Genomic DNA, 50608 nt, shown 5'->3' on the forward strand with positions numbered 1-50608 from the left:
AATCCCCCTACACCCCCTCTTCACTTGATCCTACCCCCACGCAGGCCTACTCTAGACCTCGCGCAACCGTTTCACCCCTCCCCGCTGTCGCCATGCCGCTACTCCATTACAAGGAGGTTCCCGAATGTTCGATTTCCACCCCCAGCTCAAGCAGCGCTTTGCTGCCTTGCGCACGGGCGCTGAATTTTTTTCCCTGCGGTATGTGCGCGAGTCCGGGCAGTTTCTGTCGGTGCGCAAGAACGTCGCCGAACCGCCGAGCCTGAGCCGCGATGAAGGGGCGATGCTCACCGTGCGCGTGAATGGCGTCGAAGCCTACGCGGCGACCAATGACCTCTCGCAACAAGGCCTGCAAGCCGCCCTCGAGCGCGCCGAGCAACAGGCCCGCCGGCTCAAGCCGCACGCCTTGCTCGATCTGCGCGAGCAGCCGCTTTCCAGCGATCGCGCTGATTATTTTTCACCCAATCTCGAACAGCCCTTCCCGTCCCTGAGCGAATGCTTCGATCTGCTCGGCGCGGAATCCGCCTCGGTGCCCAAGGATGAACGCCTGGTCAATTGGCAGGTGAGCATCGGCATCACTAACGTCGAGCAGATCTACCTGAGCAGCGCCGGCGCCGAATTGCGCCAGGCCCAGCGCTTCGTCTATCCGAGCCTCGACGTCACCGCCTACGACGGCAACGACAGCCAGACCCGCAGCCTCGGCCGCGAGAACTTCGGCCAACAGGGTGGCGCCGACGTCATCAGCCGCTGCGGCCTGGTCGGTGCCGGTCCGCAAGTCGCCGACCAGGCCCTGCAACTGCTGCTCGCGCCGAACACCCCGCAAGGCCCGCGCGACCTGCTGCTGATGCCTGATCAGATGATGCTGCAGATCCATGAATCCATCGGTCACCCGCTGGAGCTCGACCGCATCCTCGGCGATGAGCGCAATTACGCCGGCACCAGTTTCGTCAAGACCAGCGATTTCGGCAGCCTGCAATACGGCTCGAACCTGCTCAACGTAACTTTCGATCCAGGCATTCCCGAAGAGCTGGCGAGCTACGGCCATGACGACGACGGCACCGCGGCGAGCAAACAATTCCTGATCCGCGACGGCCTGTTGCTGCGGCCATTGGGCGGGGCGCTGTCGCAATATCGCGCCGGCCTCGATGGCGTTGCCAACAGCCGCGCCTGCGGCTGGAACCGGCCACCGATCGACCGCATGGCCAACCTCAACATCGAGCCGGGCGATCAGACGCTGGAGCAGATGATCGGTGGTATCGAGCACGGCATCCTGATGAGCACCAACCGCTCGTGGTCGATCGACGATGCGCGCAACAAATTCCAGTTCGGCTGCGAATGGGGCCAGTTGATCGAGCATGGTGAACTTAAAGGCGTGGTGAAAAATCCCAACTACCGGGCCATTTCCGCGCACTTCTGGAAGAGCCTGCGCGCCGTCGGCGATGCCAACACCGTCAAGGTGCTGGGCACGCCGAACTGCGGCAAGGGCGAACCGAACCAGGTGATTCGCGTCGGCCACGCTTCGCCGGCCTGCGTATTCAGCAACATTGATGTGTTTGGGGGAGACGCCTGATGAGCATTTCGAAGCGTCAGTCCGACGCCTTCAAGGTCATGGTCAACTGGCTGCGCGACAGCGTGCGCGAGCCGGAACAGTTCACGCTCAGCTACGCCGCCGAAGCCTCGGCGTTCGTGCGCTTCAATCACGCCAAGGTGCGCCAGGCCGGGCAAGTGCAACAGGCCAACGTCGGCCTGAAACTGATCGACGACGGTCGCCACGCCGACCTGCAGATCACCTTGTCCGGGGATCAGGAAGCCGATCTGCAACGCCTCGCCGAAGGCTTGCAGCAACTGCGCGAAACCCTGCCGCTGCTGCCGCAGGATCCGTACCTGCTGCTCAATCACAACAGCTGGCAGAGCACGCACGTACAAGCGCATCCGCTGCCGGACACCGAAGATGTCGTCGGGCAAATCTGCGCTGCCGCTGAAGGTCTGGATTTGGTCGGTTTCTATGCTGCCGGCCCGATCAGCCGCGGTTTCGCCAGCTCCGCCGGCGCGTTCGGCTGGCATGAAGCCAACAGTTTCAACTTCGACTTCAGCCTGTTCCATGAAAACGGCGAAGCGGTGAAGGCCAGCTACGCCGGGCATGACTGGAGCGACGAGGGCTTCGCCCGGCGTTTCGCCCAGGCCCGCGAACAGCTGGAGTTTCTCGGCCGACCGTTACGCACTTTGGCACCGGGACAGTACCGCGCCTATCTGGCGCCGGCGGCACTGGAAGAAATCATGGGCATGCTCAGTTGGGGCGGTTTCTCGGCGCAATCGATCGCCAGCAAGAGCAGTCCGTTGCAGAAACTCTACGTCGGCGATCAGGCGTTCAGTCCGCTGGTGTCGCTGGATGAGAAAGTCAGCGAATCCCTGAGCCCGGCGTTTTCCGCCGAGGGATATCCGCGCAGCGATCTGCGTCTGATCATCGAAGGCCGGGCCGGTGATCAACTGGTCGGCTCGCGCAGCGCCGCCGAATATGGTCTGGCGGCGAACGGTGCGGGCGGCGGCGAAATGCCCAGTGCATTGAACATGGCCGCCGGTGATCTGTCGCAAGCAGAGATCCTCAAGCAGTTGGGCACCGGGCTGTACATCAGCAACCTGTGGTACCTGAACTACTCGGACCAACCGGCGGCGCGCATGACCGGCATGACCCGTTTCGCGACCTTCTGGGTCGAGAACGGCGAAATCCAGGCGCCGGTCAGCACCATGCGTTTCGACGACAGCGCCTACAACCTGCTCGGTTCGCAGTTGGAGGCACTGACCACCGAGCGTGAGCTGCTGCTCTCGGCGAGTACGTACAGCCAGCGCAATACCTCGTCATCGCTGTTGCCGGGGGCGCTGGTCAGCCGGTTGACCCTGACCCTCTGACAGCGATCGTTCCCACGCTCCGCGTGGGAATGCAGCCCGGGACGCTCCGCGTCCCAGCCAAAAGCGGACGCAGAGCGTCCGTTGAGGCATTCCCACGCAGAGCGTGGGAACGATCATCAAACAGACCACAAGAGGTTCCATGCCCAACCGCCCGCCTCTCGACGCCATCACCGCCCGCTGGTTGCCGTGGGTCGTCGCCATTGCGTTCTTCATGCAGTCCCTCGACGGGACCATCCTCAACACCGCGCTGCCGGCCATGGCCAGCGATCTGGCCGAAGACCCGTTGCGCATGCAGGGTGTGATCATCGCCTACATGCTCACCGTGGCCCTGCTGATCCCGGCCTCCGGATGGATCGCCGACCGCTTCGGCACCAAGAAAATCTTCTTCGGCGCGATTCTGCTGTTCAGTTTCGGCTCGTTGCTGTGCGCTTTGTCCAGCAGTCTGAGCATGCTCATCGGTGCGCGGGTGATTCAGGGCCTCGGCGGTGCGCTGATGCTGCCGGTCGGGCGGCTGGTGGTGCTGCGCGCCTATCCGCGCTCGGAACTGGTGCGGATCATGGGTTTCATCACCATTCCCGGCCTGCTCGGCCCGTTGATCGGCCCGACCATGGGCGGCTGGATGGTGGAATACGTGACGTGGCACTGGATCTTCCTGATCAATCTGCCGGTCGGGGTGATCGGCTGTTATGCGGTGTGGAAGTTCATTCCCGACCTGCGCGGCACGGAGCGCACGCGCTTCGATAGCCTCGGTTTTCTGCTGTTCGGCGCGGCGATGATCCTCATCACCATCGCCATGGAAGGCCTTGGCGAACTGCACCTGCCGCACCTGCGGGTGATGTTGCTGCTGTTCGCCGGCATGGCCTGTCTGGCGGCGTACTGGCTGCGCGCCGGGCACATCGAAAACCCGTTGTTCGCGCCGTCATTGTTCAAGACCCGCACGTTCGCCGTGGGCATTCTCGGCAACCTGTTCGCGCGACTGGGCAGCGGCGCCCTGCCGTTTCTGGTACCGCTACTGCTGCAAGTCGCGTTGGGTTACTCGCCGTCGCAAGCCGGGATGAGCATGTTGCCACTGGCCGCTGCGGCGATGATCGCCAAGTGGGTCGCGCGGCCGCTGATCGAACGCCTCGGCTATCGCATCGTGCTCACCGGCAACACGCTGGCGCTGGGGATCATGCTGGCGAGCATGGGTCTGGTCAGCGAGCAGACGCCGTACTGGCTGCTGCTGTGCCTGCTGGCGGTGCTCGGTGCGATCAACTCGCTGCAATTCACCGCGATGAATACGGTGACGCTGATCGACCTCGACGATGCCAGCGCCAGCAGCGGCAACAGTCTGCTGTCGGTGGTAGCGCAGTTGTCGCTGAGCCTCGGCGTGGCTTGCGCCGGTGCGCTGCTCGGCGGCTTCACTGCGAAGGTCGGCAACGATGGCGTGGAAACCGTACTCGGTGCGTTCCAGCTGACCTTCGTCACGGTCGGCGTGATGGCGATGCTGGCGGCGACGATTTTCTCGCAGCTGTCCAAGGAAGACGGGCGCCGGGCGAAACGGCCACAGGAGCACATCGAACACTGATTGTGCTGGAGGACATCTGTGGCTGCTGAAGGACTTCCGTGGCGAGGGGATTTATCCCCGCTGGGTTGCGCAGCAGCCCCAAAAAGGTTGGATGCGGTCAGCCTGATGAATTGAGGTGGCAGGTATTGGGGGTGCTGCGCACCCCATCGGGGATAAATCCCCTCGCCACAGATAAATCCCCTCGCCACAGGTAATCCCTGCCTCGGATTCAATCGCTGTTCGTCCAGAACTGTCGAGGAAACTGGCACGGGGCTGCTACACTGCGCGACATTTTGTTTTGCAGGCCAGTCCCGTGACCACCATCGCCACCGCTTTTAATACTCTGCCGCTGTCCGCCGCCATGCTGGCTAACCTCGAATCACTCGGTTATGCCCAGATGACGCCGATCCAGGCGCAGAGCTTGCCGGTGATCCTCAAGGGGATGGACCTGATCGCCCAGGCCAAGACCGGCAGCGGCAAGACCGCCGCGTTCGGCATCGGCTTGCTCAACCCGATCAACCCGCGCTACTTCGGGTGCCAGGCGCTGGTGATCTGCCCGACCCGCGAGCTGGCCGACCAGGTGGCCAAGGAAGTCCGTCGTCTGGCCCGCGCTGAAGACAACATCAAGGTCCTGACCCTGTGCGGTGGCGTGTCATTCGGCCCGCAGATCGCTTCGCTGGAGCACGGCGCGCACATCATCGTCGGCACTCCGGGGCGCATTCAGCAGCACCTGCGCAAGGGTTCGCTGGTGCTCGACGGCCTGAACACGCTGATCCTCGACGAAGCCGACCGCATGCTCGACATGGGTTTCTACGACGCCATCGAAGACATCATCATCAAGACCCCGGAGCGCCGGCAGACTCTGCTGTTCTCCGCGACCTACCCGGTGGGCATCAAGCAACTGGCCTCGAAATTCATGCGCGATCCGCAGACCGTCAAGGCTGAAGCCTTCCACGACGACACGCAGATCGAGCAGCGCTTCTACGAGATTTCCCCGGAAGAGCGCATGAGCGCGGTGACCAAAGTCCTGCACCACTTCCGTCCGGCGTCCTGCGTGGCGTTCTGCTTCACCAAGCAGCAGGTTCAGGAAACCGTCGATCACCTGACCGCCAAAGGTATTTCCGCCGTTGGCCTGCACGGCGATCTGGAACAGCGTGATCGTGATCAGGTACTGGCGATGTTCGCCAACCGCAGCACCTCGGTGCTGGTTGCCACCGACGTCGCCGCCCGTGGTCTGGACATCGATGCGCTGGACATGGTGATCAACGTCGAGCTGGCGCGCGATTCGGAAATCCACATCCACCGCGTCGGCCGTACCGGTCGCGCGGGCGAGAAAGGCATCGCCATCAGCCTGGTCGCGCCGTCCGAAGCTCATCGTGCGCAAGCCATCGAACAACTGCAGAAAGCGCCGCTGAACTGGGATCAGATCGACAACCTCAAGTCCCAGGGCCTGGCGCCGCTGCAACCACCGATGACCACCCTGTGCATCGGCGCTGGCCGTAAAGACAAAGTGCGCCCGGGCGACATTCTTGGCGCACTGACCGGCGAAGCGGGCATTCCCGGTGCGCAGGTCGGCAAGATCGCGATCTTCGATTTCCAGGCCTACGTCGCTGTCGAGCGCACCGTGGCCATGCAGGCCTTGCAGCGCCTGAACGACGGCAAGATCAAGGGCCGCTCGTTGCGCGTGCGTATTCTCTGACCTGATCGTTCCCACGCTCTGCGTGGGAATGCATCCCGTGACGCTCCGCGTCACATAACAACGGACGCAGAGCGTCCATGGCGGCATTCCCACGCAGAGCGTGGGAACGATCATTGTGTGAGGACACCGTTTTGCGCTCTACCGAAGTCGTGATCATTGGCGCTGGCGCGGCCGGCTTGATGTGTGCCCTGACCGCCGCCGGGCGCGGGCGTCAGGTGTTGCTGCTCGACCACGCGAACAAGGCCGGCAAGAAAATCCTCATGTCCGGCGGTGGCCGCTGCAATTTCACCAACATGTACACCGAACCGAGCAATTTCCTTTCGCAGAACCCGCATTTCTGCAAATCGGCGCTGGCGCGTTACACCCAGTGGGATTTCATCGGTCTGGTCGGCAAACATGGCGTGCCGTACCACGAGAAGAAACTCGGCCAGCTGTTCTGCGATAACAAATCCAGCGACATCCTCGGCATGCTCCTTGATGAGTGCGATCAGGCCGGCGTCGAGCTGCACCTGGACACCTCGATCCAGACCATCGAAAAAACCGACAGCGGTTATCTGCTCGACACCACCCTCGGCCAAATCCAGTGCCAGTCGCTGGTGATCGCCACCGGCGGGCTATCGATTCCGACCCTGGGCGCCACCGGTTTCGGTTATCAAGTCGCCAAACAGTTCGGCCATGAACTGCTGCCGACCCGCGCCGGGCTGGTACCGTTCACCATCACCGATCAGCTTAAGGAACTCTGCACCGAATTGTCCGGGACGTCGGTGGATTGTCTGGTCAGCTGCAATGATCAGAGCTTTCGCGAGAACATCCTCTTCACTCACCGTGGCCTCAGCGGCCCGGCGATTCTGCAGATTTCCTCGTTCTGGGAGTCTGGCGATACGGTAGAGATCAACCTGCTGCCGGATCACGACGCGGCGAGCTGGTTGCAAGAGCAAGTCGCCGAGCGTCCGAACAGCGAGCTGAAGACTTTGCTTGGCGAGATCTTCACCAAGAAGATGGCCAATCTGCTGGCGGACAACTGGTTTGTCTCCAAACCGATGAAGCAGTACACCCATGCTGAACTGGCGGAGATTGCCGAGAAACTCGGCAGCTGGAAGGTTGTGCCGGCGGGGACTGAAGGCTATCGCACGGCTGAGGTGACCCTGGGCGGCGTCGACACCCGCGAGGTGTCGTCGAAGACCATGGAGTCGCTGAAAAGCCCCGGCCTGTACTTCATTGGGGAAGTGCTCGACGTCACCGGGCATCTGGGTGGCTTCAACTTCCAGTGGGCCTGGGCCTCTGGTTACGCTGCTGCGCAGTTCGTCTGACCGGAACAACACTCCCCGTGTAGGGGCTGCCGAAGGCTGCGATCTTTTGATCTTGTTTTTACAGATCAAAGTCAAAAGATCGCAGCCTTCGGCAGCTCCTACAGGGGGGCGCGGGCGATCAAGGAACACTTTTTGCTGTCAGATGTGCTCGACGCCATTGCGTCGGCGTCATTACTGGCTCAATTTAGCGGCATCGCCTCGGAAGGCCTTCGCACTTCATGTCCTCGACCTCGTTTCGTCAGTCTTTGCGGCGCCTGTGGGCGCTGGATAAATTCAGCTACAGCGTGCGGGTATTCATCGCCCTGACCGGCAGCATGGCGCTGTGCTGGTATCAGGATGAAATGGGCCTGCTGATCCCGTTGTTCCTCGGCATCATCGCCAGCGCCCTGGCCGAGACCGACGACAGTTGGCAAGGTCGTCTCAACGCCCTCGCGGTGACACTGGTGTGTTTCAGCATCGCCGCGCTGTCGGTGGAATTGCTCTTCCCCTACCCGATCATTTTCGCCGTGGCCCTGGCGCTGGCCAGTTTCGGCCTGACCATGCTCGGCGCACTGGGCGAGCGTTACGGTGCGATCGCCTCGGCGACGCTGATTCTGTCGGTGTACACGATGATCGGCGTCGATCAGCGCGGCGGCGCGGTCACTGACTTCTGGCATGAGCCGATGCTGCTGGTCGCTGGCGCGGCGTGGTACGGCCTGCTCTCGGTGCTGTGGCAGGCACTGTTTTCCAATCAACCGGTGCAGCAAAGTCTGGCGCGCCTGTTCCGCGAGCTGGGCCTGTACCTGAAGCTGAAATCCTCGCTGTTCGAGCCGATCCGGCAGATGGACGTCGAAGCCCGCCGGCTCGAACTGGCGCAGCAGAATGGCCGGGTGGTCGCCGCCCTGAACACGGCCAAGGAAATCATCCTGCACCGGGTCGGCAACGGTCGACCGGGCTCGAAAGTCAGCCGTTATCTGAAGCTGTATTTCCTCGCGCAGGACATCCACGAACGCGCCAGCTCTTCGCACTACCCTTACAACGCGCTGGCCGAGGCGTTCTTCCACAGTGACGTGCTGTTCCGCTGCCAGCGCCTGCTGCGCCAGCAAGGCAAGGCCTGCCGGGCCTTGGCCGAATCCATCCAGATGCGCCAGCCGTTCATCTACGACGCCAGTTTCGCCGAAGCCCTGAACGACCTGCATGCCTCCCTCGAACACTTGCGCATCCAGAGCAATCCGGCATGGCGCGGCCTGCTGCGCTCGCTGCGCGCACTGGCGGCCAACCTCGGCACCCTCGATCGCTTGCTCAGCGATGCCAGCAACCCCGATGCCCTGGCGGACGCCACCGACAGCAGCCTGCTCGACCGCTCACCGCGCAATCTCAAGGACGTGTGGATTCGCCTGCGCACGCAACTGACGCCGACCTCGCTGCTGTTCCGCCATGCCCTGCGCCTGCCGCTGGCACTGAGCATCGGCTACGGCATGGTGCACCTGATCCACCCGTCCCAAGGCTACTGGATCATCCTCACCACGCTGTTCGTCTGCCAGCCGAACTACGGCGCCACCCGGCGTAAGCTCGGCCAGCGGATCATCGGCACGGCCATTGGCCTGACGGTGGCGTGGGCGCTGTTCGATCTGTTCCCCAACCCGGTGGTGCAATCGTGCTTCGCCATTGCTGCCGGCGTGGTGTTCTTCACCAATCGCACCACCCGCTACACCCTGGCGACGGCGGCGATCACGATTATGGTGCTGTTCTGCTTCAATCAGGTCGGCGATGGCTACGGGCTGTTCTTGCCACGGCTGTTCGATACCTTGCTCGGCAGTTTGATCGCGGGTCTGGCGGTGTTCCTGTTCCTGCCGGACTGGCAGGGTCGGCGCCTGAACAAAGTGCTGGCCAACACCCTGACCTGCAACAGCATCTACCTGCGCCAGATCATGCAGCAATACGCCGCCGGCAAGAGCGACGACCTCGCCTATCGCCTGGCCCGCCGCAACGCCCATAACGCCGACGCGGCGCTGTCGACCACACTGGCGAACATGCTCATGGAGCCGGGGCATTTCCGTAAGGAGGCGGATGTCGGCTTCCGTTTCCTAGTGCTGTCGCACACGTTGCTCAGCTATTTGTCAGGGCTCGGCGCACACCGTGAAACACAGTTGCCAGCGGAGGTGCGCGAGCATCTGATCGAAGGCGCCGGGGTGAAACTGGCGACCAGCATCGACGAAATCGCTCAAGGCCTTGCGAGCAAGCAGCCGATTGCAATTCAGAGTGATGAAGAAGAAGCGCTGGCCAATGAGCTGGAACAGATGCCGGATGAAATCGATGAAGGGCAGCGGTTGGTGCAGACGCAGCTGGCGCTGATTTGCCGGCAGTTGGGGCCGCTTCGGACATTGGCGGCGCATTTGATCAAGGACACTGCCGAAATCAGCGGCGCCTGAGACGACGCGTTCGCGAGCAGGCTCGCTCCCACAGGGTATGCATTTCAAATTGTGGGAGCGAGCCTGCTCGCGAAGAGGTCATCAGCCACAAAGAAAATGCCGGATCACCCTTCACATTCCATGCCGCCGCAATAACTTCTCATAAGTCCCGTCAGCCTTCATCGCTGCAATCGCCCGGTCAAACCCGGCGACGATCTGCTCATGCTGCGGATTCTTCAGGCTGACCAGAATATGCAGGCTGTTCTCACTCAACGGCTTGGATAGGAACTCCACCGAATTGCGCACCTTGGCCGATTCCCGCGCCAGGTAATACTTCGCTACGTACTCATCCTCAAGCGTCAGCTTGACCCGATCCGCCGCGAGCATGCGCACGCCCATGGCGAAGTTGTGCACGGGCACTTTCTGCATCGCCGTGTCGGCATCGAAAGGGGCGGAATAGGCATAGCCGCGCACCACCGCGATCGGATAGGTGTGCAGTTGCTCGAGGCTGTTGTATTCAATGGGTGCGTCTTTACGCTTGAGGAATCGGATGCGATTGATCAGGTACTCACCGGAAAACTGACCGATCTGCGTGCGTTCGTCGTTGTACCAGGCATTGACCAGCACGTCGTAACGCCCCTCGCCAATCCCCAGCAATGCTCGCGCCCACGGCACTTGTTCGTAACCGCTGGCATAACCGGCGCGAGCCAGTGCGGTGCTGACAATGTCGGTGGCCAGGCCACCGTTGACCAGTGCATCGTCGGTAAATGGCGGCCAATTATCGAACGCCAGCCGCAGCTTCTGCGCCGCAACATCCTGGCCGAGCACCAGCAGTCCGATCAAAGCAACGGCTTGAAGCAATCGCAGCATGCTTGAACATCCTCAGCGGGCAACCGCCCGACGTGGTTTCACGTCAAAACCCAAGGCCCCTTATCGGCAAAACCCAAGCATTGAACATTAGCTCATGGGAGGCAGTGGACAGTGCTCTTGAGCAGATTACACAAAGTCGCAGCCAGCGCGAGAAAGGAATAGTGGCATTTTGACCTTTATCACAGACTGTTGCGCCATACAGACATACGGCGCTGCTGCGCTTAGTATCGGGCGACATGGTCAAGGAATCGAAAAATGACAATCGAGTGGATCTGCAAACATCATCGCGATTTGGGCAAAGAGCAGTTGTACGCCTTGTTGAAGCTGCGCTCTGATGTATTCGTGGTCGAACAGAAATGTGCCTATCCGGACCTCGACGGCCAGGATCTGGAGGGCGATACCCATCACCTGATGGGTTGGGAGGATGATCAGCTGATGGCTTATCTGCGCCTGCTGGACCCGGAATCCCAGGGCGGCGACGTGGTGATTGGCCGCGTGGTGACCGCGCCCGCTGGCCGTGGCAAAGGGTTGGGCCACGCGATGATGGAACAGGCGCTGAAGCAGGCCGAAAAGCACTGGCCGCAGGTGCCGATCTATCTGTCGGCGCAGGCACACTTGCAGGGGTATTACGGCAGGTACGGGTTTGTCGCAGTCGGCGAGGAATATCTGGAGGATGACATTCCGCACATCGGCATGCGTCGGTCCTGAAGGCCCTTTCGCGAGCAGGCTCGCTCCCACAGGGAATGCATATCCATTGGGGGAGCGAGCCTGCTCGCGAAGGCGTCAGAACCGTCGGCGCAGGAATCAGGGGTATTCCAGCACCGCTTTTATTTGCCGCAAATTGCGCTCGATCCAGCCGCGATCAATCGCTCCCCACTCGCGAATCCGATAGCGCCCGGCATGATTGCGCGCGCCCTCTTCCTGTTCGAACTCACAGATGATGTCCAGATCGGCCAGCGCGGCAATCGTGTCCTGCGCCGTGCGTCGCGGCATGCCGGTGACTTCGGTCAGCGTCGGCACACTCGGCGCCAGGCCGCTATCGATCAGATAAGCCACGTACAAACGGCGATAGAAACTGCTCTTGGTCTTGCTGACGTCCATCCACACCTTCCTGATTGGTCAAGCCTGCATATCCCGCCACGTCAGGTACACACGCAGATCGAACTCGATCTGGTGATACCCCGGCAGCATGTGCTCGCACAGTTTATAGAACGCCTTGTTGTGATCCGATTCCTTGAAGTGCGCCAGCTCGTGCACCACGATCATCTTCAGAAAATCCGGCGCGGCGTCCTTGAACAGCGCGGCGATGCGGATTTCCTTGTTGGCCTTGAGCTTGCCGCCCTGCACCCGCGACACCGTGGTGTGCAGACCGAGCGCGCGGTGGGTCAGGTCGAGGCGGTTGTCGAACAGCACTTTGTCGATGGCCGGCGCATTGCGCATGTACTGCTGTTTGAGATCCAGCGCGTAGCTGTACAAGGCCTTGTCGCTCTGCACGTCGTGTCGCCCTGAATAGCGCTGATTCAGGTATTCACCCAGGCGCCCTTCGGCTATCAGTTGGCGCACCTGATCCTGCAATTGTGCGGGGTAGGCCTGGAGGTACTTCAACACAGTCATGGACGAGCGACGCGGTTCGAAAAAGGTCCGCCAGTGTAGCGAATTCAACCGGGCAACGCGCTCCAGTCAAACGGTTCGACGAAGCTGACCGCGTCTTCGGCGATCAACGGCCGCGCGACGAGGAAGCCCTGCACGTATTCGCAACCATGGGTTTGCAGCCACTGATATTGCTCGAGGGTTTCCACTCCTTCGGCAATCACCAGCAGACCGTATTGCTTGCACAGGTCGATGACCATGCGCACCAGCGCCGCATCCCGTGGCGAGTCCGGCAGGCGCGCGATCAAGTGGCGGTCGAGCTTCAGCGTATCCAGTTCGAGATCGCGCAGATGCGCCAGCGAGCACGGCCCCGAACCAAAATCATCCAGCGCCACGCGCACCCCGAGATGACGCAGCAGCCGCAGTTGCTTGCGGGTTTCGTCCGGGTTTTGCATCAACGCTTCTTCGGTGACCTCGACTTCCAGTTGCCGCGGTTGCAACGCATGGCGTTCCATGACCTGTCGCAGTTCGGTGACCAGATTCGGCAGGCCGAACTGGGTGTTGCTCAGGCTGACACCGAGCACCAGATCTTCGGCGAACAAGGTTTCCCAGGCTTTGCGCTGCCCGGCGCCACGGTGATAGATCCAGCTGCCGAGGCGACTGATCAAGCGCGCCTCTTCCAGCAACGGCAGAAACAACCCCGGCGGCACATCGCCGACGCTCGGATGCTGCCAGCGCAGCAACGCCTCGAACCCACGGATCTGCCCGCTGCCAATCGCCACCTGCGGTTGATAGACCAGATTGAAATCGCGGTTTTCGATGGCCTCGCGCACGCTGTCTTCAAGCATCAGACGCGAACGCGCGCGGCCGTTCATTTCATGATCATAGAAACGATATTGCTGACGCCCGGCACGCTTGGCTTCGTACATGGCAATGTCCGAAGCGCGCAGCAAACCGTCGAGATTGCGCCCACAGTCGGGATAAGTAGCAATGCCGATACTGGCGCCAAGAACGATATCCAGACCTTCGATCTGCTGACACACCGATACCCGTTCGATGAGTTTTTCGGCAATCTTCGCCGCTTGCTCGGGAAACTCCAGATCCAGCAGCGCGGTGAATTCATCGCCGCCCATGCGCGCGAGAATATCGAACGGCCGCAGGCACGCCTTCAGTTGCTCGGAAACCCAGCGCAACACGCGGTCGCCGGCGTCATGGCCGAGGGAATCATTGACCCGTTTGAAGCCATCGAGATCGAGGTAGAGCAACACCCAACTGCTGTCGCTGCGTTCGCCGCGCAACAACAGGTTTTCCACGGTCTGGTAGAACCCGCGCCGGTTGAGCAGCCCGGTCAGCGGATCGGTCACCGCCTGAAACTCCAGTTGCTGGTGCAAGTGACGCACCACCGACATGTCCAGCACCGTCACCACCATCGCGTGCTGCTCCGAGGGCAGCGGTGCGCAGGACAACGCCACCGGCACTTGCTGCCCCGGCGCCGTGCGCAGCAACGCATCATGCAGACGCAGGGTTTCACCGCGTTGGTAGCCGGCGTAGAACTCGGAATCGGCCCACAGGGGAATGTGTGGCTTCTGCAGGAAATCGAGAAACTCCTTGCCTTCCAGATCCTTCACCGGCGCATTGAGCAGTCGCGAAATCGCCGGGTTGGCGAAGCGGATCACGCCGTCCTCGCTCAACACCAGAATGCCTTCGGCGGCGTTGTCCAGCACCGAGGCATTGAAGGCGCGCGCCACTTCCAGGTCATGACTGAGGCGTTGCAGGGCACGGCGATTGCGCTGGTGCTCGAGCAGCGCCTGTACCTTGGGCTTGAGGATTTGCGGATCGAACGGCTTGAACAGGTAATCCACCGCGCCACTGGCATAGCCCTTGATCACGGCATCCTGGGATTGCTCGTTGGCGGTGAGGAAAATGATCGGTGTCAGCCGCGTACGCTGGCTGCCGCGCATCAACCGTGCGACCTCGAAACCGTCCATGCCGGGCATCTGCACATCAAGCAGGACCAGGTCGATGTCGTGTTCGAGCAAAAGGTTCAGCGCCTCGAAACCCGAGGCGGCGGTCATCACGTGCCAATCCTGACGCTGCAGCAACGCGCGCATGCTGATCAGATTTTCGGGGTAATCATCGACGATCAAAAGGACCGAGCTGCCTTCACCTGGCTGGGGTTGCGCGCATTCCATGCTGCTTCTCTTATCGGGACCGGTTGCCGGCAAAACCATAGACGTACTGAGCCTTCACTCTAGACGCGGATCGGTGAAAGCAGAAGCTGTCATCCCGCCATCATTTAAACAATGCTCAACCCAGCCGACTAACGGTCACCGCTACAGCCCCCGAAAACCGGGCGGGATGGCATTTCGACAGGACTTTGACGTCAAGTAATCGCCGGGCGGGCATTAACAAAAATTGCCGCTACGCTTATAAAGACGCCCGAAAACGCGCGGGCTAGAGCTTCTGGCACCGGCGTTCCGGATGAATTGATTGGAAGAACCGTCATGATCGATCTCGCAACCTGGAACCTCAGCGTTCCTGTTGGCAGCCCGCCGTACACCGTCGAAACCTCAAAACTGGTGGATGGCTTCAAGGATCAGTACTTCCATTCCGACACCGGCACCCTGTTCTTCTGGTCCCCGGTGACTGGCTCGAAAACCGAAAACGCCATCTACCCGCGTACAGAACTGCGCGAAACCTACAGCAACGGCACCCTGCGCAACTGGTACTACCCGGACGCCGACAACCTGCTGCGCGCCACCCTCGCGGTGAACAAGGTGCCGAGCTCGGGCAAGATCGTCATTGGCCAGATCCACGCGTACGAAAGCCAGCGGCCGATGGTCAAGCTCGAATATCAGTACAAGGAAAAAACCCAGACCGGCAATCTGGTGATCAAAGTGCGCATGCGCCCGGACGACGCCGAAAGCCGCGTCATCACCCTCGCCACCGGCGTCAAGCTTGATCGTGAATTCAACTACCTGATCCACCTGAGTCCCGGCGGCGCACTGGGCGTAAGTGCGGCGGGGTATCAATGGGACTCACAGATCAGCGCGACCTGGCGCGACAAGCCGCTGTATTTCAAGGCTGGGGTGTATGTGCAGGACAACACCGGGTATACCAGCGAAGGTGGGCAGGTGACGTTTACCAAACTGGATATTGATCACGACAAGTAACTAGCCGCCAAAAATGACAAACAACCCATAACTTGCAGACCACATTCGCTCCAATTGTAGGAGTGAGCCTGCAAGGGCTTCAGGGGTGGGCTGCGGACTGCGCCACCTCCACATGCGGGCCGCTGCCTTGGCGAAATGTCGCGTATACGCGACTTTGAGAAGCAAATGTCACGGTAGCGGTACACCGCTTATCATTTATCAGCCTTTTCCTTTCCACCGCTTGATAAATTACCGCCAATGACGGACAACAGGCGCATTTCATCCACTTGCATATGCTTGGCCATGCGCCGCTTGATTTGGTCGGCCAGATATCCCTCAGGCACATTCATATCGAAGATGGGCTGCAATAGGCTGCTCACCGACGGTGTCGGGTCATAGGGCATGACCAGGGAAACTTCCCTGAGTGGCGACGCTGACTGGTAAGCGAATGAAAACTGCGAACCTTTGGACAACTCGCCGGAATGGCCCTGAGGCGTCATGACATTCAGTCGTTTCACCTTACTCATCATGCTCCACCAATTCGGCGAGTGATTTGAGATCGATTCGGTTATCGACAATCTCCAACGCCATGCCTAACGCGGCAATGACTCTAAACACGGTATAAAAAGCGACGTTTTCGCCTGCTTCGAGATCGATGATGGTTTTGCGGCTGCAATGAGCCCTATGCGCAAGCAACGCCTGACTGTAGCCCTTGGCTTTGCGCAATTGGCGGATACGCTGGGCAAACGTTGCTGGATTATCGAGGAGCACAATGTCACCCATATCGGACTTTAAATAGATTATCGCCAGTAAAGTCCCCTTTAAGTGACATTTCAAGCAAAAGGATGCCGATGTCTTGTCACAACGTTTGCACCACAAAAAACCCGCCTCTCCAGACTGTGTGAAAACGCACTGACGGCGGTCCCAGCAAACGCCCCGACTTGTACGGGGCGTTTGCTTTTGTGCTCACAGCAGACGAAAAAAGGCGTTTCAGCCCATCAGCGCCATCATCTGGCGCACGCCCAACACGTTAATTGCTCTTTTCAGGTTGTAGGCGTTCACCGCCAAGGCCATTTCAGCTCTCGCGCCTTCAAGCTGTCGCAGCAAGAAGCGAGCGTTACCAAATAACCACTGTTTAAGGTTGCCGAAGGGATGTTCGACGATGGCTCGTCGACTGACCATCATTTCGGGATGTGCCTGCATTCGCTGCTCCATTCGCTCGAAAGCCTGTTCGTGCAGATGGCGCGAGATGTATCGGCGTTTGGCGTCGGTGCACTTCGCTTTAATCGTGCAGCTTGCGCAGTCGCTGACCTTCGCTTGGTAGATCCGGCCTTTGTTGCTGATCTGCTTAAAGATCAGCCATTTTCCGGCAGGGCATTGATATCGATCTTGCGACGCATCGTAGGCAAATGCTGTTCGATCGAAAAATATCTGCTCCTTGCCGCAGGAGTTGAGTGATCGCGCCACAGGCACATAAGCCGTGATGTTCTCATCCTCACATGCCTGGAACTGCTTGCCATTGGAGTAGCCCGCATCCGCGGTGACCGTCAGTTCATCTTGTGAAAGTTGTTCCTTGGCGGCCTTGGCCATCGGTTCAAGTTGCTTGCGATCATCGCTGTCCTGAGTCACTTCATGATGCACGATCATGCAGTTTTCAGCGTCCACGGCTGTCTGCACGTTGTACCCGACCCGAGGCCCTTTGTGCGTTCGCAGCATTCGCGCATCGCTTTCGTGGGTATTGAATTGCTCAAGCTCCATGGATTCATCAGCGCCTGGCACGTCAAGTTATTGGAATGCCTGACTTCAAGTTGCGCCAAAGTCGCCTTGATTGCATTGCGGTCAATCTTCTCGCCGGCTTCGGTTTTATCTGCCTCGTCCAGCTCTGCCAAATAGTGGGCGATGCGCTTCTCCAGCTTCTGCTCTTGATGTTGGAGCCGCTTCAAATTCATATGACGCCGTGAAGAGGCGACCGCCTGAAATTTGCTGCCATCAATGGCCACCAACTCGCCGGTTATCAGCCCCGCTGTGCGGCAAAACTGCACGAAGGCCCGGCACGTCGCGATAAAAGCGGCTTTGTTGTCTTTACGGAAATCGGCGATGGTCTTGAAATCAGGCTTGAGTCGATTGATCAGCCACATCACTTCGACGTTGCGCTGGCACTCGGCTTCGAGCCGTCGTGATGAGCGAATCCGCTGGAAATAGCCGTAGAGGTAGAGTTTGAGCTGATCCGCTGGATCGTAAGAGGGACGGCCGGTACTTTTGGGAAGTGCTTTATCAAAGCCCAGTCGAACCAGATCCAGCTTGGCGACGTAAAGATCGATAACGCGAACGAGGTGATCCTCGGGGATCAACTCTTCCAGCGAGACCGGAAACAGGCTGGTCTGGCTGCGGGACTGTCCCTGGATGTAGGCCATAACGAAAAATGCTCCGTATCTTTCGATACGGAGCATTTTCTTTGAGCGCTGCGCAGATTGCTAGGTTTTCACACAGTCTGTCTCGGCGGGTTTCTTTTGAATCAGCTCAACCCTCAGGCTCAGTTGACCTTGGCGTTCAACTCACCCTTCAGATAACGCTGGTACATCGCTTCCAGCGAGATCGGTTTGATCTTCGAAGCATTGCCGGCAGTACCGAACGCTTCATAACGAGCGATACATACATCGCGCATTGCGGTCACAGTGGCGCCGAAGAATTTACGTGGGTCGAATTCGCTCGGGTTGGTAGCCATCAGGCGACGCATGGCGCCGGTGGATGCCAGACGCAGGTCGGTGTCGATGTTGACCTTTCGCACGCCGTGCTTGATGCCTTCGACGATTTCTTCAACCGGGACGCCGTAGGTTTCTTTGATGTCGCCGCCGTACTGGTTGATGATCGCCAGCCACTCTTGTGGCACGGAGGACGAACCGTGCATCACCAGGTGGGTGTTGGGGATGCGCTTGTGGATTTCCTTGATGCGGTCGATCGCCAGCACGTCACCGGTCGGTGGCTTGGTGAACTTGTAGGCGCCGTGGCTGGTGCCGATGGCGATGGCCAGGGCATCGACCTGGGTGCGTTTGACGAAGTCAGCGGCTTCTTCCGGGTCGGTCAGCATCTGGCTGTGATCCAGAACGCCTTCGGCGCCGATGCCGTCTTCTTCACCGGCCATGCCGGTTTCCAGCGAACCCAGGCAACCCAGCTCGCCTTCTACCGAAACGCCGCAGGCGTGGGCCATGGCGACGGTTTGTTGGGTGACGCGGACGTTGTAGTCGTAGTCGGTCGGGGTCTTGCCGTCTTCGCCCAGCGAGCCGTCCATCATCACCGAGCTGAAGCCCAGTTGAATCGAACGCTGGCAGACGTCAGGGCTGGTGCCGTGGTCCTGGTGCATGCACACCGGGATGTGCGGGAATTCTTCGATCGCCGCCAGGATCAAGTGACGCAGGAATGGCGCGCCGGCGTATTTGCGGGCGCCGGCCGAAGCCTGGACGATCACCGGGGAGTCAGTCTTGTCAGCGGCTTCCATGATGGCGCGCATCTGCTCAAGGTTGTTGACGTTGAAGGCTGGAACGCCGTAGCCGAACTCGGCTGCGTGGTCCAGCATCTGGCGCATGCTGATAAGTGCCATTGTGTGTGTCTCTCCCGGTTGAGGGTCGTTGATCGTGCCAGCCTGCCGGAGCGGCGGCGGCTATTCAAGTTAATGCAGATCGGGGGTTGAGGCCCGGTCTGGTGATTCGGTGTTACCAAAACTGTGTGAACAACAGAGAATCCCTGTGGGAGCGAGCCTGCTCGCGAAAGCGGTCTGACAGACACTGCATCATCGACGGCAAGATTGCTTTCGCGAGCAGGCTCGCTCCCACATTTGGATCTCTGTACACCAATTCAATCGTGTTACTCGGCCTTGCAACCACGGCCAATCAGGTCATTGGTGGCGACCCAGTACACCAGGCCCTCGTCACCCTTGACGTGAAACGCCAGCATGCCATCGCTGTACAGCGTGCCAGAGGCGCCCGGCTCTTCTTTCAGGCGATAGACCTGATCACCGCCGCCGAGGCGAACGTCGACTTCCTTCTGTCCGGCATCGGCGTAACGCCACAACACCTTGGCCTGACTGTCGCAGGTCCAGGTCGTCCAGTCGTCTGCCGGGGCCGACGACTGAAACAGGCTCAACTGCGCGCAACCACCCAACAATGCCAACGCCGCAATGGCGATCAAGCCTTTCATCCGTGTTCCTCGACTGACGACGCATGCCGCCAGCCCTGAGTTAAAGAGTCAGACCCGTCAAGGACAACCATGTTCCTTGACCGGGGTTTGCGTCTCGTATTTGTCCAGGCCGTCCGGACCCGAGCGCTTGTTCAGCACCGGGTTGGTTTCGGCCTGCCAGTCGGCTTGATAACAGCCCTTCTGCGGTTCGCTCGGTGCTGGCGTCGCGTCAGCCTTCGGGGTGCTCCCGCAGGCCGCCAGCGTACCGGTCAGCAACAACAGCGCTAACGACTTGACCATGTGAACACTCCTTTGCCTGGCCAAACGGGCAGCCTCAGGCCTTGGCCCGGCTTTCCAGGACTTCAACGGCAGGCAGCACCTTGCCCTCGACGAATTCGAGGAACGCGCCACCGCCGGTGGAAATGTAGGAGATCTGCTCAGCCACGCCATATTTATCGATCGCCGCCAAGGTGTCGCCACCGCCCGCGATGGAGAATGCCGAGCTCTCGGCGATGGCCTGGGCCAGCACTTTGGTGCCGTTGCCGAACTGATCGAACTCGAACACGCCGACCGGGCCGTTCCACAGAATGGTTTTCGACGATTTCAGCAGCTCGGCGAAGTTGGCCGCGGTTTGCGGGCCGATGTCGAGAATCATGTCTTCAGCCGCAACATCAGCGATCAGCTTCACAGTCGCTTCAGCACTTTCGGCAAATTCCTTGGCGACCACGACGTCAACCGGCAACGGCACGCTGACTTTCGCCGCGATTTCACGGGCGGTGTCGAGCAGGTCCGGTTCATACAGCGACTTGCCGACCGGGTGACCAGCCGCCGCGAGGAAGGTGTTGGCTATGCCGCCGCCGACGATCAGTTGATCGCAGATCTGGCTCAGGCTGTTGAGTACGTCGAGTTTGGTCGAGACCTTGGAGCCGGCAACAATGGCCGCCATTGGCTTGGCCGGTGCGCCCAAGGCTTTGCCCAGTGCGTCCAGTTCAGCGGCCAGCAACGGGCCGGCAGCGGCGACTTTGGCGAACTTGGCGACACCATGGGTCGAACCTTCGGCGCGGTGAGCAGTACCGAAAGCATCCATCACGAACACGTCGCACAGGGCCGCATATTGCTGCGCCAGGTCGTCGGCGTTCTTTTTCTCGCCCTTGTTGAAGCGCACGTTTTCGAACAGCACGATGTCGCCAGCCTTGACTTCAACACCACCGAGGTAATCAGCCACCAGCGGCACTTCGCGCCCGAGCGCTTTGCTCAGGTAGTCGGCGACAGGTTTCAGGCTGTTTTCGGCGGAGAACTCGCCTTCGGTAGGACGGCCCAGGTGCGAGCAGACCATCACCGCCGCGCCTTTTTCCAGGGCCAGCTTGATGGTCGGCAGCGAAGCCAGGATGCGCGCGTCGCTGGTGACAACACCGTCCTTGACGGGGACGTTGAGGTCTTCGCGGATCAATACGCGCTTACCTTGCAGATCGAGGTCGGACATCTTCAACACGGTCATGGGTCGCACTTCCTACGGTTTTTTTGAAGTTGCTGTTTGCAGATAGTGGTCTGCTACGTCCAGCATTCGGTTGGCAAAACCCCATTCGTTGTCGAACCAGGCCAGGATGTTCACCAGTTTGGGGCCGGAAACACGGGTCTGACTGGCATCGACGATGGCCGAATGTGGGTCATGGTTGAAATCACAGCTGGCGTGCGGCAACTCGGTGTAGGCCAAAAGGCCTTTGAGCGGGCCGCTGGTGGCGGCTTCGCGCAGGATCCGGTTGACCTCGTTGGCGTCAGTCGCGGTGGCGGTCTGCATCGTGATGTCGAGGCAGGACACGTTGACTGTCGGCACGCGCACGGCTTTGGCCTGAATTCGCCCGGCAAGTTCCGGCAGCAGACGCTCGATACCGCGTGCCAGACCAGTGGACACCGGGATCACCGACTGGAACGCCGAACGCGTGCGGCGCAGGTCTTCGTCATGATAGGCGTCGATCACCGGCTGATCGTTCATTGCCGAGTGAATCGTGGTGATCGACACGTAATCCAGACCGATCGCCTGATCGAGCAGACGCAGCAGCGGCACGCCGCAGTTGGTGGTGCAGGAGGCGTTGGACACCAGCAGTTCGTCGCCGGTCAGGCAGTCCTGATTAACGCCGTAGACGATGGTGGCGTCGACATCCGCTTCGCTGGCCATCGGCTGCGAGAACAGCACGCGCGGCGCGCCGGCATCGAGAAATCGCTGGCCATCGGCACGGGTGTGGTAAGCGCCGGAGCATTCCAGCACCAGATCGACGCCCAGCGACGCCCAATCGATGCCTTCAGGGGTGGCACTGCGCAGGACCTTCACGCAGTCGCCATTGATATGCAGACAATCGCCCTCAACCCGCACTTCGCCGGGAAAGCGGCCGTGGGTGGAGTCGAAGCGTGTCAGGTATTCGATGCTGGCCATGTCGGCCAGGTCGTTGATCGCGACAATTTCAAACCCGGCCTGCGCGCCGCGCTCGAACAACGCCCGCAAGACGCAACGACCAATGCGGCCGTAGCCGTTGAGTGCAACTTTGTAGGGACGCGGTTGAGGCATGGGGTTCTCGATTACCGTGGTGAATCAGGCAGTGCGATATTGCCTGAACCAACGCTTTCGCGAGCAGGCTCGCTCCCACATTGGAATGCATTTCCCTGTGGGAGCGAGCCTGCTCGCGAAGGCGTCAGCCCGGACAACACAACTGTCAGATTTAGTCTTCCAGCAGCTCTTCAGCCTGACCGAGGATGTTTTCCAGGGTGAAGCCGAACTCTTCGAACAATGCCGAAGCCGGCGCCGACTCACCGTAGGTGGTCATGCCGATCACGCGACCTTCCAGGCCCACGTACTTGAACCAGAAATCGGCGTGGGCCGCTTCGATGGCGATACGCGCGCTGACCTGCAACGGCAGAACCGACTGCTTGTACTCCGCATCCTGAGCATCGAACGCACTGGTGCAAGGCATCGAGACCACGCGAACCTTGCGGCCCTGCTCGGTCAGTTTGTCGAAGGCTTGAACCGCCAGACCGACTTCCGAACCGGTGGCGATCAGGATCAGCTCAGGCTCGCCTGCGCAGTCCTTGAGCACATAACCACCACGGCTGATGTTGGCAATCTGGCCAGCATCGCGTTCCTGGTGCTGCAGGTTCTGCCGCGAGAAGATCAGCGCCGACGGGCCGTCCTTGCGCTCCAGCGCGTTTTTCCAGGCCACTGCCGATTCCACGGCATCGGCTGGACGCCAGGTGTCGAGGTTCGGCGTGCTGCGCAGGCTGGTCAATTGCTCGATCGGCTGGTGCGTCGGGCCGTCTTCGCCCAGACCGATAGAGTCGTGGGTGTACACGTGAATCACGCGCTTCTTCATCAAAGCCGACATACGTACGGCGTTGCGTGCGTATTCCATGAACATCAGGAAGGTCGCGCCGTAAGGCACCAGACCGCCGTGCAGGGCGACGCCGTTCATGATCGCGGTCATGCCGAACTCGCGCACGCCGTAGTACATGTAGTTGCCGCTGGCATCTTCAGCGCTGACGCCTTTGCAGCCTTTCCACAGGGTCAGGTTGGAGCCGGCGAGGTCAGCCGAACCGCCGAGCATTTCCGGCAGCAGCGGGCCGAAGGCGTTGAGGGTGTTCTGGCTGGCTTTGCGGCTGGCGATGGTTTCGCCCTTGGCCGCGACTTCGGCGATGTAGGCCGAGGCTTTTTCCGAGAAGTCGGCCGGCAGTTCGCCGCTCAGACGACGGATCAGCTCGTTGGCTTCAGTCGGGAATGCAGCGGAGTAAGCGGCGAAACGCTGATCCCACTCGGCTTCAACCGCGCGACCAGCTTCTTTGGCGTCCCACTCGGCATAGATCTCGGCCGGGATTTCGAACGGGCCGTGGTTCCAGTTCAGCGCCTGACGGGTCAGGGCGATTTCTGCGTCACCCAATGGGGCGCCGTGGCAATCTTCCTTGCCCTGCTTGTTCGGCGAACCGAAACCGATGGTGGTCTTGCAGCAGATCAGCGTCGGCTGGGCGCTCTTGCGCGCGGTTTCGATGGCGGTCTTGATCTCTTCCGGATCGTGGCCGTCGACGTTGCGGATCACCTGCCAGTTGTAGGCTTCGAAACGCTTCGGCGTGTCATCGGTGAACCAGCCTTCGACTTCACCGTCGATGGAAATGCCGTTGTCATCGTAGAAGGCAATCAGCTTGCCCAGGCCCAGTGTGCCGGCCAGGGAGGCGACTTCGTGGGAAATGCCTTCCATCATGCAGCCATCACCGAGGAACACGTAGGTGTGGTGGTCAACGATGTTGTGGCCGGGACGGTTGAACTGCGCGCCCATGACTTTTTCAGCCAGAGCGAAACCGACGGCGTTGGCCAGACCCTGACCCAGCGGGCCGGTGGTGGTTTCGACGCCCGGGGTGTAACCGAATTCCGGGTGGCCTGGAGTGCGGCTGTGCAGTTGACGGAACTGCTTGAGGTCGTCGATGGACAGGTCGTAGCCGGTCAGGTGCAGCAGCGAGTAGATCAACATCGAGCCGTGGCCGTTGGACAGCACGAAGCGGTCACGGTCGGCGAACGACGGGTTGCTCGGGTTGTGCTTGAGGTAGTCGCGCCACAGCACTTCGGCAATATCTGCCATACCCATAGGGGCACCGGGATGGCCGCTGTTGGCTTTTTGCACGGCATCCATGCTGAGGGCACGAATGGCGTTGGCACGCTCACGACGGCTAGGCATCGCTGATCTCCTGGGTGTGAATAGACTGAAACGGAAAAAAGGAGGGCATTTTCCCTCACCCATGCGCCTCGGGGCAATGACAGATAGTCATCGGCAGGCGTTTTTCCAATCGATAGCACAGGTTTCGCTTGGTGAAACCTTTCCGCTATTCGTTTGTAGAGACTGCCGTCCGCCGAGAAGTGCCATTTATCGAGCAATATCAAAACTTTTTGATATTGGCCTTGCGGTGCCTTGCCCCCGTCTCTAGACTGCCAGCCCTATGAACTTACGCGTGCCTTCCATTCGCCATGACGATTGCGACGAGCTGGCGGCCCTGTGCAAGGCCGGCGGCGATCCGCTGCGGCTGAATGTATTGCGCGCGCTGGCCAACGATTCGTTTGGCGTGCTGGAGCTGGCGCAGATTTTCGGCATCGGCCAGTCGGGCATGAGCCATCACCTCAAGGTGCTGGCGCAAGCCGACCTGGTGGCGACACGCCGTGAGGGCAACGCAATTTTTTATCGTCGCGCCCTGCCCCACAGTGGATTGCTCGGCGGCAAGCTGCACGCGGCGTTGTTGGAAGAAGTCGACGATCTGGATCTGCCTGATGAAGTGCAAGCACGCATCGAGCAGGTTCATGGTCAGCGTGCCGCCGCCAGCCGGGACTTTTTCGCTCGGGTCGCGGAAAAATTCCGTGCCCAGCAGGACTTGATCGCAGGCCTGCCGCAGTACCGTGACAGCGTGCTGGCCCTGCTCGACAAACTGAACTTCGATGGTGCAGCCACGGCCATTGAAGTCGGCCCCGGCGATGGTGCTTTTCTGCCGGAACTGGCCCGTCGCTTCGGCACCGTAACCGCGCTGGACAACAGCCCGGCGATGCTCGAACTGGCGCGTCAGGTATGTGAACGTGAACAGCTGGCTAACGTCAGCCTGCAATTGGCCGATGCATTGAACGGCACAAGCCTTCAAGCCGATTGCGTGGTGTTGAACATGGTCCTGCACCATTTCGCCGCCCCGGCCGATGCGCTCAGGCACATGGCCGACTTGCTGCAACCGGGCGGTAGCCTGCTCGTGACAGAGTTATGTAGCCACAACCAGAGTTGGGCCAGGGAGGCCTGCGGTGATCTCTGGTTGGGGTTTGAACAGGACGATCTGGCCCGTTGGGCCACCGCTGCGGGACTCGTTCCCGGGGAAAGCCTCTATGTAGGCTTACGTAATGGTTTCCAGATCCAGGTTCGCCACTTTCAGCGACCGGCTGGCGACACTCACCATCGGTAAACTCAGGAAAACATCGAGATGAGCGAATACTCCCTCTTCACCTCCGAGTCCGTGTCTGAAGGACATCCGGACAAAATCGCCGACCAGATTTCCGATGCGGTGCTGGACGCCATTATTGCCCAGGACAAACACGCTCGCGTGGCCGTGGAAACCCTGGTCAAGACCGGCGTGGCCATCGTTGCCGGTGAAGTGACCACCAGCGCCTGGGTCGACCTGGAGCAGATCGTTCGTGACGTGATTTGCGACATCGGCTACACCAGCTCCGAAGTCGGCTTCGACGGCGCCACCTGCGGCGTGATGAACATCATCGGCAAGCAGTCCCCCGACATCAATCAGGGTGTTGACCGTGCCAAGCCTGAAGATCAGGGCGCCGGCGACCAGGGCCTGATGTTCGGCTACGCCAGCAACGAAACAGACGTTTTGATGCCAGCACCGATCACCTTCTCGCACCAGCTGGTGCAGCGTCAGGCTGAAGCACGCAAGTCGGGCCTGCTGCCTTGGCTGCGTCCGGATGCCAAGTCGCAAGTGACCTGCCGTTACGAAGGCGGCAAGGTTGTCGGCATCGACGCTGTGGTGCTGTCGACCCAGCACAACCCGGAAGTGTCGTACAAAGACCTGCGCGAAGGCGTGATGGAGTTGATCGTCAAGCACGTACTGCCTGCCGAACTGCTGAGCAAGGACACCCAGTTCCACATCAACCCGACCGGCCAGTTCATCATTGGTGGCCCGGTAGGTGACTGCGGTCTGACCGGCCGCAAGATCATCGTCGACAGCTACGGCGGCATGGCCCGTCACGGCGGCGGCGCGTTCTCCGGCAAGGATCCATCGAAGGTTGACCGTTCGGCTGCCTACGCTGGCCGTTACGTGGCCAAGAACATCGTTGCAGCCGGCCTGGCCGAGCGTTGCGAGATTCAGGTTTCCTACGCGATCGGTGTGGCTCAGCCTACGTCGATCTCGCTGAACACCTTCGGCACCGGCAAGATCAGCGATGACAAGATCATCAAACTGGTGCGTGAAGTGTTCGACCTGCGTCCATACGCGATCACCACCATGCTCGACCTGCTGCACCCGATGTACCAGGAAACCGCAGCCTACGGCCACTTCGGTCGTGCGCCGCAGACCAAGACCGTTGGCGAAGACAGCTTCACCACGTTCACCTGGGAAAAAACCGACCGCGCCGACGCCCTGCGTTCTGCCGCTGGCCTGTAACCCCCCTGGCTGCATGAAAGCCCCGCACGGTTCGCGCCGTGCGGGGCTTTTTCATGCCTGACAGATTTTTTGAGATCCGTGTGGGAGCGAGCCTGCTCGCGAAGGCGCCCGCCCCGGCAACACCAGTTCCCCTGCCCCGAAACAGTTCGCAAAAAAGCCGCGCAACGCTCTTCAGATCCTCACCTACCCTTCAAGCATCACCCCCCGAGCAAGGACGCTCACAATGCTCTTCACACTGCGCCTGTTGCTGGCCTTCCTGCTGGCACTCATCACCCTCGTCAGCCAAGCCAACTGCCCGAACTGGGATCTTTCCCAAGCCCAACGCGAAATCACCGCCCTGCAAAACCGGATCGACCAATGGGACGACGCCTATCACCGCGAAGGCCGTTCATTGATCAGCGACGAACTCTATGACCAGTCCCGGCTGCGGCTGAAAGAATGGCAAGCCTGTTTCAATCAACCCTCATCCCCGCAGCCGTTGCACACCGCGTCCGGCACGGTCACCCACCCCATCGCCCACACCGGTCTGGACAAGCTGCACAAAGCCGAAGACGTCGCCCACTGGTTGCGCGATCGCCAGAACGTCTGGGTGCAGCCCAAGGTCGACGGCGTGGCTGTCACGCTGATCTACCGCCAGGGAGTATTGCAGCAGGCGATCAGTCGCGGCGACGGTGTCAATGGTCAGGACTGGACCGCTTCCGCGCGCAGGATTGCAGCCATTCCGCAACGTTTGAGGCAGCCACGGGATCTGCTGGTACAGGGCGAACTCTATTGGCGCCTGAGCGCGCATGTTCAATCACAGTCCGGCAGCGTCAATGCCCGCGCCACCGTCGCGGGGCTGATGGGACGTAAAACACTCGATGTTGAACAGGCCGCCGGGATCGGCCTGTTTGTCTGGGACTGGCCGCAAGGTCCTGTGCGGCTGCCGGAAAGAATGTCCGAACTGCAGGCGTTGGGGTTCGCCGCAACCGAGCCCTTTACACAGCCCGTCAGCCGATTCGAAGACGCGCAAAAATGGCGCGAGCACTGGTATCGCTCGCCCCTGCCCTTTGCCAGCGACGGCGTGGTGCTGCGTCAGAGCCAACGGCCACCTGCCGAACGCTGGCAGGCTCGCGCGCCGTATTGGGCAATCGCCTGGAAATACCCGTTCGCCCAAGCATTGGCCGAAGTGCGCAAGGTCAACTTCAAAATCGGCCGCACCGGGCGAATCACTCCGGTGCTGGAACTGCTGCCCGTCAGACTCGATGACCGCGAAATCAAACGGGTCAGCGTCAGCTCGCTCAAGCGCTGGCAAACCCTCGACATCCGTCCAGGCGATCAGGTGGCAATCAGTCTCGCCGGGCTGACCATTCCGCGCCTGGACAGTGTCGTGCTTCGCACCAGCGAACGGGCGGACATCAGCATTCCCGATGCCGGCGATTACCACGTACTGAGCTGCTGGCAACCGACGCCGGGGTGTGAAAGCCAGTTTCTCGCGCGTCTGACCTGGATCAGTGGCAAGCAGGGCCTGGCCATGCAGCATGTCGGGCGTGGCACCTGGGAGAAACTTTTGGAAACAGGCCGTCTGAAACACCTGCTGGATTGGCTGACCCTCGATGCGTCAGAGCTTGCTAACATTGCCGGCCTCGGCGAGCGCAGCAGCGCACGTTTGATCCAGAGTTTTGAGGGCGCGCGGCAACAGCCGTTCGCTCGATGGTTGAAAGCGCTGGGCATGCCGCCGACCGGACAGGCACAACTGGACGATTCGTGGCAGGCCCTGGCACAACGCGACACTGAACAATGGCAGGCAGAAGCCGGCATCGGCCCGGGACGCGCGGCGCAACTGAGCGCATTCTTTCGCGACCCGCAGGTACTGGCTTTGAGTGAAACCCTGAAAGCCGCCGGAATCGACGGCTTCTGAACCTGCAATCCCCGCCCGGCGGGAACCCAACGGCCGGCCAGACGCTCCAACAGCGCAGTGCCCTCCCACCCCGATTGCCTTTGCACATGGAGCTTTTATGAAATTTCTCGCACCGCTCGCCCTGCTTACTCTTTGCGGCGTCATGGCCGCCCCGGTCATGGCCGAAGAAGACGGCCCGGGCCTGACCGGTTGCGCTGCCAAGAAGCAGGGCATCATCAATCAGATCGAACAGGCCAAGTCGCGCGGCAACATGGAGCAGCAGGCAGGCCTGGAAACCGCACTGCGTGAAGTCAATGAACACTGCACCGACGCCGGGCTGAAAAAAGAACGTGAGAACAAAGTGCTTGAGGCCAAGCATGAGGTGAGCCAGCGTCAGGCGGACCTCGACAAGGCCATGAAGAAGGGCGATCCGGAGAAGATCAACAAGCGCAAGGAAAAGCTCGCCGAGTCGCGCAAGGAACTGCAGGAAGCGCTGGACGAGATCGATAAGTAACCGAAGCCCTTTGGGGAGGGGATTTATCCCCGTCCGACGGCGAAGCGGTCGCAAATTCGGCTGGTCGGGTCCGACTGAAAAAACTCGGCTGTATGGTTTTGGGGCTGCTTCGCAGCCCATCGGGGATAAATCCCCTCGCCACAAGGTACTCAGCAGCTTCAGGAATCAATGATCGCGAAACTCTTTATGGCAAGCACTGCAGGCATCTTCAACTTTCTGCACTGCCGGCCCAAGATTGCTGGCCTTGTACGGCTGAACCTGACTGGCGACCACCAATTCACCGGTGGCTGTCTCGAGGGCGCGGGCCAGTTCCTGAAAACGCGCCTGTTTCTGCCAGACATCATCTTTGGCGCTGGTGTGATCTTCCTCGCGCACCTGCGGGAAATGCTTCCACGGCTCATGGGCCAACGCATCAAGTCTGACTGCGCCCTCGGCAAATTTCGGCCCGTCGAAGGCAATGCGCCCGCGCAACATGCCGCCGAGGTCTTCGCTGGTCTTGAGCATCTGCTTGAAGATCGCCTTGCGCTGGCCCAGCGGCGAATTCGGGTCGACACCGCCACAGGCGGACAAGGTCAGGCAGGCCAGCAATACAACAGCAACTGGTTTCAGAGTCATGGTGGCTTCAGGTCGCGGAAATCGGCGGCCAGTATCCTCGGCTCACCGCCAAACACCAATAGCCCTATTAAAAATACGGGTTGGTCGAGCGCATGGAGCACTCGGCCAACCGGCACAGGAATCACTCCATGAACAGCCGCTTCACGGCCTGGCGTCACCCGCTTATCGTCACCCTTTCACTGCTCGCCATTCTCGCCGGTTGCACAGGCGGAGACAGCGCCAAACCAAAAACCCATGCGCTGGCTACCTATTCCAGCGCGGCATGGGAAGCCTTGCCAGCGGTATCCGATAGCGATCTGGTCGCCGGTTTCGGCTCGTGGCGCAGCGCCTGCACACGACTCAAGGCCGACACAGTCTGGGGGCCGACCTGCGCTGCGGCGGTGAATGTGCCGCAAAGCGCCGCCGAGATTCGTGCATTTCTCAAGCAGAATCTCGATGTCTACGGCCTGCGCGCCGAGAATGACAACCCCAATGGTCTGATCACCGGCTACTACGAACCGGTGTACCCCGGCAGCCTGACGCCCACCGCAACGGCGAACGTGCCAGTGTATGGCGTGCCGGAAGACATGATCATCGTCTCGCTCGACAGCATCTACCCGGAATTGAAAGGCAAGCGCCTGCGCGGCCGCCTCGAAGGTCGCGTGCTCAAGCCTTACGATGACGCGGCGACCATCGAATCCAAAGGCGTGAAAGCGCCAGTGGTCGCCTATCTGACTGACCCGATGAATCTGCAATTTCTACAGATCCAGGGCTCGGGCCGGATCCAGACCGAGGACGGCAAACAGTTGCGCATCGCCTACGCCGATCAGAACGGCCACCCGTACCGGCCGATCGGTCGCTGGCTGGTCGAGCAAGGCGAGCTGAAGAAAGAAGACGTGACCATGAGCGCGATCAGCAACTGGGCCAAGGCCAACCCCACGCGCATTCCGGAATTGCTGGCCAGCAACCCGAGCTACGTGTTCTTCACCCGCAACCCGGACAGCAACGAAGGCCCACGCGGCTCGCTGAACGTGCCGCTGACCGCCGGCTACAGCGCGGCGGTGGATCGCAAGGTGATTCCGTTGGGCAGTCTGTTATGGCTGTCGACCACCAAACCGGATGGCACCCCACTGGTGCGCCCGGTCGCGGCGCAGGATACCGGCGGCGCGATTGCCGGCGAGGTGCGCGCGGATCTGTTCTGGGGCACTGGTGATGCGGCCGGGCAACTGGCCGGGGACATGAAACAGCAGGGGCAGATCTGGATGCTCTGGCCTAAAGGACAAGAGTTGCCGCAAGTGCCGCAGGTGGCGGATACACCGAAGCAAAAGTCTTAGGTTCTTCGTGGTCTGATCCATCGCTTTCGCGAGCAGGCTCGCTCCCACATCTGGAATGCATTCCATGTGGGAGCGAGCCTGCTCGCGAAGAGGCCGGCAGCAACAGCCGATAGTCAGATCGACACAAAGAAAAACGAAGCAATCAGCCCCATCCCGATAAACCACACCACCGAACGCAGTGCAGCCCAGTCAGCCAGGTAGCAAATGATGTACAGCAGGCGACTGGTGATAAACAGCACGGCCAGCACATTGACCGTCACCAGCTCCGCCGTGCCGACCAGATGCGCAACGATCACCGCAGCGGCAAACGCAGGCGTTACTTCAAAGCTGTTCAGTTGCGCGGCGTGGGCGCGACGGGCGACGCCATCGACGCTGTCGAGAAAGTCCCGTGGATCGTAATTGTCCTTGAGGCGGAAACCGCCGCTGGCCTTCGCCACGATCGTGCACACGTAAGGCAGGAAAATCGCGACCAACACACACCACAGAGCCACTGTCATAACGTCGTCCTTTTTTCGATTGGAGAAATTGGCGAGCGATCAGAAATTCATCACCAGCATGCCGATCAGCACCTGCCCACAGGCTAAGAGCCGCGCCCGGCAGAAAGGTTCTTTCAGCTGGATATAACACGGCACTTCCAGCGCGCCGTCGATTAGTCAGATTATTGATTCGCCATGTGTCAGCAGCTGTTTATACTGCAACCCACCACGCCGTACTCAGCTGCACACCAAAAAACTCCAATAAAAGCTGCCTGCTCCGCTTTCTTCGAAAACGGTCGCTGGCACGCGTATGCCTGATCAAAGCGTCAAGACTACCGACAGAGACCTTGCGCATGCCCCTCGCTTTGCTTGCACTCGCCGTTGCCGCGTTCGGCATAGGCACTACCGAACTCGTCATCATGGGCCTGCTGCCCGACGTCGCCCGCGATCTGGCGGTGAGCATTCCTCACGCCGGGCTGCTGATCACCGGTTACGCCCTGGGCGTGGTGTTCGGCGCACCGATCCTGGCGATCGGCACCGCCAATATGCCGCGCAAAGCGACATTGCTGGGCATGACGCTGATGTTCATCCTCGGCAACGTGCTCTGCGCGCTGGCACCCAACTACGCGACGCTGATGGCGGCGCGGGTGGTTACGGCGCTGTGTCACGGGGCGTTTTTCGGCATTGGCTCGGTGGTTGCTGCCGGGCTGGTTGCGCCGAACAAACGTGCGCAGGCGATTGCCATGATGTTCACCGGCCTGACACTGGCCAACGTGCTTGGCGTGCCACTCGGCACAGCGCTGGGCCAATACGCTGGCTGGCGCTCGACCTTCTGGGCGGTGTCGGTGATTGGCATTGTGGCGGCGTTGGCGCAATGGTTGTGGTTGCCGAAACACATCGCGATGGACAAGGCCAATCTCGCCAGCGAATTCAAGGTGCTGGGCAAGGCCAACGTGCTGCTGGCGCTGGGCATGAGCGTGCTGGCCTCGACCAGCCTGTTCAGCGTGTTCACGTATATCGCACCGATCCTGCAAGACATCACTGGCGTCAGCCCCCACGGCGTGACGGTGATGCTGCTGTTGTTCGGCGTCGGCCTGACAGCGGGAAGCATGCTCGGCGGGCGCCTGGCTGATAGCCGCTTGCTGCCGTCACTGGTCGGCGTGGCACTGGCAGTTGTGGTGATTCTCGCGGCGTTCAGCCAGACCAGCCGTGCGGTTATTCCGGCGGCGATTACCTTGGTGCTGTGGGGAATTTTCGCCTTTGCGCTGTGCCCGATTCTGCAGCTGTTGATCATCGATCAGGCGCATGAAGCGCCGAATCTGGGTTCGACGCTGAACCAGAGCGCGTTCAACCTTGGCAATGCCGCAGGCGCCTGGATCGGTGGGCTGGTGGTTGCCAGCGGCGCGGATCTGGCGGACCTGCCGTGGACCGGGGCGCTGGTCGGCGTGCTGACGGTGCTGACGGCGCTGTTGTTCATTTACCTGCAACGTCGGCGGGCGAGTGCGGTCAATGTGTCTGGCTGAGACCTCTATTTATCCCCGTTGGGCTGCGCAGCAGCCCCAAAACCTTCGATCGGGTTTTGTCAGGAATTATCGATAAGCCCGATTGCGACGGCTTCGCCGCCGAGCGGGGATAAATCCCCTCGCCACAATGAACTGTGGTGTGTCCCATGTCGCTGTTTGCCCATCAAACCCCTGCGTCCAACCTCCGGTCGCGCTCCATTCACTCTCCATCCAAAGGACCCCGGATGCTTGAACTCGTCGCCGCTTTCATCTGCCTCACCACCCTCCTGACCTTCGTCAATTTCCGCTTTATCGGCCTGCCGCCGACCATCGGCGTGATGGTTACCGCCCTGCTGTTCTCACTGCTCCTGCAAGGCCTCAGCGTCCTCGGCTTTCCCGGCCTCGAAGACCGCGTGCAGCAACTGATCGGCCAGATCGATTTCGGCGATCTGCTGATGAACTGGATGCTCTCGTTCCTGCTGTTCGCCGGCGCCCTGCACGTCAACCTCAATGATTTGCGCAGCTACCGCTGGCCGATCGGCCTGCTGGCCACCTTCGGCGTGTTGATCGCCACCGTGGTGATCGGCAGCCTGGCCTTCTACATTTTTGCCCTGTTCGGCTGGCACGTGAGTTTCCTCTACTGCCTGTTGTTCGGCGCGCTGATCTCACCGACCGACCCGATTGCCGTGCTCGGCGTACTGCGTACCGCCAACGCTTCGAAACCACTGAAAACCACCATCGTCGGCGAATCACTGTTCAACGACGGCACGGCGGTGGTGGTCTTCACCGTGCTGCTGGGCATCGCGCAACTGGGCGAAACCCCGACCGTCAGCGCCACGGCCATGCTCTTCGTCCATGAGGCGATCGGCGGCGTGTTGTTCGGCGGGCTGATCGGTTATCTGGTCTATCGGATGATCAAAAGCGTCGAGCAGCACCAGATCACCGTCATGCTGACCCTGGCCCTGGTGATCGGCGGTTCGGCGATGTCCACCGAACTGCACGTCTCGGCACCGATCGCGATGGTGGTCGCCGGTCTGATCATCGGCAACCTGGGGCGCAATCTGGCGATGAACGACATGACCCGGCGCTATCTGGACGGTTTCTGGGAGTTGCTCGATGACATGCTCAACGCGCTGCTGTTTGCGCTGATCGGCATGGAGCTGTTGCTGCTGCCGTTCAACTGGCTGCACATGGCCGCCGCAGGTCTGCTGGCGGTGGCGATTCTGTTGTCGCGCCTGCTTACCGTGGCGCCGGCGATCCTGCTGCTGCGGCGCTGGCGCTCAGTGCCGGCCGGCACCATCCGCATCCTCACTTGGGGCGGTTTGCGCGGCGGTGTGTCGGTGGCCCTGGCGCTGGCCCTGCCGCTGGGCCCGGAACGCGACCTGCTGCTGAGCATCACCTACATCGTTGTGCTGTCGTCGATCCTGCTGCAGGGCCTGACCATCGGCAAACTGGTCAAGCACGCGACGCGTAATGAGCCGGCCAGCGTGGCTGAGCCAGCCCACCACTGATCATTTCTTGATCGACTGCGGATCGGGCTTAACAGCCTGATCCGCAGATTCCTTCGGCGCACCGCTTTCACTGCGAATCTGCGCATGGCTGATCAGCGCGAAGATGAAGCTGCCGCCAATGATGTTCCCCGCCAGCGTCGGCCCGGCGAACACCGCCCAGAAATCACTCCACGGCAACTCGCCGGCAAACACCAGATACGACACTTCCGCCGATCCGACGACGATGTGGGTGAAGTCGCCCAGCGCCATGAAGTAGGTGATGAGGATGATGATCCACATCTTCGCGCTCTCCATGGACGGGATCATCCAGACCATGGTGGCGATCATCCAGCCGGAGACGATGCCCTTGGCGAACATCTGACTGGCGCTGTGTTCCATGACCTTGCGGCCGATCTCGAGGAAGGCGACGTCGGTCTTGCTGTCGAAAATCGGCAGTTCCAGCATCACGTACGCCACCAGAATCGTCCCGCAGAGGTTGCCGACCAATACCACTGTCCACAGACGGATCAGGCGCAGGAAATTCTTCAGCGTCGGCCTGGTCATCACCGGCAGCACGGCGGTCAGGGTGTTTTCGGTAAAGAGTTGCTGGCGCGCGAGGATGACCGCGAGGAAACCGGCGCAGTAGCCGAAACTGGCGATCACCTTGAATTCGTCGCCGTCGGGCAGGCGCGAATTGAGCAATCCCATGCCCATCAGCGACAGGCCCATGGTCAACCCTGCCGCCAGCGCCGACCACCACAGCGCGGCAATGCTGCGCTCCAGTTCCTGATCGCCCTGGGTGCGGATGATTTCATGCAGAACGGCCGCGCGCGGCGGCTGGCTCTTCTCGACTTCGTGCTGCTCCTTGGCCGAGAGGTCGGGGGTCTTGTCGCTGGTGGGGGTGGTCATGGCGTGGCAACCGGTGGGGGGCGATGTAGCTACGACCGTTGCGCTTCATGGCTGTTCAGTGGCCAGGCGAATCTCCGCTGAATTGGCAACCGCTTTCGCGAGCAGGCTCGCTCCCACAAGGATCACGCTGTACCTGTGGGAGCGAGCCTGCTCGCGAAGAATGCGCCGCCGATCTTATTGAACAGCTTCGTCATCCTTGAACTGGTCTTTCACATATTTGATCTCGGTCCGCCCGTGCGGCGCCGGCAGGCCGTCTTCGCCGAGGTTGACGAACACCATCTTCTCGACGGTCAGGATGCTCTTGCGGGTGATCTTGTTGCGCACTTCGCAGGTCAGGGTGATCGAGGTGCGGCCGAATTCGGTGGCGGTGATGCCCAGTTCGATGATGTCGCCCTGGCGCGAGGCGCTGACGAAGTTGATTTCCGAGATGTACTTGGTCACCACACGCTGGTTGCCCAGTTGCACGATGGCGTAGATCGCCGCTTCTTCATCGATCCAGCGCAGCAGGCTGCCGCCGAACAGGGTGCCGTTGGGGTTGAGGTCTTCGGGTTTAACCCATTTGCGGGTGTGGAAATTCATGTTCACTCCTGAGCGCTTGCCGAAAGATGCGCCCATCTTGGCAGACTGCTCAGTCAGGCTCCAGGCAGCTGCGACTATGGTCGCCATTGGCGATCTTCATCTGGCCGACAGAAACCCTTTGGAAGATCAGCCCGGGCGGCTATAATCGCCCCCGTTTCAAAAAACGGTAACGTTCACTGGCTACCGTTTTCCCGCCACCTGTCCGAGGGGCGCTGCAGCAGGTTCGACCTGTCAGGCTCGGATGGGGCGTTGACCGGCTCACGCCGGACACTAAACGCACAACGGCGCCCATTCGCATACATTACGAATGGAGGCTCTTCATGAGCGCTGTCAACACGCCTGCCGATTTTACCGATTACAAAGTTGCCGACATGTCCCTGGCTGCCTGGGGCCGTCGCGAAACCATCATCGCCGAATCGGAAATGCCTGCCCTGATGGGTCTGCGCCGCAAATACGCTGCCGAGCAGCCGCTCAAGGGCGCGAAAATCCTCGGCTGCATCCACATGACCATTCAGACTGCCGTGCTGATCGAAACCCTGGTTGCCCTGGGTGCCGAAGTACGCTGGTCGTCCTGCAACATTTTCTCCACTCAGGATCAGGCCGCTGCCGCTATCGCTGCCGCCGGTATCCCGGTGTTCGCCTGGAAAGGCGAGACTGAAGAAGAGTACGAGTGGTGCCTGGAGCAGACCATCCTCAAGGATGGCCAGCCATGGGACGCCAACATGATCCTCGACGACGGCGGCGACCTGACCGAGCTGCTGCACAAGAAATACCCGCAAGTGCTCGATCGCGTTCACGGCGTGACCGAAGAAACCACCACTGGCGTACACCGTCTGCTGGACATGCTGGCCAAGGGCGAGCTGAAGATCCCGGCGATCAACGTCAACGACTCGGTGACCAAGTCCAAGAACGACAACAAGTACGGCTGCCGTCACAGCCTGAACGATGCGATCAAGCGCGGCACCGACCACCTGCTGTCCGGCAAGCAAGCGCTGGTCATCGGTTACGGTGACGTGGGCAAGGGCTCGGCCCAGTCCCTGCGTCAGGAAGGCATGATCGTTAAAGTCTCCGAAGTTGACCCGATCTGCGCCATGCAAGCCTGCATGGACGGTTTCGAACTGGTGTCGCCATTCATCGACGGTATCAACGACGGTTCCGAAGCGAGCATCGACAAAGCGCTGCTGGGCAAGATCGACCTGATCGTGACCACCACCGGTAACGTCAATGTTTGCGACGCGAACATGCTCAAAGCCCTGAAGAAGCGCGCCGTTGTCTGCAACATCGGTCACTTCGACAACGAAATCGACACCGCTTTCATGCGCAAGAACTGGGCATGGGAAGAAGTGAAGCCACAGGTGCACAAGGTTCACCGCACCGGTGCCGGCAGCTTCGACCCACAGAACGACGACTACCTGATCCTGCTGGCCGAAGGCCGTCTGGTGAACCTGGGCAACGCCACCGGTCACCCGAGCCGCATCATGGACGGTTCGTTCGCCAACCAGGTTCTGGCACAGATCTTCCTGTTCGGCCAGAAATATGCCGACCTGTCGCCAGCGCAGAAAGCCGAGCGTCTGACCGTTGAAGTGCTGCCGAAGAAACTCGACGAAGAAGTGGCCCTGGAAATGGTTCGCGGCTTCGGCGGCGTGGTCACCCAACTGACCAAGCAACAGGCTGACTACATCGGCGTCACCGTCGAAGGCCCGTTCAAGCCGCACGCCTATCGTTACTAACAGGCGCTGAATGCTCGCTCTCCCTGTGGGAGCGAGCTTGCTCGCGAAGGCGGCTTATCATTCAACATCCGTGTTGTCTGACCCAGCGCTTTCGCGAGCAGGCTCGCTCCCACACCGGATTGCAGCGCCTCGAAGGTACTTGTTTCCAAGGGTATGACCATGTCCCAAGACCGTCGCTACAGCTTCGAGTTTTTCCCGACCAAGACCGATGCCGGGCAAGAAAAGCTGCTTGCCACTGCCCGTCAGTTGGCCACTTACAACCCTGATTTCTTTTCCTGCACCTACGGCGCTGGCGGTTCGACCCGTGATCGCACGCTCAACACCGTGTTGCAGCTGGAAAGCGAAGTCAAAGTCCCCGCCGCTCCGCACCTGTCGTGCGTCGGTGACAGCAAGGACGACCTGCGCGGCCTGCTGAACGAATACAAGACTGCCGGCATCAAGCGCATCGTTGCCCTGCGTGGCGACCTGCCGTCCGGCATGGGCATGACCAGCGGTGAGCTGCGTCACGCCAATGAACTGGTGGAATTCATTCGTGAAGAAACCGCCGATCATTTCCACATCGAAGTCGCCGCATACCCGGAGATGCATCCGCAAGCGCGCAACTACGAAGACGATCTCGCCAACTTCGTGCGCAAGGCAAAGGCCGGTGCCGACAGCGCGATCACCCAGTACTTCTTCAACGCCGACAGCTACTTCTACTTCGTCGACCGTTTGCAGGCGCTGGGCGTGGATCTGCCGATCGTGCCGGGGATCATGCCGATTACCAACTACAGCAAACTCGCACGCTTCTCCGATGCCTGCGGTGCGGAAATTCCGCGCTGGATCCGCAAGCAACTGGAAGCCTACGGCGATGACACGCGAAGCATTCAAAGCTTTGGCGAACAAGTCGTCAGCGAGATGTGCGAACGCCTGCTGCAGGGCGGCGCGCCGGGGCTGCACTTCTACTCGATGAACCAGGCCGAACCTAGCCTGGCCATCTGGAACAACCTGAAGCTGCCGCGCTGAAGGTTATCCATGCGATAAAAAAGGCCCTCACCGGGCCTTTTCAATGAAAAGCACAAATGGAATATTGTTGTCGATGATCTGCGCGCAAACAAAAACACGCCCTCAACTGGTCTATCTGGTTTTCGGTGCCGAGACCTACCATCAGGAAGCTGTTTTCAGCATCGCCAGTGCTCTGGCGTGGTTGCGCGAGACACCGGATGCCGCGATCGATATCCAGGTCTTCAGCGACAATCCGCAACCCTACGAGCATCTCCCCGTACGCATTCGCCCGCTGGACGCCGAAACGCGCCAGAAATGGAGCGAGCCCCACGGTTATCATTTCCGCATCAAACATGTCGCGTTGCGCTCGGTACTTGAAGAGCATGAAACGGCGCTGTTGATCGACACCGATACATTTTTCCACTGCTCGCCGCTGAAACTGTTCGAGCGGGTGCAGCCCGGCACCCTGCTGTGCAATGACTACTACGCCCGCTATGGCGACAACAAGATGAGCCTGCTCTACCGCACGCTGTCGGCCACACTGCTGGACAAAGGCCTGACTGACGATCACATGCGCCTGCTCAACTCCGGCGTCATCGGCTTGCACCGGCAGGACGCTCACGTGCTGGACCGCTCCATCGCTTTGATTGATGAGCTGTTCCCGTCGGCACAGGGCGCCTACACCCTCGAAGAGTTCTGCCTGTCAGTGGCCGCCTACCGCACGCTCGACGTCAACAAGTGCCCGGATCTGATTCACCATTACTGGAGCCGCAAGCACCTGTTCAGGGCCAAGGTTCAGGCCTGGGTCGCCAAACATGGCGACAACCCGACCGGCGAGGCTGCACTGGACGACACCCGACGTGTATCACCGCAACTGCCTCGACCACCGCGCCTGCAGCGGATGTTCTACAAGCTCGTCACGCTGCTGCTGCCGACGCATCTGCGTCAGTTCATTCGCGAAATCCTTTACGGCTGCTATGAACATCCCAACGAGTTCGATCAGGCGTGTGCAGCGGTCTGGTGGGACAAGGCGCTGGAAAACCAGCAGCAACGCATTGGCAAGCCGGTTTGCAGGCACTTGCTCAGGGACTGGTTCAGTCGCGGCCTGGTCAAGCGGATCCTTGGTTCGCGTCACGCGAAGGTCCACCAACACCTGCTGAAAACCGCAAGCAAATAAGGCCATCACGGCCATTGCGCCCGGGGTCTGCGCGAAACATGCATGCCAGAGCTTCTCATCAGGCGTTTCGCGTACTAACCTCAGGCCATGCCCCTTATTGCCCAACTGCTGAGCGTTATTCTTCTGACTTGCCTGAGCGTCGCCGCTCGGGGGGAGAAGTTGCGTATTGTCACCGAGCCGTGGGCGCCGTACGTCTACGAACAGGGTGGCAAAAACCTTGGTCTTGACTACGAAACCACCGCCATCGTGTTCCAGCGTCTGGGCATTGAAGTGGAATGGCAGTTCCTGCCGTGGAAGCGCTGCCTGTCGATGCTCGAGACCGGCCAGGCCGACGGTGCCCTGGACATCTTTCACAGCGCCGAACGCGACGCCACCCTGCTCTACCCCAGCGAACCGTTGTCCGATGTCGAATTCGTGATGTTCTACGCCAACGAGCGGCCGCATCCATTCAACACCCTCGAACAACTCAAAGGCCTGACCATCGGCACCTCGCCGGGTTATCTGTACAGCCCTGACTTCAGCCAGTCGGACCTGTTTACCCGTGAGCCGGCGCCAACCCATGAAGCCAATTTCGGCAAACTGGTGCGCGGACGCATCGACCTGTTGATTACCGATCGCCGCGTCGGTCAGCATTTGCTCGATGAACTGGATATTCGCGATCTGATCACGGAAAACCCGACGGTTATCAGCCGCCAGAGCCAGTTTCTAGCAGTTCGGCGCAATGCCGGCATGGATTTGTTGGTGCAGCGTTTCGGTGCCGAGCTCAAGCGTTTCAAGCGCGAACCGGCCTACGCCGAGCTCAGCGCGCGCTACGGTGCCGCGCCTGTTGATAGCGCATCACTGCGCTCGGCCACGGCCAGCGGCGAAACCGTTGAGCAGCAGGAAAGCAGCGCGCAGTGATTGCTCTGTTATACTCCGGCGTTCCCGCCAGGCTCACGCCCGGACGCCCGGAACCGTAACAGGCCTCTCGACCCGCTACAGCGCAGCTTCCAGCCCGCGCGAGCGCTCCTGACGTGCCTTCGGAACCGCCGCTGGACCGGACGGGATTGCGTCCTCTTAAACGTGATTCGCGCCAGGCAAGACTCCCATTGGGCCAAGCCCTAACTAAAACAGGATTACTCATGTCCTTTGCTTCCCTCGGTCTCTCCGAGGCTTTAGTCCGTGCCATCGAAGATGCGGGCTATACCGAGCCTACTCCGGTGCAACAGCGGGCCATTCCCGCCGTGTTGCAAGGTCGCGACCTGATGGTGGCGGCTCAGACAGGTACCGGTAAAACCGGCGGTTTCGCCCTCCCGATTCTGGAGCGGTTGTTCCCCAACGGTCACCCGGACAAATCCCAGCGTCACGGCCCGCGCCAACCGCGCGTGCTGGTCCTGACCCCGACCCGCGAACTCGCGGCCCAGGTGCACGAGAGCTTCAAGATCTACGCCCGTGACCTGAAATTCGTCAGCGCCTGCATCTTCGGCGGCGTCGGCATGAACCCGCAGGTCCAGGCCATGTCCCGTGGCGTCGACGTTCTCGTCGCCTGCCCGGGTCGCTTGCTCGACCTCGCCGGCCAGGGCAGCGTCGATCTGTCCCACGTGGAAATTCTCGTTCTCGACGAAGCCGACCGCATGCTCGACATGGGTTTTGTGCACGACGTGAAGAAAGTCCTCGCACGTCTGCCGGCCAAGCGTCAGAACCTGCTGTTCTCGGCAACGTTCTCCAAAGACATCACCGATCTTGCCGGCAAACTGCTGCACAACCCGGAACGCATCGAAGTGACGCCGCCGAACACCACGGTCGAGCGCATCGAACAACGCGTGTTCCGCCTGCCCGCCAGCCACAAACGTGCGCTGCTGGCACACCTGATCACCGCCGGCGCGTGGGAACAGGTGCTGGTGTTCACCCGCACCAAGCACGGCGCCAACCGTCTCGCTGAATACCTGGACAAACATGGCCTGCCGGCGGTGGCGATCCACGGTAACAAGAGCCAGAACGCGCGCACCAAAGCCCTGGCCGACTTCAAGGCCGGCGAAGTACGCATTCTGGTTGCCACCGACATCGCTGCCCGTGGCCTGGACATCGATCAGTTGCCGCATGTGGTCAACTTCGAGCTGCCGAACGTCGATGAAGACTATGTGCACCGTATCGGCCGTACCGGCCGCGCCGGTCGTTCCGGCGAAGCGATCTCGCTGGTCGCGCCAGACGAAGAGAAGCTGCTGAAAAGCATCGAGCGCATGACCAAGCAGAAGATTGCCGACGGCGATCTGATGGGCTTCGACTCCAGCACCATCGAAGCCGAGAAGCCTGAAGCCCGCGAGCGTCCGGACATCCGCAACCCGCGCAATTCCCGTGGCCCACGTGGCGACGGCCCGAATGGCGGCGGCGGTGGCGGCGGTCGCAAGGACAAAGGCAAAGACAAGGGCAAGGAAAAGCCGGCCGCTGAACGTGGCGAGCGCCCTGCCCGTCAGCAGAAACCGCGCGAAGGCACGCCGAGCCGCGAACAGCGCCCGAGCCAGCCACCGCGTGCAGCGGCTGACCGCGCTCCGGACGAGTTCCTCGACGACGATATCGATAACTTCGGTAACCGCGTTGACTACGTGCCGAAGGCCGCTCCTGCCGGCGGCCGTGGCCGTCGTCCGGGCGCACCGGCGCAAGGCGCAGGCGCACCACGCGGTGGTCAGCCTCAGGGTCGTCAGAACGGTCCGCGCAACAGCAACGGTTCGAGCACCGGCACGCCACCGGCCAAACGCAGCGGCCCGCGCAATGGCGCACCGCGTGACGGTCAGGGTCGTCGTGACGAATCCGCGCCGCGCAACCGCCGCCCGGCCCGTGACGATCAGCCACGCAGCGAACCAGCCGTGCAGAATCCGCGCAGCAACGGTCCGAAGATCATGCACAAGGAATCGAAAGCCGACCGCTTCCCGACGCCTGAGCAACTCGATCAACTGCCAAGCCGCCCGCGTGGCGAGAAACCAGCACTGCTGACCCGCAATCGCTGAGTTTCAAGCCGCAATGAAAAATGCCCCGGCTCGAAAGAGCCGGGGCATTTTTTTACCTCGATATCTCTGCCACACCGCAATACCCCTGTGGGAGCGAGCCTGCTCGCGAAGGCGGCGGGTCAGTCAGCAATGATGTTGCCGGAATGACCGCTTTCGCGAGCAGGCTCGCTCCCACAGGGGATGTGTCGCAGGCAATAAAAAACGCCCCGGGCCTTTTGACCAGGGGCGTTTTATTGTGGCGAGCGAAAGTTATTTAACTTTCACACCTTCCAGCGAGATATCCAGATCTGCAGTTTGCGAGGTTGGGCCTGGGCCCTTGATCCCGAAATCGTTCAGATTGAGAGTGGTCTTGGCGTTGAAGCCAGCGCGCTCGCCGCCCCATGGATCCTTGCCTTCGCCGTTGAATGTGGCCTTGAAGGTCACAGGCTTGGTCACGCCGTGCAAGGTCAGGTCGCCGGTCACGTCAGCAGTCTTTTCACCGGTCGATTTAACGGCGGTGGAGACGAACTTGGCATCAGCAAACTTGCTCACGTCGAGGAAGTCTTTGCTGGCGATGTGCTTGTCACGTTCAGCATGGTTCGACCACAGGCTGGCAGTTTTCACATCCACAGAGATCTTGCTGGCTTCAGGCTTGGCCGAATCCCAAGAGAAAGTACCGTCGAAATCTTTGAAAGTACCGTGGATGAAGCTGTAACCCAGGTGGCTGATTTTCCAGTCAACGAAGGCGTGCTGGCCTTCCTTGTCGATTTTGTAGTCCGCAGCCATGGCCTGACCAGCCGAGAGCAGTGCAGAACCGATTGCCAGAGCGGCCAGAGTCTTTTTCAACATGCTTTCTTTTCCTTTGAGTCGAGGTTGAATTTCAGGCTTTGCGACCGAGCATTCGAGTGAGGGTCGCATCACGATCGATAAAGTGGTGCTTCAATGCTGCCAACGCATGGAGACCGGAAAAAATTACCAGTGCCCACGCCAGCCAGAGATGAATCACCCCAGCGGTATCTGCCTGATCCGGTAGTCCGGAGAGCAGTGCAGGAACTTCAAACAGGCCAAACACCGGGATCCCGACACCGTCTGCGGTGGAAATCAGGTAACCGGCAATCATCACAGCGAACAGCGCCAGATACAGAAACCCGTGGCCGAACTTGGCGCCGATACGGGTCATGCGGCTGTAGCTTTGCAGCGTTGGCGGCGGCGGGCTGATGAAACGCCACAGCACCCGCAACACCATCACACCGAGCAGCACCAGACCGATGCTCTTGTGCAGATCCGGCGCGTCTTTGCGCCAGGTGCTGTAGTAATCCAGCCCGACCATCCACAGACCCAACGCAAACAGCCCGAAGACCGCCAGCGCCACGCCCCAGTGCATGAAGATGCTGACCCAACCATAGCGCGAAGAAGAGTTACGTAGCTGCATTGCCCAAATCCTGTGAGAACTGCGAACCAAGACTAGCGAGTTATCTATCGAATTAAAGCGGAAAATTTTGCTTTGAAATATCGAGAAATACGATCAAGAGTCTGCGAGCGAGGTGTTAAGGAAGGATTAAAGGCGATCTCAGGATAGGGCGCTTGAACAAATGAACGGTTTTGATATCGGGCGCCTGCGCAAACCCAAGCAAAAGTGGCTGAGGAAACTGCCGAACGGGACAGAGTTCTTCAAGTGGGAGTTTTGACTGACCAGCCATTCATGGCCGATCAGTTATGAAGTACTGCCGGCGGTTGCAGGCATTCGGCACTGTAGGGGTCTATGTGGCACTTGTGCGCCAGTTCAGAACCATAGCCGCCGGGGAAAAATTGCCCGTTGCTACATCCGGAAAGTGCAATCGAAACCAGTATCGCGATAAGCGTTTTCATAGCATGCCCCCAATTTTTTCCAGCATAAAATTGGCGCGCTGGCAGCCGCTATCACCTCATTCCGAGCATCTTGTGGGAAGGCTCCGGTACGCCGGTAAGTCCCGTAACCGGATGACGAAGGACTGAACCGCAGGGCAAAAAAAACGCGACCCGAGGGCCGCGTTTTCATGTGAACAAAGCCTTACTGCGCCTTGGTCTCGGTCGTTGCAGCAGGCTTGGCCGCTGGTTTCTTCGCCGGCTCAGCCTTTTTCGCTGCCGGTTTGGCCGCCGGCTTTTTCGTTTCGGTTTTGGCTGCAGGCTTCTTCGCCGCTGGCTTGGCCGCTGCTTTTTTCGCCGGCTCGGCTTTCACCGGGGCCGCTGGTTTCGGTGCTTCCACCGGCGCTGGCGCAGGTGCCGGGGTCGGTGCAGGCGCTGGAGCGGCCGGAGCAGGTGCTGGCTCTGGCGCTTTCGCAGGCTCAGGCTTTTTCTCGTCATCCGAACCGCCGAACAGGTTGCTGAAGAAGTTGCCCTTCTTCGCCGCCACGGCACCCGCCGCGCCTGCAGCTGCTGCAGCCGGAACCACTTTGACCGGTTCAAAGGACTTGCCTGCCGCCAGATCTTCAACCTGGCTGGCCGCGCGCTGGCCGGTGCGCAGTGCGCCTTCCAGGGTGCCCGGGTACAAGGTGTCGGTGTGTTCGCCGGCGAACGCTACGCGTTGCAGCGGACGTTCCCACAGGCGCCAGAACTTGCTGATCTGCCCCGGGCCGTAAGCCAGGTAGGCGCCGCCCATCGACGGGTCGGTGCTGTAGCGACGGATTTCATAACCGGTGAACGAGCCACGGGCCTGTGGATAAAACGCGTGCAGGCGGATCAGCACCTGATCGACCATCTGCTTGTCGCCGAACGCCTGCATCACACGGGCGTTATCGCCGGACAGGTTGATCACCACATTGGCGCCGCCCTTCAGCGCCGGCTCGATCCAGAGCATGCCTAAACCTGCGTTGCTGTAGATCTCGCCGGACATGCGCGATTTGCTTTCCCACACTGGCGTCTTGAACTTCAGCATGATCTGGTCGCGCCAGCCGTAGTTGGTGCCCTTGATCGCCGCCAGATGCTGGGCATCCAGCGCCGGGGTCAGCGAGATCTTGTTCAGTGCGCGCAACGGCACCGCCAGCACCACGTAGTCAGCCTGATAGCCGACGCTGCCGACTTTGACGGTCACGCCGTCCTTGTCCTGGATGATCGCCGAGACCGGCGAGCTGGTCTTGATGGTCTTGATCTGTTTGACGAAGGCCTGGGCCAGGACCTGGCTGCCGCCGACCAGACGCGAGGCGCGCAGGTCGCGGTCGGAGACGCCGCGATAGACGCGGTTCTGCTGAGCGAAATACAGCAGCGACAGACGCGAAGGTTCGTCGTAGTGGGTGCGGATGTCCTGGTTGATCAACTGACGCGCGGTGGCCGGCAGGTTCTGCTTGTCGAGCCAGCTCGATACGGTGATCTGGTCCAGCGCATGCAAAGTGGCGGTCGCCGCCGGGTTCTGCGGGTCGTCGATCGAGCGCGCCAGATCGTCGAGGGTTTTCTGGTAGCGCTTGAGCGCATCGGCGGTGGCTGGCTGCTTGGTGGCCAGATCAGCGGCGGAGAAATAATCGCCGTCGATCAGATAACCCGGCGTACGCACGAATTCCGGCGCCGGCGTGGTGCCGAGCTTGAAGGTCGACACGTACTTGTTCAGCACCGGCTGGGTCTTGTCGTTGCCGATCCATTCGCTGGTGGCCATGCCCGAGCGGCCGCCCAGGCTCGGTTTGGCTTCCAGCAGAGTGACCTGCCAGCCTTTGTTCTGCAGTTCGTAAGCGGCGGTCAGACCCGACAGGCCGCCGCCGATCACGATTGCGGTTTTATCCTTGGCCAGCGCCGTAACGCTGAACAGCCCCAACATCACCAGCGCACAGGCGCGCAGCCAACCGACAGACATTCAGCGAACTCCGGAAAAACATGTGGGAAAAAGCAGTTTTGCGAGTCAGACGACTCAAATAACCGCGAAGAATACGTTAGCCATCAAAACGCCGCCAGCGACGTCTATCGGCTCAGACAAAGTAGCTCAATCGACACAATGGGTTGTTCCCGCGCGATGCATTGCATAGGCTTGCGCGATTGTTCGCCCGCGCCTGACGCGAGCCGCCTCGAGGAGACTGTAAATGGGCCTGAATAACCAGTGGATGCAACGCGATCTTGCGGTGTTGTGGCATCCCTGCACCCAGATGAAAGACCACGAACAGCTGCCGCTGATCCCGATCAAGCGCGGCGAAGGCGTCTGGCTCGAAGACTTCGAAGGCAAGCGCTACCTCGACGCGGTCAGTTCCTGGTGGGTCAACGTGTTCGGCCACGCCAACCCGCGCATCAACCAGCGCATCAAGGATCAGGTCGATCAACTCGAACACGTGATTCTTGCCGGTTTCAGCCATCAGCCGGTGATCGAGCTGTCCGAGCGTCTGGTGGAAATGACCCCGCAAGGCTTGAACCGGGTGTTCTACGCCGATAACGGCTCGTCGTGCATCGAAGTCGCGCTGAAGATGAGTTTTCATTACTGGCTCAATCGCGGCCAGCCGAACAAGAAGCGCTTCGTCACCCTGACCAACAGCTACCACGGCGAAACCATGGCAGCGATGGCGGTCGGCGATGTGCCGCTGTTCACCGAGACCTACAAAGCCCTGTTGATGGACACCATCAAAGTGCCGAGCCCGGATTGCTATCTGCGCCCGCAAGGCATGAGCTGGGAAGAACATTCGCGCAACATGTTCGCCGCCATGGAACAGACGCTGGCAGCGAATCATGACAGCGTCGCGGCAGTGATCGTCGAGCCGTTGATTCAGGGCGCCGGCGGCATGCGCATGTATCACCCGGTGTACCTCAAGCTGTTGCGCGAGGCCTGCGACCGCTATGGCGTGCACCTGATCCACGATGAAATCGCCGTCGGCTTCGGCCGCACCGGGACGATGTTCGCCTGCGAACAGGCCGGCATCCGCCCGGACTTCCTCTGCCTGTCCAAAGCCCTGACCGGCGGCTATCTGCCGCTGGCGGCGTGCCTGACCACCGACGAGGTCTACAGCGCCTTCTACGACGACTACCCGACTCTGCGCGCTTTCCTGCATTCGCACAGCTACACCGGCAACCCGCTGGCCTGCGCTGCGGCACTGGCGACCCTGGACATTTTCGAGCAGGACAACGTGATCGAGAACAACAAAGCCTTGGCCCAGCGCATGGCCTCGGCGACCGCGCATCTGGTCGATCACCCTAACGTGTCGGAAGTGCGCCAGACCGGCATGGTCCTGGCCATCGAGATGGTCAAGGATAAAGCCACGAAAGAGGCCTACCCTTGGCAGGAGCGTCGTGGCTTGAAAGTTTTCCAGCATGCGCTGGAACGTGGTGCGTTGTTGCGGCCGCTGGGCAGCGTGGTGTATTTCCTGCCGCCGTATGTGATCACCCCGGAGCAGATCGACTTCCTGGCCGAAGTGGCCAGTGAAGGTATTGATATTGCGACGGGTGACAGCGTCAGCGTGGCGGTGCCGAAAGACTTCCATCCGGGATTCCGCGACCCGGGCTGATCGATACCAAAGGTTTGAGAAGGACCCTGTGGCGAGGGGATTTATCCCCGTTGGGTGGCGAAGCCGCCCTGAAATCTGCAATCGCGGTGAGTCAGGATTATTGCGTGTGCTGATTTCACGACTGCTGCGCAGCCGAACGGGGCGGTGCGACGGTTCGCTAAATCCCCTCGCCACCAAAGCTCTGCCAACAGTGACTACGCGCCAATTTTTTAGAGACCCGAAATGAGACTGTCCCGCTTCTTTATCGACGCCCCGCTGAGCACTGGCGAACACGAACTGCCGGAAGCCCAGGCGCATTACATCAGCCGCGTGTTGCGCATGGTCGAGGGCGATGCGGTGCAGTTGTTCGACGGTTCCGGCCATGAGTTTCGCGGGTCCTTGGTGGATGTCGGCAAGAAACGCGTGGTCGTGCAGATCGACGAGCAATTCGCCGGGCAAATCGAATCGCCACTGCAGATCCACCTCGGCCAGGGCCTGTCCCGGGGCGAGCGCATGGACTGGGCGATTCAGAAAGCCACTGAACTGGGCGTGACACAAATCACCCCGATCTTCAGCGAACGCTGCGAAGTGCGGCTCAAGGACGAACGCGCCGACAAGCGCTTGCTGCACTGGCGCCAAGTGGCGATCAGTGCCTGCGAACAGTGCGGGCGTTCACGGGTGCCGGTGATTCATCCGCCAGTGTTGCTGGCGGACTGGCTCAAGCAGACCGAAGCCGAATTGAAACTGGTGCTGCACCCGGTCGCAGAACCGCTGGTGAGTCATGCCAAACCGGCGACGCTGGCGTTTCTGATCGGACCGGAAGGTGGCCTGACGGATGGCGAAGTCGAGCAGGCCAAAGGCAACGGTTTCCACGCCGCCCGCCTCGGCCCACGGGTGCTGCGCACCGAGACTGCGCCGGTGGTGGCGCTGGCGGTAGCCCAGCAACTTTGGGGTGATTTCTAAACCTTTTTGCCGGACTGATCGTTCCCACGCTCTGCGTGGGAATGCAGCCCGGGACGCTCCGCGTCCCAAACAGCGTGACGCAGAGCGTCACAGGAGGCGTTACCACGCAGAGCGTGGGAACGATCAGTAAGCCGGGCTACAGCACGTAAAACAGAATCGCGACAAAATGCAGCAAGCTCCCGGCAATCACGAACAGGTGCCAGATGCCATGGGCATGCCGCAGTCGGTGATCGAGGGCAAAAAAGATAATCCCCACCGTATACAACACCCCGCCCGACGCCAGCCAGGCAAACCCGGCCGTGCCCAGCGCGGCGATCAGCGGTTTGACCGCGACCAGCACGATCCAGCCCATCACCGCGTAAATCACGATCGATAGAATCCGTGCCTCGGAGCGCGGTTTGATCTCTTGCAGAATACCGATCAGCGCCAGCCCCCAGACAATCCCGAACAGCGTCCAGCCCCAAGGCCCGCGTAACGTCACCAGGCAGAACGGCGTGTAGCTGCCGGCGATCAACAGGTAGATCGAGAAATGATCGACCTTCTTCATGATCGCTTTCTTGCGCCCGCGCACGCTGTGGTACACGGTCGAGGCGCTGTAGAGCACCAGCAAAGTGAAGGCGTAGATCGCCACGCTGACGATCTTCCAAGGGCTGCCGTCGAGGCTGGCAATCACCAGCATCCATACGCCGCCGATAAACGCGGCGATGGCTCCGACCAGATGGGTCCAGGCGTTGAGTTTTTCCCCGTGATACATGTGTCGCATACCTCGTAGTCACTACCGCAAGCGCGCAAGGCTCGGGCCTTGAGCGTAAAAGCGCAATGTTTCTGTTCAACCTCGCCTGCGCGACCCGCGGGAATTGGGCACAATCGCCCGATACCAAAAAGAGTCCGCGCCATGCTGATCGACGAAGAATTGACCCTGAAAAAACTCGAGGTGTTCCTCGCCTTCATGCGCACCGGCAACCTCGCCCGCGCCGCCGCCGAATTGCAGACCAGCAACGTCAGCGTGCACCGCGCCATTCACTCTTTGGAAAATGCTCTGCGCTGCCCGCTGTTCAAACACGAAGGGCGCAACCTGACGCCGCTGGAAAGCGCTTATGTGCTGGAAGAACGTGCGCAGAAGCTGATCAACGACGTCGTCGACAGCGTGCGCCTGACCCGCGAAGCCGCCGGATTTTCCGCCGAGCGCTTCAAGCTCGGCTCGCTGTATTCGCTGACGGTGAAGACGGTGCCACAGCTGATCATGGGCCTGAAAATCCGCCGCAGCGAACTCAA

43 protein-coding genes, 1 pseudogene and 1 riboswitch are annotated in these 50608 nt (G+C 60.6%); of the genes and pseudogenes, 23 read left to right on the top strand and 21 right to left on the bottom strand.

From position 1 onward, the window contains the following. Positions 1 to 124 precede the first annotated feature (124 nt). From D8U61_RS09355 to yccS, 6 genes are all read left to right on the top strand, one after another. The gene (locus D8U61_RS09355) at positions 125 to 1567 is read left to right on the top strand and encodes a TldD/PmbA family protein (protein WP_130900722.1); all 1443 of its coding nucleotides are present in this window, start codon (positions 125 to 127) and stop codon (positions 1565 to 1567) included. Beyond that, a complete protein-coding gene (locus D8U61_RS09360; RefSeq protein WP_073476436.1) occupies positions 1567 to 2904 on the top strand; it encodes a TldD/PmbA family protein in 1338 nt (445 codons plus the stop codon). The genes D8U61_RS09355 and D8U61_RS09360 overlap by 1 nt, the downstream gene beginning before the upstream one ends. 139 nt (positions 2905 to 3043) lie before the next feature. After that, positions 3044 to 4471 carry a multidrug transporter subunit MdtD gene (mdtD, locus tag D8U61_RS09365; RefSeq protein WP_042606617.1) on the top strand — a complete coding sequence of 476 codons (1428 nt, stop codon included), beginning with the start codon at positions 3044 to 3046 and terminating at the stop codon, positions 4469 to 4471. 292 nt (positions 4472 to 4763) lie between these two features. Further along, a complete protein-coding gene (gene dbpA, locus D8U61_RS09370) occupies positions 4764 to 6149 on the top strand; it encodes an ATP-dependent RNA helicase DbpA (RefSeq protein ID WP_024014613.1) in 1386 nt (461 codons plus the stop codon). 131 nt (positions 6150 to 6280) lie between these two features. Then, entirely contained in the window at positions 6281 to 7459 is a 1179-nt protein-coding gene (locus D8U61_RS09375; protein WP_130926806.1) for an NAD(P)/FAD-dependent oxidoreductase, read from the top strand. Between the two features lie 218 nt (positions 7460 to 7677). Further along, complete coding sequence (yccS, locus tag D8U61_RS09385; protein WP_110603548.1) at positions 7678 to 9870, top strand: YccS family putative transporter; 2193 nt, start codon at positions 7678 to 7680, stop codon at positions 9868 to 9870. A gap of 111 nt (positions 9871 to 9981) precedes the next feature. On the opposite strand, the gene D8U61_RS09390 is transcribed toward yccS, so the two are convergent. Next, a complete protein-coding gene (locus D8U61_RS09390) occupies positions 9982 to 10719 on the bottom strand; it encodes a transporter substrate-binding domain-containing protein (RefSeq protein WP_130926807.1) in 738 nt (245 codons plus the stop codon). Positions 10720 to 10974: 255 nt separating this feature from the next. Between D8U61_RS09390 and D8U61_RS09395 the strand changes: the two genes are divergently transcribed. Beyond that, positions 10975 to 11427: a GNAT family N-acetyltransferase gene (locus D8U61_RS09395; protein WP_130926808.1), complete on the top strand. Its 453-nt coding sequence runs from the start codon at positions 10975 to 10977 to the stop codon at positions 11425 to 11427. 96 nt (positions 11428 to 11523) lie between these two features. On the opposite strand, the gene D8U61_RS09400 is transcribed toward D8U61_RS09395, so the two are convergent. Genes D8U61_RS09400 through D8U61_RS09410 form a run of 3 tightly spaced genes read right to left on the bottom strand, consistent with a single transcriptional unit; the run spans position 11524 to position 14501 of the window. Next, positions 11524 to 11820, bottom strand: coding sequence for a winged helix-turn-helix domain-containing protein (locus D8U61_RS09400; RefSeq protein WP_016772794.1), 297 nt, complete (start codon positions 11818 to 11820; stop codon positions 11524 to 11526). 18 nt (positions 11821 to 11838) lie between these two features. Then, positions 11839 to 12333, bottom strand: a complete 495-nt coding sequence (locus tag D8U61_RS09405; protein WP_038861199.1) for a M48 family metallopeptidase — start codon at positions 12331 to 12333, stop codon at positions 11839 to 11841. A gap of 44 nt (positions 12334 to 12377) precedes the next feature. After that, complete coding sequence (locus tag D8U61_RS09410; RefSeq protein ID WP_024014617.1) at positions 12378 to 14501, bottom strand: EAL domain-containing protein; 2124 nt, start codon at positions 14499 to 14501, stop codon at positions 12378 to 12380. Between the two features lie 312 nt (positions 14502 to 14813). Between D8U61_RS09410 and D8U61_RS09415 the strand changes: the two genes are divergently transcribed. After that, complete coding sequence (locus D8U61_RS09415; protein ID WP_016772792.1) at positions 14814 to 15482, top strand: polysaccharide lyase family 7 protein; 669 nt, start codon at positions 14814 to 14816, stop codon at positions 15480 to 15482. Between the two features lie 191 nt (positions 15483 to 15673). Here D8U61_RS09415 and D8U61_RS09420 read toward each other — a convergent pair whose 3' ends face one another. The 9 genes and pseudogenes from D8U61_RS09420 to tkt form a co-directional block, all read right to left on the bottom strand. Continuing rightward, entirely contained in the window at positions 15674 to 15988 is a 315-nt protein-coding gene (locus D8U61_RS09420) for a HipA N-terminal domain-containing protein (RefSeq protein WP_232245466.1), read from the bottom strand. Beyond that, positions 15981 to 16244 carry a helix-turn-helix domain-containing protein gene (locus D8U61_RS09425; RefSeq protein ID WP_232245467.1) on the bottom strand — a complete coding sequence of 88 codons (264 nt, stop codon included), beginning with the start codon at positions 16242 to 16244 and terminating at the stop codon, positions 15981 to 15983. Before D8U61_RS09425 ends, D8U61_RS09420 begins: the two co-directional genes overlap by 8 nt. Before the next feature lie 207 nt (positions 16245 to 16451). Continuing rightward, positions 16452 to 17875, bottom strand: a pseudogene (locus D8U61_RS09430) (IS1182 family transposase). 119 nt (positions 17876 to 17994) lie between these two features. Beyond that, entirely contained in the window at positions 17995 to 19059 is a 1065-nt protein-coding gene (gene fba, locus D8U61_RS09435; protein ID WP_008081027.1) for a class II fructose-bisphosphate aldolase, read from the bottom strand. A 263-nt stretch (positions 19060 to 19322) separates the two neighbouring features. Then, a complete protein-coding gene (locus tag D8U61_RS09440) occupies positions 19323 to 19655 on the bottom strand; it encodes an MliC family protein (RefSeq protein WP_123443784.1) in 333 nt (110 codons plus the stop codon). Positions 19656 to 19712: 57 nt separating this feature from the next. After that, complete coding sequence (locus tag D8U61_RS09445) at positions 19713 to 19934, bottom strand: hypothetical protein (RefSeq protein WP_016772786.1); 222 nt, start codon at positions 19932 to 19934, stop codon at positions 19713 to 19715. Between the two features lie 34 nt (positions 19935 to 19968). Beyond that, positions 19969 to 21132 carry a phosphoglycerate kinase gene (locus D8U61_RS09450; RefSeq protein ID WP_130926809.1) on the bottom strand — a complete coding sequence of 388 codons (1164 nt, stop codon included), beginning with the start codon at positions 21130 to 21132 and terminating at the stop codon, positions 19969 to 19971. Between the two features lie 12 nt (positions 21133 to 21144). Then, on the bottom strand, positions 21145 to 22197 hold the full coding sequence (gene epd, locus D8U61_RS09455) for an erythrose-4-phosphate dehydrogenase (RefSeq protein WP_071173875.1): 1053 nt from the start codon (positions 22195 to 22197) through the stop codon (positions 21145 to 21147). Between the two features lie 151 nt (positions 22198 to 22348). Beyond that, on the bottom strand, positions 22349 to 24346 hold the full coding sequence (gene tkt, locus D8U61_RS09465; RefSeq protein WP_024014622.1) for a transketolase: 1998 nt from the start codon (positions 24344 to 24346) through the stop codon (positions 22349 to 22351). A 259-nt stretch (positions 24347 to 24605) separates the two neighbouring features. Here tkt and D8U61_RS09470 point away from each other — a divergent pair, with 259 nt between their 5' ends. From D8U61_RS09470 to D8U61_RS09485, 4 genes are all read left to right on the top strand, one after another. Then, positions 24606 to 25601, top strand: a complete 996-nt coding sequence (locus D8U61_RS09470; RefSeq protein WP_016772782.1) for a metalloregulator ArsR/SmtB family transcription factor — start codon at positions 24606 to 24608, stop codon at positions 25599 to 25601. Between the two features lie 18 nt (positions 25602 to 25619). Then, the gene (gene metK / locus D8U61_RS09475) at positions 25620 to 26810 is read left to right on the top strand and encodes a methionine adenosyltransferase (protein ID WP_024014624.1); all 1191 of its coding nucleotides are present in this window, start codon (positions 25620 to 25622) and stop codon (positions 26808 to 26810) included. A 223-nt stretch (positions 26811 to 27033) separates the two neighbouring features. Beyond that, on the top strand, positions 27034 to 28710 hold the full coding sequence (ligB, locus tag D8U61_RS09480; protein WP_130926811.1) for an NAD-dependent DNA ligase LigB: 1677 nt from the start codon (positions 27034 to 27036) through the stop codon (positions 28708 to 28710). Between the two features lie 97 nt (positions 28711 to 28807). Continuing rightward, positions 28808 to 29203, top strand: a complete 396-nt coding sequence (locus D8U61_RS09485) for a DUF1090 domain-containing protein (RefSeq protein ID WP_016772779.1) — start codon at positions 28808 to 28810, stop codon at positions 29201 to 29203. A gap of 165 nt (positions 29204 to 29368) precedes the next feature. Here D8U61_RS09485 and D8U61_RS09490 read toward each other — a convergent pair whose 3' ends face one another. Beyond that, positions 29369 to 29818, bottom strand: a complete 450-nt coding sequence (locus D8U61_RS09490) for a cytochrome c (RefSeq protein ID WP_130926812.1) — start codon at positions 29816 to 29818, stop codon at positions 29369 to 29371. 128 nt (positions 29819 to 29946) lie between these two features. On the opposite strand from D8U61_RS09490, the gene D8U61_RS09495 reads away from it, so the two are divergent. Then, the gene (locus D8U61_RS09495) at positions 29947 to 31131 is read left to right on the top strand and encodes an MltA domain-containing protein (RefSeq protein ID WP_130926813.1); all 1185 of its coding nucleotides are present in this window, start codon (positions 29947 to 29949) and stop codon (positions 31129 to 31131) included. Positions 31132 to 31244: 113 nt separating this feature from the next. On the opposite strand, the gene D8U61_RS09500 is transcribed toward D8U61_RS09495, so the two are convergent. Next, the gene (locus D8U61_RS09500; protein ID WP_130926814.1) at positions 31245 to 31628 is read right to left on the bottom strand and encodes an MAPEG family protein; all 384 of its coding nucleotides are present in this window, start codon (positions 31626 to 31628) and stop codon (positions 31245 to 31247) included. A gap of 332 nt (positions 31629 to 31960) precedes the next feature. Between D8U61_RS09500 and D8U61_RS09505 the strand changes: the two genes are divergently transcribed. Continuing rightward, on the top strand, positions 31961 to 33130 hold the full coding sequence (locus D8U61_RS09505) for an MFS transporter (protein ID WP_130926815.1): 1170 nt from the start codon (positions 31961 to 31963) through the stop codon (positions 33128 to 33130). Positions 33131 to 33354: 224 nt separating this feature from the next. Continuing rightward, positions 33355 to 34620: a sodium:proton antiporter gene (locus D8U61_RS09510; protein ID WP_024014630.1), complete on the top strand. Its 1266-nt coding sequence runs from the start codon at positions 33355 to 33357 to the stop codon at positions 34618 to 34620. Here the strand turns inward: D8U61_RS09510 and D8U61_RS09515 are convergent, their stop codons facing one another. Further along, positions 34621 to 35508, bottom strand: a complete 888-nt coding sequence (locus tag D8U61_RS09515; protein WP_016772773.1) for a formate/nitrite transporter family protein — start codon at positions 35506 to 35508, stop codon at positions 34621 to 34623. It abuts the gene before it with no gap. A 174-nt stretch (positions 35509 to 35682) separates the two neighbouring features. After that, positions 35683 to 36087, bottom strand: coding sequence for a hotdog domain-containing protein (locus D8U61_RS09520; protein ID WP_016772772.1), 405 nt, complete (start codon positions 36085 to 36087; stop codon positions 35683 to 35685). A 198-nt stretch (positions 36088 to 36285) separates the two neighbouring features. Next, a riboswitch (S-adenosyl-L-homocysteine riboswitch) is annotated at positions 36286 to 36384 on the top strand. A gap of 23 nt (positions 36385 to 36407) precedes the next feature. On the opposite strand from D8U61_RS09520, the gene ahcY reads away from it, so the two are divergent. The 5 genes from ahcY (at position 36408) to D8U61_RS09545 (ending at position 42962) form a co-directional block, all read left to right on the top strand. Next, the gene (ahcY, locus tag D8U61_RS09525) at positions 36408 to 37817 is read left to right on the top strand and encodes an adenosylhomocysteinase (RefSeq protein WP_016772771.1); all 1410 of its coding nucleotides are present in this window, start codon (positions 36408 to 36410) and stop codon (positions 37815 to 37817) included. A 159-nt stretch (positions 37818 to 37976) separates the two neighbouring features. Next, the gene (gene metF, locus D8U61_RS09530; RefSeq protein WP_130926816.1) at positions 37977 to 38822 is read left to right on the top strand and encodes a methylenetetrahydrofolate reductase [NAD(P)H]; all 846 of its coding nucleotides are present in this window, start codon (positions 37977 to 37979) and stop codon (positions 38820 to 38822) included. A 43-nt stretch (positions 38823 to 38865) separates the two neighbouring features. Continuing rightward, the gene (locus tag D8U61_RS09535) at positions 38866 to 39978 is read left to right on the top strand and encodes a hypothetical protein (protein WP_241663611.1); all 1113 of its coding nucleotides are present in this window, start codon (positions 38866 to 38868) and stop codon (positions 39976 to 39978) included. A gap of 87 nt (positions 39979 to 40065) precedes the next feature. Beyond that, a complete protein-coding gene (locus D8U61_RS09540; RefSeq protein ID WP_041476791.1) occupies positions 40066 to 40878 on the top strand; it encodes a transporter substrate-binding domain-containing protein in 813 nt (270 codons plus the stop codon). A gap of 221 nt (positions 40879 to 41099) precedes the next feature. Continuing rightward, the gene (locus D8U61_RS09545) at positions 41100 to 42962 is read left to right on the top strand and encodes a DEAD/DEAH box helicase (protein ID WP_125925456.1); all 1863 of its coding nucleotides are present in this window, start codon (positions 41100 to 41102) and stop codon (positions 42960 to 42962) included. Between the two features lie 249 nt (positions 42963 to 43211). On the opposite strand, the gene D8U61_RS09550 is transcribed toward D8U61_RS09545, so the two are convergent. The 3 genes from D8U61_RS09550 to D8U61_RS09560 all read right to left on the bottom strand — a co-directional run bounded on the left by D8U61_RS09550 (position 43212) and on the right by D8U61_RS09560 (position 46761). Then, positions 43212 to 43790 (bottom strand): YceI family protein, encoded by a 579-nt coding sequence (locus D8U61_RS09550; protein WP_125925455.1) that lies wholly within the window; start codon positions 43788 to 43790, stop codon positions 43212 to 43214. A 31-nt stretch (positions 43791 to 43821) separates the two neighbouring features. Next, on the bottom strand, positions 43822 to 44373 hold the full coding sequence (locus tag D8U61_RS09555) for a cytochrome b (protein WP_041476792.1): 552 nt from the start codon (positions 44371 to 44373) through the stop codon (positions 43822 to 43824). Positions 44374 to 44991: 618 nt separating this feature from the next. Next, positions 44992 to 46761, bottom strand: coding sequence for a flavin monoamine oxidase family protein (locus tag D8U61_RS09560; RefSeq protein ID WP_125925454.1), 1770 nt, complete (start codon positions 46759 to 46761; stop codon positions 44992 to 44994). Between the two features lie 223 nt (positions 46762 to 46984). Between D8U61_RS09560 and D8U61_RS09565 the strand changes: the two genes are divergently transcribed. Both D8U61_RS09565 and D8U61_RS09570 read left to right on the top strand, forming a co-directional pair. Continuing rightward, a complete protein-coding gene (locus D8U61_RS09565; protein ID WP_130926817.1) occupies positions 46985 to 48391 on the top strand; it encodes an adenosylmethionine--8-amino-7-oxononanoate transaminase in 1407 nt (468 codons plus the stop codon). A 222-nt stretch (positions 48392 to 48613) separates the two neighbouring features. Continuing rightward, positions 48614 to 49333: a 16S rRNA (uracil(1498)-N(3))-methyltransferase gene (locus tag D8U61_RS09570; RefSeq protein WP_095181344.1), complete on the top strand. Its 720-nt coding sequence runs from the start codon at positions 48614 to 48616 to the stop codon at positions 49331 to 49333. A 136-nt stretch (positions 49334 to 49469) separates the two neighbouring features. Here the strand turns inward: D8U61_RS09570 and D8U61_RS09575 are convergent, their stop codons facing one another. After that, positions 49470 to 50087, bottom strand: coding sequence for a hemolysin III family protein (locus D8U61_RS09575; RefSeq protein ID WP_039757573.1), 618 nt, complete (start codon positions 50085 to 50087; stop codon positions 49470 to 49472). A gap of 141 nt (positions 50088 to 50228) precedes the next feature. Here D8U61_RS09575 and D8U61_RS09580 point away from each other — a divergent pair. Continuing rightward, positions 50229 to 50608 (top strand): LysR family transcriptional regulator (locus tag D8U61_RS09580; protein ID WP_130926818.1); only part of this gene is annotated, 380 nt, incomplete at its 3' end.

It is taken from the genome of Pseudomonas sp. Sample_14 (genome assembly GCF_004307515.1).
Lineage (GTDB): Bacteria > Pseudomonadota > Gammaproteobacteria > Pseudomonadales > Pseudomonadaceae > Aquipseudomonas > Aquipseudomonas atacamensis.

Coding starts and splice junctions, on each gene's coding strand:
- D8U61_RS09355 (WP_130900722.1), top strand. CDS start 125: ATGTTCGATTTCCACCCCCAGCTCAAGCAGCGCTTTGCTGCCTTGCGC.
- D8U61_RS09360 (WP_073476436.1), top strand. CDS start 1,567: ATGAGCATTTCGAAGCGTCAGTCCGACGCCTTCAAGGTCATGGTCAAC.
- mdtD (WP_042606617.1), top strand. CDS start 3,044: ATGCCCAACCGCCCGCCTCTCGACGCCATCACCGCCCGCTGGTTGCCG.
- yccS (WP_110603548.1), top strand. CDS start 7,678: ATGTCCTCGACCTCGTTTCGTCAGTCTTTGCGGCGCCTGTGGGCGCTG.
- D8U61_RS09390 (WP_130926807.1), bottom strand. CDS start 10,719: ATGCTGCGATTGCTTCAAGCCGTTGCTTTGATCGGACTGCTGGTGCTC.
- D8U61_RS09395 (WP_130926808.1), top strand. CDS start 10,975: ATGACAATCGAGTGGATCTGCAAACATCATCGCGATTTGGGCAAAGAG.
- D8U61_RS09400 (WP_016772794.1), bottom strand. CDS start 11,820: ATGGACGTCAGCAAGACCAAGAGCAGTTTCTATCGCCGTTTGTACGTG.
- D8U61_RS09405 (WP_038861199.1), bottom strand. CDS start 12,333: ATGACTGTGTTGAAGTACCTCCAGGCCTACCCCGCACAATTGCAGGAT.
- D8U61_RS09410 (WP_024014617.1), bottom strand. CDS start 14,501: ATGGAATGCGCGCAACCCCAGCCAGGTGAAGGCAGCTCGGTCCTTTTG.
- D8U61_RS09415 (WP_016772792.1), top strand. CDS start 14,814: ATGATCGATCTCGCAACCTGGAACCTCAGCGTTCCTGTTGGCAGCCCG.
- D8U61_RS09420 (WP_232245466.1), bottom strand. CDS start 15,988: ATGAGTAAGGTGAAACGACTGAATGTCATGACGCCTCAGGGCCATTCC.
- D8U61_RS09425 (WP_232245467.1), bottom strand. CDS start 16,244: ATGGGTGACATTGTGCTCCTCGATAATCCAGCAACGTTTGCCCAGCGT.
- fba (WP_008081027.1), bottom strand. CDS start 19,059: ATGGCACTTATCAGCATGCGCCAGATGCTGGACCACGCAGCCGAGTTC.
- D8U61_RS09440 (WP_123443784.1), bottom strand. CDS start 19,655: ATGAAAGGCTTGATCGCCATTGCGGCGTTGGCATTGTTGGGTGGTTGC.
- D8U61_RS09445 (WP_016772786.1), bottom strand. CDS start 19,934: ATGGTCAAGTCGTTAGCGCTGTTGTTGCTGACCGGTACGCTGGCGGCC.
- D8U61_RS09450 (WP_130926809.1), bottom strand. CDS start 21,132: ATGACCGTGTTGAAGATGTCCGACCTCGATCTGCAAGGTAAGCGCGTA.
- epd (WP_071173875.1), bottom strand. CDS start 22,197: ATGCCTCAACCGCGTCCCTACAAAGTTGCACTCAACGGCTACGGCCGC.
- tkt (WP_024014622.1), bottom strand. CDS start 24,346: ATGCCTAGCCGTCGTGAGCGTGCCAACGCCATTCGTGCCCTCAGCATG.
- D8U61_RS09470 (WP_016772782.1), top strand. CDS start 24,606: ATGAACTTACGCGTGCCTTCCATTCGCCATGACGATTGCGACGAGCTG.
- metK (WP_024014624.1), top strand. CDS start 25,620: ATGAGCGAATACTCCCTCTTCACCTCCGAGTCCGTGTCTGAAGGACAT.
- ligB (WP_130926811.1), top strand. CDS start 27,034: ATGCTCTTCACACTGCGCCTGTTGCTGGCCTTCCTGCTGGCACTCATC.
- D8U61_RS09485 (WP_016772779.1), top strand. CDS start 28,808: ATGAAATTTCTCGCACCGCTCGCCCTGCTTACTCTTTGCGGCGTCATG.
- D8U61_RS09490 (WP_130926812.1), bottom strand. CDS start 29,818: ATGACTCTGAAACCAGTTGCTGTTGTATTGCTGGCCTGCCTGACCTTG.
- D8U61_RS09495 (WP_130926813.1), top strand. CDS start 29,947: ATGAACAGCCGCTTCACGGCCTGGCGTCACCCGCTTATCGTCACCCTT.
- D8U61_RS09500 (WP_130926814.1), bottom strand. CDS start 31,628: ATGACAGTGGCTCTGTGGTGTGTGTTGGTCGCGATTTTCCTGCCTTAC.
- D8U61_RS09505 (WP_130926815.1), top strand. CDS start 31,961: ATGCCCCTCGCTTTGCTTGCACTCGCCGTTGCCGCGTTCGGCATAGGC.
- D8U61_RS09510 (WP_024014630.1), top strand. CDS start 33,355: ATGCTTGAACTCGTCGCCGCTTTCATCTGCCTCACCACCCTCCTGACC.
- D8U61_RS09515 (WP_016772773.1), bottom strand. CDS start 35,508: ATGACCACCCCCACCAGCGACAAGACCCCCGACCTCTCGGCCAAGGAG.
- D8U61_RS09520 (WP_016772772.1), bottom strand. CDS start 36,087: ATGAATTTCCACACCCGCAAATGGGTTAAACCCGAAGACCTCAACCCC.
- ahcY (WP_016772771.1), top strand. CDS start 36,408: ATGAGCGCTGTCAACACGCCTGCCGATTTTACCGATTACAAAGTTGCC.
- metF (WP_130926816.1), top strand. CDS start 37,977: ATGTCCCAAGACCGTCGCTACAGCTTCGAGTTTTTCCCGACCAAGACC.
- D8U61_RS09535 (WP_241663611.1), top strand. CDS start 38,866: ATGAAAAGCACAAATGGAATATTGTTGTCGATGATCTGCGCGCAAACA.
- D8U61_RS09540 (WP_041476791.1), top strand. CDS start 40,066: ATGCCCCTTATTGCCCAACTGCTGAGCGTTATTCTTCTGACTTGCCTG.
- D8U61_RS09545 (WP_125925456.1), top strand. CDS start 41,100: ATGTCCTTTGCTTCCCTCGGTCTCTCCGAGGCTTTAGTCCGTGCCATC.
- D8U61_RS09550 (WP_125925455.1), bottom strand. CDS start 43,790: ATGTTGAAAAAGACTCTGGCCGCTCTGGCAATCGGTTCTGCACTGCTC.
- D8U61_RS09555 (WP_041476792.1), bottom strand. CDS start 44,373: ATGCAGCTACGTAACTCTTCTTCGCGCTATGGTTGGGTCAGCATCTTC.
- D8U61_RS09560 (WP_125925454.1), bottom strand. CDS start 46,761: ATGTCTGTCGGTTGGCTGCGCGCCTGTGCGCTGGTGATGTTGGGGCTG.
- D8U61_RS09565 (WP_130926817.1), top strand. CDS start 46,985: ATGGGCCTGAATAACCAGTGGATGCAACGCGATCTTGCGGTGTTGTGG.
- D8U61_RS09570 (WP_095181344.1), top strand. CDS start 48,614: ATGAGACTGTCCCGCTTCTTTATCGACGCCCCGCTGAGCACTGGCGAA.
- D8U61_RS09575 (WP_039757573.1), bottom strand. CDS start 50,087: ATGTATCACGGGGAAAAACTCAACGCCTGGACCCATCTGGTCGGAGCC.